This is a genomic window from Dermacoccus sp. MPR-E5 (assembly GCF_058809565.1).
On the sequence record NZ_JBXASS010000008.1, the window covers coordinates 1 to 47,317 of the forward strand.

The window sequence follows — 47,317 nt, forward strand, 5'->3', positions numbered from 1 at the left end:
CTACGATCAGCAGCACACCGTTGCGGCGCCCGCCGAAACGGCATTACTCAGCCTCTAACAAACCCGGGGCGATTCAGGTGTGACCCCATAGCCGATGTGGCCGGTCGTCAGCTCGCCGGTGAATTCTGTGGGACGTAGGGCGATTGCGCCGAGGACCCTCTGCCCGCGGGTATCGATGGGCTCGTCATCGGCGATCCACCACGACGTGGCCGGGCGTCCGTGAAGCTCCTCGATCCAGGCCGCGAACCCCTCAGGGCTGATGACGTCATCGCCGCGCGCGATGCCGAATCCGTCCTCGTGAAGCCCCGCACCCCACTCGCGATGGGCGACGAGGAACGCCTCGTGCAGGGCGATCGTCGGTTCGATCAGTCGTGGCACGTCTCCACGAGACCGAGCGTCGACCAGGTTGATGTTGTGTCATGAACGCGCAAAAGAGCGCGCGTTCATGACACAACATCGCCGCCCATGCGACGGGGGCGACTCTCCTGGACGACGTCACGCGGCGAGCTGCGGATGACGGTTGTCGGTGCGAGGTGTTTGGATGGACGTCAGCTGAGAAGTCCTCGACCTCCACGAAATCTGAGGTGTTCGCATGACCCGCAAGTCCGGCCTCCACGTCGACACGTTCGACGCGTCCGTCCGCCCCCAGGACGACCTGTTCGCCTACGTCAACAACACGTGGGTTCGCGAGCACCCCATCCCCGACGACAAGTCGCGCTACGGCGCGTTCGACCGCCTTCGTGAGAAGAGCGAGGCGGCGATGCGCGTCATCATCGAGGAGGCAGCGCAGAAGGCGGAGGACGCCGAGAACGGCAACCCGGCCGAGGGCTTCGGCCCGGCCACGCAGAAGGTCGGCGACCTGTACCGCTCGTTCATGGACACCGAGCGCATCAACCGTCTCGGCGTCTCGCCGATCGCGGAGGATCTCGCCGCCATCGACGGGCTGACGAGCGAGCACGATCTGCTCATGCTCCTCGGCCACCTCGAGCGCTACGGCATGGGCGGTCTGTTCGGTTTCTACGTCAGCGCCGACGCGAAGAACAGCGACGAGTACATCGTCTACATCGGCCAGAGCGGCCTCGGGCTGCCCGACGAGGCCTACTACCGCGAGGCGCAGTACGCCGAGATCCGCGCCGCCTACCAGGAGCACATGGTGCGGCTGCTCGAACTCGCGGGTGTCTCCACGCCAGAGGCCGTCGCCGACCGCGCGTACGCCCTCGAGGTCGACCTCGCGAAGCACCACTGGGACAACGTCTCGACGCGCGACGCCATCAAGACCTACAACCGTTACACGCTCGACGAGCTGCGCGACGTGCTCGGCGCGTTCGACCTCGACGCGTGGATGGAGGGCCAGGTCGTGCCGGACGGCGCGTTCGCGAACGTCGTCGTCGGGGAGCCGAGCTACCTCGAGGGGCTCGCGGAACTGTTCGCCAACCGTCCGCTCGAGGATTGGAAGGCGTGGATGACGTGGCACCTCGTCACCTCCTTCGCGAACTACCTCGGCGACGCCGTGGTCGAGGAGCGCTTCGACTTCGCCGGCCGCACCCTGTCGGGCACGCCGCAGCTGCGTGAGCGCTGGAAGCGCGGCGTCGGCCTCGTCGAGGGCGTCCTCGGCGAGGAGGCCGGCAAGCTGTACGTCGAGCGTCACTTCCCGCCGGAGGCGAAGGGGCGGATGCAGGAACTCGTCGGCAACCTCGTCGAGGCGTTCCGTCGCAGTTTCCGCGAATCGACGTGGATGAGCCCCGAGACGCAGGTCAAGGCGCTCGAGAAGCTCGACGCGTTCACGCCCAAGATCGGCTACCCCGACGAGTGGCGCGACTACTCCGACCTGCAGATCGTCGCCGACGACCTCGTCGGCAACATCAAGCGTTCCGCCTCGTTCGAGACCGACTACCAGCTGGCCAAGATCGGGCAGCCGATCGACCGCAACGAGTGGCTCATGAGCCCGCAGACGGTCAACGCCTACTACCACCCGATGATGAACGAGATCGTCTTCCCGGCCGCCATCCTGCAGCCGCCGTTCTTCGACGTCCACGCGGACGATGCCGTCAACTACGGCGGCATCGGCGCCGTCATCGGCCACGAACTCGGCCACGGCTTCGACGACCAGGGCTCGCGCTTCAACGGAGACGGTGAACTCGTCGACTGGTGGACCGAAGGCGACCGCGAGCGCTTCGACGCCCTGTCGGCCAAGCTCATCGCGCAGTTCTCCGAGCTCGAGACGCGCGACGCCCCCGGCCTCAAGGTGAACGGTGGCCTGACGGTCGGCGAGAACATCGGCGACCTCGGCGGACTGACGATCGGGTACAAGGCGTACACGATCGCCTGCGAGGACGCCCCGGCGCCTGAGCTCGACGGTTTCACGGGCGCGCAGCGCTTCTTCCTCGGCTGGGCTCAGGTGTGGAGCGGCACCGCCCGCGAGGCCGAGGCGAAGCGTCTGCTCGCCACCGACCCGCACTCGCCAATGGACGTGCGCGCCAACGCCGCCCGCAACCTCACCGAGTTCGTCGAGGCGTTCGACGTCAAGGCCGGCGACGGCATGTGGGTCGACGAGGACGAGCGCGTGCGCATCTTCTGAGGCACCTTCCGAGGCCCTGAACGGCCACCAGACGGATCGTTCTTCCGGCGGCGGGCGCGGTGCGGTGGGATGGGGCTCATGACCCCACGCCACATCGCGCTCGCGCTGCTCGTCGTTCTCATCTGGGGGCTCAACTTCGTCGTCATCCACGAGGGGCTGGCCGGCATACCGCCGCTGCTGTTCGTGGCGATCCGGTTCGCGTGCATCCTGCCGATCATGGCGTTCGTGCCGCGCCCGCAGGTGGCGTGGCGCGACCTCGCACTCGTCGGGCTGCTCATGTCGGCCGGACAGTTCGGGTTTTCTGTACTCGGCGATGGCGGCGGGTCTGGCCTCCGGGCTGGCCTCGCTGATCCTGCAGGCTCAGGCGCTGTTCACCGTCGTCATCGCCGCGGCCGTCCTGGGGGAGCGGCCGCGACCCATCCAACTCATGGGCATGGGCATCGCCGTGGGCGGGCTCTTCGTCGTGGCCCTCGGACGCTCGGGGGCGACACCGCTCGTCGGCGTCCTGCTGTGTCTCGCGGGAGCGCTGAGCTGGGGTGCCGGTAACGTCGCCTCGCGACGCTGCGCGGGAGCTTCAGGCCTCGGGTTGACGGTGTGGGGCAGCCTGTTCGTCCCGCTGCCGATGCTGGTGCTGTCGCTGCTCATCGACGGCCCGGGCGCTGTCGGTGGCGCGCTCACGCACTTCGGCGGCGCGGCGATCGCGTCGACGGCGTACACCGTCATCCTCGCGAGCCTCGTTGGCTACACGATCTGGAACGGGCTCATGGGCATATATCCGGCATCGAACGTCGCCCCGTTCACGCTGCTCGTCCCCGTCGTCGGCTTCCTCGCAGGCTGGGTCTTCCTCGGCGAACGCCCCAACGCTGCCGCGTTCGTCGGCGGCGCGCTCCTGCTCGTCGGCGTGGCCGTCATCGTGCTCGGCCCGCGCGCGCTGACGCGGCTGGGCGCCCGTCGTCAGAGCTCGAAGCGCTCGAGCGTGACGCCGTCCGCGCCGTAGACGAACAGGGCGTGCCGCAGGGTGCCAGCGAGCGCGCGGGGCATCCAGTGGCGCGCATCCGGCCACATCTCGACGTACGGAATCCCGTCCTGACGCACCCACCGGCCGGCGATCTCGTCTGAATCCTGCACCGCGCCGAGGGCATCGGACGCAATGAACACATGCGCCTGCATGTCTTGGGTCAGGTCGTCGTGGGAAAAGCGAAAGTCGAGGACGCCGGCTGGCGCGAGCGTCTGCGCGCGCAGACCCGTCTCCTCCTCGAGCTCGCGGGCGGCCGCCTCCTGCGCGCTCTCACCGGCGTCGATCTTGCCGCCGGGGGCAACGACGCGGCTACGACCGAAGCCGCGCAGCTTTCGCCCGAGCAGCACCTCGTCCGCCCCGTCGCTCGTACGGGTGACAAGGACGAGGCAGGTCTCGAGGGGCGTCGCGGACGTCACGCCGACGCCACGCCCGTGATGCGGTGGATCGAGAACGTCCGCGTCACTGGCGAGGTGTCGCCCAGCTGGCCCGTGACGCGCCCGCCCGTCACGCTCGCGGGGCGGAACAAGCCGCGCTTGATGTCGCCGCCGGCCTCGACGTAGCCGATCCACACGGGAACGCTCTCGGCGGCCGCGTCCTGCAGCAGCGCCAACGTCACCGTCGGATCACAGGACGGGATGCGCGTGTGCGCGTCGTGCTCGCTCGGACGGACGGCGTCCTTCTCAGCGGCCCGTAGACGGCCGGCCAGCTGCTCGGCCTCACCGGCGTCGAGCGTGTGCACCTGGACGGGGGTGGTGCGGCGCGACGGCGTCGGGGCGCGCTCGACGGTGGCGGCGCGCACGACGACCCCGCCGTCGGAGGTCTCGGCGACAGGCGCGTGACGATGCTCGCGCAGGACGTCGAGCAGCGTCGCCGCAGGCATCGGGGAGACGCAGACGGTGGGTGCGATGCGGCGCAGCTGCAGCGACGCGAGGCCCGTGTCGGCGACGAGCGCGTCGAGGGCGGCCTCGTCATCGCTGCGCACGTACGAACTGACGGACCCGACGCGCACGTGGCCGTGGCGGCGCGCGACGTCGCCGAGCAGGTATTCGAGAGCCTGCGGGATCGGCGTCATGCTGTGGCGACGCAGCAACTCGAGCGCCTCCGCCGAGGAGACCCCGTGGTCGAGCAGGCGACGCAGACTCGCGTCGCTGAAGCGGAAAACCGTTGCACCACCGCGGGATTCGACGTCGGCGGCGCGACGCATGAACGTGGCGGCCTCTTCCGCCAGCGGGCCGGGTGCGATGGCGGTGAGGTCGCCCTGGAGCATGACCTGATCGACCGGCTCCGGGAGCGCGGTCGACATGGCGGTCGTCACGGCCTCGACATCCGCGGCGGACGACGGGTCGGCCGCGAGCAGCGCACGCCCGGCGCTGGTGAGCGCGCCCCGGCCGAGGACGCCGAGCCATGCCGCTTCGCGCAGGACGACATCAGCGTGGGTGGGCGCCCCGGCAGGCAGGCGGAGCGGTCGGCGCCAACGCAGCAGCGCTTCGACGTCGTCGATCGTGGGGGCGCTGCCCGCCGGGAGGGCGGCGAGGACGTCGAGCACGTCCCGGCGGCGGGCCCGCATGAGCGGCCACGCGGCGTCCTTGCCGAGGACGTTGACGAGCGTCCCGTCGACGCTCTGACCCGCGAGGCCGGGGGCGCGGACGGTGTCACGCCACGCCAGAGCGAGGGCCGTCCAGCGTCGCGCCGGGCTCCAGGTCGTCCATTCGTCGTACAGATCGGTCGGTCGCCACGTCGCGTCGATCTCTCCGTCGGAGGCGAACAGGCCTGCGGAGTGGCCGATCTCGAGGACGAAGGCGGTCAGTTCGCTCGACGCATCGAGCCTCGCGGCGAGACGACGGTGATCGCGGACGGACAGACCACCGGTGCGCAGGACACGCGGCGCCTCCTCATCCCAGGCGGCGGCGACATCGTCTAGTCGCCACAGCAGATCGAGCACCTCCCCGGCGGCAGCCGTGTCGGCGTCGGCCTGGTCGACGTGACGTGGCTCGGGTTGTGGCGGCGCCCACGGTTCGCGCGACAGCCGGCCGCCGCGCAGGGCGAGGCCCACCTCGCGCGGGATGACGGCGTCGTCACCGTCGAGGGCGACCATGAGCCCGGCGCGGACGAGTTCGTCACGGACGGCGCGCAGGGCGGGCGTCGTGAACGAGGCGCGGGCGCTGCCCCAGCGCAGTTGGTCGATGACGGCGCGCGCGCGATCGGTGAGACGTGCTTCGACGTCGGTGACCTCGTCGGGGGTGGTCGTGGGCGAGAGCGCGAGGGTGCTCGGATGTGTCACCAGCTCGGCGGTCGAACGTCCCAATCCTGCTGGGTGGGTGAGGATCTCACCGACCGCGCGAGCCGTTCGCCAGCCGTCGGAAGCGCGCCAGACGAGCGCCTTCGCCCAGAGCTCCCGGATCCCCTGTTCGACGGCCCTCCTCGACGCGCCGAGCGCGGCCGCGGCGCCGTCAGCACCGACGACGAGGAGGGCTTCGACGAGGCGCAGCGCGCCGCCGTCGAGATGTTCGAGCGCACGCTGGACGCTGGCGCGCGTCGAGGCGCGAGCCGCGAGGGAAGTGATGTCCGCCGGCGCCGGTCGCGTGAGGTCGGGGCGCGCGAGCAGGAGGGCCGCGAGCTCGTCGTCGCTGCGGGCCCTCAGATCATCGGCAAAACTGCGCGCGGCTCTGGGCACCCGCACCACGGTAGTCGGCGGCGCGGCCGGGGGCACCTCGACGTCCGGTGAAGACGTCTGTGGCGAGACGGCAGAGCGCACCATGGACGTCGGCTGGGTGGGCGGGGGCTCGAGTGCGCGGTATGACGGCCAGCTGAAGGTGGATGAAAGTCGCACGTGCGGACAGCAATCGCGGATGTGGACGTGGATCGCGAAGGTGGACAGGAATCGCCGATATGGATCGCGGATGGGGACGGGTGGGGCCAGCGTTGTGAGGGTCGGGGTCGTGAGGATCAGTGGCGTGAAGAGATGCCGAAGGAGGCTGTCCATGTTCGGCCCGGGTGCAGCACCATGAGGCCCTCGCCCGTGTTGAACGCATTGGCAGGGCACGTCATCGGCTCCACGGCCAAGCCCGAGCGTCGGTTCTTCGGCTCCGGCAACCCGTCGCCCGTGAACAGCTGCACGTAGCCGAACTCGCGCGCATCGGCCCACAACGTCGTCACCCGCGACGACGTGCTGACGCTGACCTCCCAGCGTGCGGCGTCGTTGCTCAACGCCGCGGCTCCGTCAGCCCGTGGCGCCGCGTCAGCAGGCCGCGAGGGCATTCCGCTGCCCGGGCGGGCTCCGATACCGGTGAAGCACGTATCGAGGGTGACGCCGCGCAGTGATGCGCTTTCGGTGAAGTCGATCGAGGCTGGTTCACGCCCCACCGGGATGAGCCGCTCGTCGACGGTAAGGGCTTCGTCTAGAGGGGCGGTCAGCGTCACGTCGTCGAGTGAGCTCTCACCTGCCGTCAGATAGGGGTGCATGCCGAACCCGAACGGGCATGGTGTGTCGGAGAGGTTCGTGGCGCGCGGCGTGATCGTCAGGCCATCGGGGCCGAGCACGTACGTCAACTCGAATCGCACCGTCCACGCCCATCCCGGCTGCGGGTGCAGCGTGACGCCGACGGTGACGCGATGCGTTGCGTGCTCCACGAGCTGCCACGGTTGCCAGCGCACCAGCCCGTGGGCGGCGTTGGTGTGCTCCGGTTCGGTCAGCGGCAGCAGGTACGTGTCGCCGTCGAACGCGTAGCGCCCGCCGGCGATGCGGTTCGGCCACGGCGCGAGGACGTGCCCGCGGGCCGCGTCGGCCATGGTGTCCTCGGCGTATCCATGGACGATGTCCTCGCCGTCGTGGCGCAGCGCCCGCAACCCGCCGCCGACCTCGACGATCGTCGCCTCGTACCCGGACGCCCGGATGTGCCATTGCATGCCGCTGGGAAGGGTGGGCTGCTCGTCGTTCGTCACGCCCACAGCGTAGGGAACGGGCGCGTCGTTGGGGTTGTCGGCGCCATGCGCCAAGATGGTGAGCGTGAATCCTTCGACTGCCATGGCAAGCGTGATCATCGACGAACTCGTGCGGCTCGGCGTCAAGGACGTGGTGCTCTCGCCTGGTTCGCGTTCGGCGCCGCTCGCGTACGCGGTGGCCGCGGCCGACAAGGCTGGACGGCTGCGTCTGCACGTGCGCGTCGACGAACGTTCGGCCGGGTTCCTCGCCCTCGGTCTCGCGAAGATCTCGCGCAACCCGGTGCCCGTCATCACGACGAGCGGCACGGCCGTCGCAAACCTTCACCCGGCTGTCCTCGAAGCGCATCACGCGCAGGTGCCGCTCATCATCATGAGCGCCGACCGCCCCGCAGAACTGCGCGACACGGGCGCCAACCAGACGACCGACCAGGTCAAGATCTTCGGTTCCGCGACGCGGTGGTTTCACGAGTTCGCGACGCCGAGCGAGCGCGCTGGGCAGAACACGGTGTGGCGCTCGGTCGTCGGTCGCGCGTTCGCCCACGCGACGGGCGTTCCGACGGGCGACGTCGGGCCGGTCCACCTCAACCTGCCGTTCCGCGAGCCGCTGACGCCCGACGTCGCCGACCTCGCGATGGCCGGAGCCGTTGCGGGCGCGGGGGCGATCGTGGCGAGGGATACGAGCGCGACGTCCGATGAGGAAGGCCGGGCTGATGACGCCCCCTCAGCGACGGCACCCATGTGGCCCGAAAGCCTCGAGGGGCGGGATCGCGGGCGCCCCTGGATGCAGTTGCGTGCTCCGGCATCGACGGTCACCGTCGCGCCCGGCCCGGGCATCGCACCGGTGCCGCGTACTCTCGTCCTGCTCGGTGATCTGCCCGATCCGAAGCTGGCCGCCGAGGTCGCCGAACTCGCCGACGCGGCGGGCTGGCCCGTCATCGCCGAGCCGTTCGGCGATTACCACCGCGGGCGCGCCATGCCGCACGGTTCGCTCATCCTCGCCGCCCACGACTGGCTCGACGAGCACCTGCCCGAGCGTGTTCTCGTCGCCGGACGCATGACGCTCTCGCGCGATGTCGCGAAGCTGCTGCGTCACCCCGAGGTGACCGTCGAGGTCATCACGGCGTCGACGTCGTGGGCCGACCCGTCGCACGTCGTACAGCGCGTGCACGAGTGGGCCGCCATCGCGCGCTCGCACGAACTCGTCGCGGCGTGCGCGGACCGTCGGTGGTCGAGCAGCTGGCGCATCGCAGGGCAGCGTCTCGCGCAGCGCATCGGGCCGCTCGTCGCGCGGTCGTGGCCGTCTGGCCTGGCCGCGACGTCGACGCTCGTGCAGCACGTGCCGGCCGGGTCGGCGCTGCTCATCGGGTCGTCGAACACGGCGCGTGACCTCGATCTCGGTCGCAATCCGCAGCGCATCGCGCGTCGGGTCTGCTCCGTCGCGAACCGCGGGTTGTCGGGCATCGACGGGGTGGTCTCGACGGCCGTCGGCATCGCGCTGTCGCACGACGGCCCGAGTTTCGCACTCATGGGCGACCTGACGTTCCTGCACGACAGCAACGGCCTGCTCATCGGCCCCGGCGAGCCGCGCCCCGACCTGACGATCGTCGTCATCAACGACGACGGCGGCGGCATCTTCGGCACGCTCGAGCAGGGGCGCAGCGAACTCGCCGAGCACTTCGAGCGCGTCTTCGGCACGCCGACGAACGCCGACCTCGCGCTCGTGTGCGAGGCCCGCGGTGTCGGGTATTCGCTCGTCGGGTCGCGTGACGAACTCATCGAGCGCGTCAGCGACCCGGCGCCCGGGCTGAACGTCATCGAGGTGCGCACCGAGCGTCACCTCGAGCGTCAGGCGCGCCACGACCTTTTCGCGGCCGCCATCGACGCCGTCGCCGATGCCGGTGAGATGGACGCGCGCTACGAACGTCGTTGACGCGCCCCACCCTCAGGTATGGTGCGCGCCCGCGTCATCTCGGCAAGAGTGGCAGGAGGCGACGCCCGCCCGGGCGCCGCAGCCCACATGGTGGCGCGCTACACGATGAAGGAGAGACGACATGACGGTTGCGACCGACGCAGTGTTCGAGATGCCCGAGGACGGCGACAACGACGGTGAGCGTCTGAGCGAGCAGGACGCCTCCAACATCGACACCCCCGACGCCGGCGGCGAGGCCGACACGGTGGACGAGGACAACGTCCCGCACTCCGGCCTCGACGGTGACAAACTGCAGGAGAACTGAGCGCGCTGCCCGGCCGCCCGCGAGGTTGCGGGCGCCCGGGCATGATGCGCGAAACGACGACACGAGGAGATGACGAGCATGGCACTGTCCGACTTCATAGAGCAGCTCAAGGCGCGCCTGAGCGGCGCGTCCGACAGGACCGGAGAGACGGCTCAGAACGCAACCGACAAGGCTGGTTCGATCGACGAAGGTGACCCCACGCGCACCATCGTCAGCAACGACCCGGGAACGCCGACGGACCACGCCGTCTGAACCGCGTCGTCTGAATCACGCCATCACGCGGGGCCGATCAGGCCCCGGTGAAGGTCATGTCGGCCTCGTCATGCACCACGTGCGTGGCGGGGCCGTTCGCCACTGTGATGTCTTATCCGGCCGAGTGGGACGGGCGGCCACGCGAGGTCAGGCGGACCTCGATGATTGCCTGATGCCCGGGCAAGATCTCGTGTGGGTGCGCGACGGTAGGAAGCGACGCGACCCCTATGCTGATTGCCGTCTCGAGATCAAGGGGGCCGTCGGCAGGCCCCGCGTCGATGACGGCGAAATCGCGCACATCGACATGCGACTATGCAGCGCTCGGTGTGATCGTGATGATCAGGGCCGTGTGCTGATCCGTGTTGGCGATGACACCGCTCGGGAAGGCCTTCGCTTCGAACGCGCCGCAGCCCCGATCGCGAAGGCGATGTTGCCTCCAGTGGTGCGGCGCACGTTCTTCGGCCCGCCGAAGGCCGCGACGAAGGCCAGGGCCACACCCAGTGCGACGACGATGGCCGTCCAGGTGAGCGCGGGGTTCGGTTCCCCCTGCCGGGGGCGGAACGCTGACATCGATGTGACCGCTCCGCTTCACCACACGATGAGCGCGACCTCACCCTATGTGTTGCACCACCCACCGAGGGTACTTCCGGGGCGATCGAAGCTGCCTGATGGCGGGTGGCCGGTTGTCGCGCGTCACGATCGAGTGGCCCGGCGCCGCACTGGCATGGTCACGCGTGTGAGCTCACCAGCCCATGTGAGTTCACCAGCCCAGCGGAGACGGCGAGATGGATGCTCAGTCCAACAGGTGTGCCGCGACGGTGGCTCCGAACTCGCGGGCAGCGGCGAGGTCGTCATCACCCACGTCGCCGAGACGTTCGAAGGGCTCGGCGACGAGGCGCAGTTCGAGGCCCGTCGTGATGGCGTCGAGAGCGCGGCGCGCGCCCGTCGCGTCGCTGCGTCCGTGCACCCAGTAGCTGAACGGGCGCCTGCGGACGTACCCCTGCAGCGCGTCGTACGTCGAGTCAAAACTGTGCTTGAGTGCGCCGGAGAGGTAGCCGAAGTTGACCGGTGTGCCGAACAGGTACGCATCGGCGTCGAGGTAGGCCCGCGGGTCGGTCGCCTCCAGCGCTTCGATCGCGACGGCCTCGACAAGTCCGTCGAAGAACTCCGGGTCGCTCGCCCCCGCGATCACTGCATCGCGCAGGGACACCGTGGCGAGGGTCGGTGCGTGGCTGATGACGAGAAGACGCTTCATCTGATCGACGCTACCGCCCGGCCGCCGAGCGTGGAACCAGCCGTCCCGCGCGGAGCTGAAGTACCGCATGGCAGGGTTGTGGCGCTCATCTCGCACCGTGAGGGCTGAAAGTCGGCATGGCGGGATCGCAGCTGCGAACGCGCACAAGAACCGGAGCGACGTCGCCAAACCCGCCCTCCTCGCGCGTCAGTCGTCGCGCAACGCCTCGCGCATGGGTGAGAGCTTGGCGACGGATTCGGCGACCTCGCTCACCGGATCGGACCCGGCGACGATGCCGCACCCGGCGAACAGCCTGATGCGGCAGGGGTTCTCGATGTCGATCTGGCCGCTGCGCAGCGCGATGCCCCACTCGCCGTCGCCGGCGGCGTCGATCCAGCCGACGGGCCCGGCGTAGCGTCCGCGGTCCATGTGTTCGAGCTCGTCGATGACGAGCGCCGCCTCGTTCGTCGGCGTCCCGCACACCGCAGCCGACGGGTGCAGCGACGCCGCGAGCGTCAGCGACGACGCACCCCCGGCGAGCGCACCGGAGACGTCCGTGGCGAGGTGCAGCACGTTCGGCAGATTGAGGACGAACGGCGCGTCGGGCACGTTCATCGACGAGCAGTGCGGCCGCAGCGCCGCCTCGACGGAGCGGACGGCGTACTCGTGCTCCTCGAGGTCCTTCGAACTGCGCGCGAGGCTCGCGGCGAGCGCCAGATCCTGCTCCTCGCTGGAGGCGCCGGCCCCGGCGCGACGGATCGTCCCGGCGAGGACGCGTGAGGTGACGAGCCCCTTCTCCGAGCGCACGAGCAGCTCCGGCGTCGCGCCGACGAGACCGTCGACCGCGAACGCCCACGTGTCGCGGTAACGCGCCGCCAGACGCGTCAGCAGCCAGCGCGGGTCGATGTCGGCGTCCGCGACATGGATCTCGTCACGCGCGAGCACGACCTTCTCGATGCGCCCCGTGCGGATCATCTCGATGGCGTCGCTCACGGCGCTGCGCCACTGCGCGGGCGTCAGCGCGCCGTCACGGGCCTCGACGCCCGTCGGTGCCAGCGCCGGCGTGACGTCGGGCAGGCGGTCGCTCGTGCGGTTGATCGTCGTGAGCCACGCTCGCCCGCCGCGGCGCCCGACGACCATCTCGGGCACGACGAGCGCCGAACCCTCGTCGGAGGAGTTGCGAAAACTGAACGAGCCGAACGCGACGAGTCCACTGCCGGGCAGGGCGACCTCGTCCTCGACGTCGGCTGCCGCGACGAGCGCATCCCACCACGACTCGGCGTCGGCGAATCGCTCGTCACCGCTCGTCGCGATCGACGCGGCGCGCCCCCACGCGACGAGACCCTCACCGCGGCGCACCCACGACATGACGTCCTCGGCCGGGCGGCCCGCCGGAACGAGCGAGACGAGATCGCCCGGGTCGGCGAGCTCCTGGGTGCGCACCCGCAGGTGCGGCGTGCGCGCGGCGTCGGCGGGCGATGGGGAAAGGCTCACGAGACACCAGCCTAACCCCGTGCCGCAGACGGCTCGGTGGCGCGAGGCGCCGCCGTCAGCGACGCGTGATGACGCCCCGCGCGCCTGCTCATTCAGGTGGCCGCGAGGGCACGCGCGCGCGAGTGCGAGAATGGCCCCATGAATCGTGCTGGCCTGGACAAGCGACCCAGCGATGTCGCGCGCATGTTCGACGACGTCGCGGCGCGCTACGACATCATGAACGACCTGCTCTCCCTCGGCCAGGACCGTCGCTGGCGCAAGCAGGTGCTGACGGCGCTCGATCCCAAGCCGGGCGAGATCGTGCTCGACATCGCCGCAGGCACGGGCACCTCGTCGGAGCCCTTCGACGCCGCGGGCGCCCACGTCGTGCCCGCCGACTTCAGCCTCGGCATGCTGCGCGAGGGCAAGAAGCGCCGCGCCGACCTCGGATTCACCGCCGCCGACGCGACGAAGCTGCCGTTCGCCGATGCCTCGTTCGACGCCGTCACGATGAGCTTCGGTCTGCGCAACGTCGTCGACGTCACGGGCGCGCTCGCCGAGTTCGCGCGCGTGACGAAGCCCGGCGGGCGCCTGCTGATCTGCGAGTTCAGCCACCCGACGAACGGGCCGTTCCGCCGCGTCTACACCGAGTACCTCATGCAGGCGCTGCCGCCCGTCGCGCGCGCCGTCAGTTCGAACCCGGAGAGCTACGTCTACCTCGCCGAGTCGATCCAGAGCTGGCCCGCGCAGCGTGAGCTCGCCGAGCTGATCAAGACGGCAGGCTGGGCCGACGTCGAGTGGCGCAACCTCACCGGCGGCATCGTCGCGCTGCACCGCGCGGTCAAGCCCGCGGCGAAGAATGCGCCGAAGAACCAGCAGACGAAGAAGAAGGGCGGCGCGGCGTGAGCGACGCCGTCAGCACCAGCCCCCAGGCAGCCACCGAGAGCGCCGACGTCATCGTCGTCGGTGCCGGCCCGGGTGGGTCGACGATGGCCGCGTACCTCGCGCAGGCCGGCCTCGACGTCCTGCTGCTCGAGAAGACCCGTTTCCCGCGCGAGAAGGTGTGTGGTGACGGGTTGACGCCGCGCGCCGTCAAGGAGATCGACGCGCTCGGCATCCCCACGCCCGAGAGCGAGGGGTGGATCCGCAACAAGGGGCTGCGCCTCGTCGGGCGTGGCATGCGTCTGCAGGTCGACTGGCCCGACGAGGGAGCCTTCCCCGCCTACGGTCTCGTGCGCACGCGCCAGGACTTCGACGACATCCTCGCCCAGCACGCCGTCGCCCAGGGCGCCCGGTTGCTGCAGGGCGTCAACGTCACGGCGCCCATCGTCGAGAGCGGCCGCGTTGCCGGCGTCGAGGCGAAGCTGCTCGGCGAGGACGGGCGTGCCACCGGCGAGAAGGCGACGTACCGAGCCCCGCTCGTCGTCGCCTGCGACGGCAACTCGAGCCGACTGGCGCTCGCCGTCGGCCGTGAGAAGCGCGAGGACCGGCCGATGGGCGTCGCTGTCCGTGCCTATTACACGAGCCCGCGCACGCACGACGACTACCTCGAGAGCTGGCTCGAACTGCCGTCGACGAACGAGCGCGGCGAGAAGATCCTGCTGCCCGGCTACGGGTGGATCTTCGGTGTCGGGGACGGCACGAGCAACGTCGGCCTCGGCATCCTCAACACCTCGAAGGCGTTCGGCAAGACCGACTACCGCGAGGTCATGCGCCGCTGGGTCGCGACGATGCCGCCCGAGTGGACGTTCGACGACGCGAGGATGGTCGGCGACATCCGCGGAGCGGCGCTGCCGATGGGCTTCAACCGCACCCCGCACTACGCCGACGGCCTCATGCTCGTCGGCGACTCCGGCGGCATGGTCAATCCGTTCAACGGTGAGGGCATCGCGTACGCGATGGAGGCCGCGCGCCTCGGTTCGAGCGTCGTCGCGGACGCGTTCGGCGCCGCGAAGAACGGCGGCGACGTCGCCCGCGAACGCATCCTCGCCACCTACCCCGACGTCATGAAGCAGGCCCTCGGCGGCTACTTCACGCTCGGTCGCCACTTCGCCACGATGATCGGTAATCCGCAGATCATGAAGCTCGCCGTCACGTACGGTTTGCCGCGCGAGGACCTGATGAAGATCATCGTCAAGGTGATGGCGAACCTCGCCGACCCGGGCGGCAAGAGCGCCACCGATCGCCTGTACACCGTGCTGACCCGCCTCGCGCCCAACGCGTGAACGGCCCAGGAAGAGTTGAACCATGAGTGCTGAATCCGCGCGCACCTCGAGCGCCCAGTCGGTCGCGTCCGCGATCGTGCCGGACGCCTCGGCGGAGCTGAGCGACCGCCTCGTCGACGGGCTGGAGCGCGTCAACGCGCGCCTCGACGTCGTCGTCGACCACGACAGCCTGCTCGTGCGTGAGGCCAGCCACCACCTCGTGGACGCCGGCGGCAAGCGTTTCCGCCCGATGTTGACGTTGCTCACCTCGATGCTCGGCACCGGCATCAGCGACGAGGTCGTCGACGCGGCGGCCGGCGTCGAGCTGACGCACCTCGCCTCGCTGTACCACGACGACGTCATGGACGAGGCCGACATCCGCCGCGGTGTGCCGAGCGCCAACGCGGTCTACGGCAACTCGACGGCCATCCTCATCGGCGACCTGCTCTTCGGCAAGGCCTCTGAACTCATCGCCCACCTCGGCCCGGAGGCCGTCATCCTGCAGGCCCGGACGTTCGTGCGCCTGTGCGCCGGCCAGATCGAGGACGAGCGTCAGGCTCCCGACGGCGCCGACCCGATGGAGTACTACCTCAAGGTGCTCGCCGACAAGACGGGCGTCCTCATCGCCGCCGCCGCGCAGTACGGGGCGATGTTCTCCGGCTGCGACGAGCGCACCGTCGAGGTGCTGGGCCGCTACGGCGAGCTCGTCGGGCTCGTCTTCCAGCTGAGCGACGACATCCTCGACATCGCGAGCGAGGCCGAGACTTCGGGCAAGACCCCGGGCACCGACCTGCGTGAGGGCGTCGCGACGCTGCCGACGTTCTACGTCAACGCCTCGAGCGACCCCGCCGACGCGCGCCTGAAGGCACTGCTCGCGAGGCCACTGACGGACGACGCCGAGCACGCCGAGGCCCTCGAGCTGCTGCGCGCGCACCCCGCCATGGAGCAGGCCCGCGCGCACACGCTGACGACAGCGCGCGAAGCCGCCGCTCTCATCGACAAACTCGGCGAGGGCGAGGTGCAGGACGCGCTCAAGGAGGTTCCGCTGAGCGTCGCGACGCGTTCGGCGTGACGGGCGCCGGTGCGGGAGAGTTGAGACCACGTGCTGACACCGCGTTCTGTCCCGAGGCGTGAACGCCGGGTGTTCAGCAGGTGACCATCTGGGTGTCGAATGTGGTGCAAGACACATGTCCAGTTGAGGGGGCGTTAGAGTCGCAGTTATGCCTCGGCTAGACATCGAAACGCGACGCGCGCAACTCATCCAGGCGGCCGTCGCGATCGCCCTGCGGGACGGTCTGGACAACACGACCGTCCGCCGTATCGCGACGGAGGCGGGCGTCTCGCTCGGCACCGTCCACTACTGCTTCGACAGCAAGAAGGCGCTGCTCGAAGCCATGGTCGAGTCGATCGCGACTCGCGACATCGAGGCGGCGTCACTGCCGTTGCCGGACGACGTCTCGCCCGTCGACGCCATCCGCGCCGCGTTCCGCCACTACTGGTCGATCAGTGGTGCGCAGGCGGACCGGCAGCGACTCGTCTACGAACTCGTCGCCTACCTCGTGCGTCAGGAAGACTCGGGCCCCGAGCTCGCGCGCCGCATCTTCGCCACGAACTACGCGATCGTCCACGACTTCGTCGAGACCTTCCAGACACGCTGGTCGAACGACCTCGGCATCCCGACCGAGGTCGTCCAGCGCATGGTCATCGCCATGACGGACGGCGTCGCCCTCGCCTGGCTCGCCGACGGTGATGACGACAAGGCGCTCGCCGTCCTCGACGCCTTCGCCGGCCTGTTCGCCGACCGAGTGTCCACGTGAGCGTCTTCGACACACCGTTGGGGCCGATCGGGGCGCCGATGGCCGTCCTCGACCGCGCAGCGTTCACGCGCAACCTGACGGCGCTACGCGACGTCGCGGCCCCCGTGCCGCTGCGCATCGCGACGAAGTCGATCCGCGTGCGCGCGCTCATCGAGGAGGCGCTGCGCCACGACGGCGTCAGCGGTCTGCTCGCCTATTCGGTCGCCGAGGCGCGGTGGCTCGTGTCTCACGGGCTACGTGATGTGCTCGTCGCCTACCCGAGCACCGACGTCGTCGCGATGCGCGCCATCGCCGACGACGAGGACGCACGCGCCACCGTCACGCTCATGGTCGACTCGCCCGAGCACGTCGCGATGATCGCGCGCGTCGCCACGCAGGCGGGGGTCGTGCTGCGCGTGGCCATCGACGTCGACATGACGTTCAAGGTCGGTCCGTTCACCGCCGGCGCGCACCGTTCCGACGTGCGTACGCCCGAGGACGCCGTCAGCCTCGCGCAGTGCATCGAGCGGACGCGAGGCGTTGAACTCGTCGGCTGCATGTTCTACGAGGCACAGATCGCGGGCGTGCCCGATTCGACGCCCGGTCACCGCCTCATGAAGTGGGCGTCGATGCGCGAGATCGAGGGCCGCCGACGCTCCGTCGTCGACGCGCTGCGGGCGTACTCCGACCTCGAGATCATCAACGGAGGCGGCACGGGATCGGCGCACATCAGCGGGCGTGACGGCGTGCTCGGCGACATCGCCGTCGGCTCCGGTCTGTTCGCGCCGCGTCTGTTCGACCGCTACCGCGCGCTGCGCACCGAACCGGCCTGCTGGTTCGTCTCACCCGTCGTGCGCAAACCCGACCCACAGACCGCCGTCACGTATTCGGGCGGCTACATCGGCTCCGGGCCGCCGTCACGCTCGCGGGTGCCGGTGCCCGTGCATCCGCGTGGGCTCAAGTACTACGGCCAGCTGGGCGCGGGGGAGGTGCAGTCGCCGCTGCACGGAGCGTCCGCGCGCGGGTTGAGCATCGGCGACCACGTGTGGTTCCGCCACTCCAAGGCAGGGGAGATGTGCGAGCGGTTCGACTCGATCCTCGTCGTCGAGAACGGCGCCCTCGCCGACGAGGTCGCGACCTATCGGGGAGAAGGGCAGAACTTTGGCTGAGTGGAGCAACTGGGCCGGCAACGTGACGGCGACGCCGCGCGAGGTCGTCACGCCGCGATCGCGCGACGAGGTCGTTGCGCTCGTGCAGCGCGCCGCGGCGTCGGGCGGGCGGGTCAAACCGGTCGGGGCAGGGCACTCGTTCACGGCGATCGCGGAGCCCGTCGACGTCCAGGTGCGTCTCGATGCGCTGAGCGGCATCGTCGTCGACGAGGCGACGAACCGGGTGCGCATCAAGGCGGGGACGCACCTGTACGACCTCGTCGAGCGGCTCGCCGAACACGGGCTCGCGCTGCCCAACATGGGCGACATCGACCGTCAGACGATCGCGGGGGCGGTCTCGACGTCGACGCACGGCACAGGGCTCGGCTGGACCGGGTTCGGCGGCGCCGTCGTCGGCGGCGAGATGGTGACGGGCACCGGCGAGGTTCTGCGCTGGAGCGACGACGGGGAGGACGCCGACCTCGTGCCGGCGCTCGCCGTCACGCTCGGGGCGCTCGGGGTGATCACCGAGGTCGAGATGCAGTGCGTGCCGGCGTTCACGCTGGCCGCGACGGAGGGCCCGTCGACGATGACGACGGAGTTCGCCGGCCTCGACGCGACGCTCGCCGAGATCGACCACTACGAGTTCTACTGGTTTCCGCACACCGACAAGGTGATGACGAAGCGCAACGTCCGCAGGGGCGGTGACGCGGCGGTGAATCCGCTGCCGCGCTGGAAGGGACGACTCGAGGATCAGTTCCTGTCGAACACCGTCTTCGGGTGGCTCAACGAGCTCGCGGTGCGACGGCCGTCGCTCGTGCCGCGCCTCAACGACATCTCCGCCTCGACGCTGTCCGCGCGCGAGTTCTCGGATCGCTCGCACGCCGTGTACGCCTCACCGCGAACGGTTCGGTTCCGCGAATCGGAGATGGCCGTGCCGCTCGAGGCCGCAGAGCCGATCCTGCGGGAGATGCAGCGGTGGGTGGAGCGCACCGCCGAACCCGTCGCGTTCCCCGTCGAGGTGCGCTGGGCTGCCGGTGACGATCGCTGGATGTCGACGGCCAACGAGCGTGACAGCTGCTACATCGCCATCCACCAATACGTGAAGGCCGACCACCGCGCCTACTTCGCGCACTTCTGGGACGTCGCCCGCGAACTCGGCGCGCGCCCTCACTGGGGCAAGATGCACGACTACGACGCCGACTACCTGCGCTCGGTCTACCCGCGTTTCGACGACTTCGTCGCCCTGCGCGATCGTCTCGACCCGCAGCGGGTGTTCGCCAACCCGTATCTGGAACAGGTGCTCGGGGCCTGACGGCTGGGCGCACGGGGCCGAGCCGGGCCGAACACGAGCGAAATCGGTGGGATCGAGCGCTGCAGTGCTTGATCCCACCGATTCGCTCGATCGTGGTTGGTTGTCCACAGGGCGACGTCGTTCGCCCAGCACGCCGTGCCCTCGATGGGCGACAGTGTGAGAGTGAATCCGCCACCCGAGCTGCTGCGGCAGCGAATGCAGCACGGACCCCATCATCTGCACGTGAGTGAACTCGCCACCCATGGGCTGACGCATGACCACGTCCGACGCTGGGTCCGTGACGGTTGGCTCGAATCGCTCGGCAACGGCAGCTATCACATCGTGACGCCGCCGACGTCCGAGAATCCGGCGGTGTGGCGCCGCGAATTGGCGCGACGCCGTGTTGCCGCCACGCTCACGGCACTGCCAGACGTGCTTGCCCTCTATGACCGTCGCAAGGGGGGTGAGCATGGCGCGCGTCGTCGTCGATCTCGCGGACGCCCGGGTCGAGTCGCCGGGGGAGAGCCGGCTGCGCTGGTTGTGCCACACCTACGGGATCGCCTTGGAGCCGCAACACCCGATTCGCGACGAGACGGGCGGCGTCTTCGCCCGGGCTGATTTCCGGGTTGCAGTACTCGTGTCCTCATCGAGTTCGACGGGCTCGGCAAGTACGACAGCCCGCGCGCCCTGCAGGCCGAGAAGCTGCGTCACCTGCGTCTTGAGCGTCTTGGCTTCATCGTCGTGCGGTTGACGTGGCATGACCTCGCTGACCCGGCGCGCGTCGGCGCCATGATCCGAGTGGCTGCGTGTTCAGGCGGCGGCTGCGACGCGTCGGGCGCGGCGGCTGCGGGTGGCGTGCTGCAGCGAGTCGAGCGTCAGGGCGACGAGGGCGAGCCACACGAGGCCGAAGCCGACCCAGCGTCCGGCACTGATGTGCTCGCCGAGTACGAGCACGCCGCACAGCAACTGCATGATCGGCGTCATGAACTGCAGCAGCCCGATCGTCGTCAGCGGGATGCGACGGGCAGCGGCGGCGAACAGCAGCAGCGGGATGGCCGTCGCGACGCCGCTGAAGGCGAGCAGAACGCTGTGCGAGACGCCGTGCCCGCTCCACGTCAGATCCTTCGACGGCAGCACGAACAGCAGCAGTGCGGCGGCCAACGGCGCGAGGACGACGGTCTCCGCCGTCAGCCCCTCGAGGGCGCTGAGGTGGCCGCCGATGCGCTTCTTCATGAGGCCGTATGCGGCGAACGACAGCGCGAGGGAGATGGAGATCCACGGCGGGCTGCCGTAGTCGATCGCGAGGTAGACGCACGCGACGACACCGATCGCGACGGCGAGCCACTGCAGACGCCGCAGCTTCTCACCGAGCACGAGGACGCCGAGCATCACCGTCACGAGAGGGTTGAGGAAGTACCCGAGCGCGGCCTCGGTGACGTGGCCGCTCGTCACGGCGACGACGTAGATCGTCCAGTTCGCGGCGATGAGCAGCGCCGCGATGGTGATGGCGCCGAGCCTGCGCGCGTCCCTGAACAACCCGCCCAGGAAGCCCAGATTGCGGGTGATCGCCAGCAGGACGAGACACAGCAGCAGCGTCCACAGGATGCGATGGCTGAGGATCTCCCACGCGCCCGCCGGTTCGAGGGCATGGAAGTACAGCGGAAACAGACCCCACGCCAGGTAGGCGAGGAAGCCGTAGATCGTGCCTTGGCGCTGCTCGTCAGCCACGCTTCTCCATCGGTCGTCGGGCCGGGTGATCCCGGCGGGGCAGGTGACACCGGTCAGTGCATCAGAAATCTATCCATTCTCGGTTTTCGTCTCGCGCTGGATGTTCGTCTCACGCAGGCGCCGCGCCAGCCCTGACGCTCGGCGCACCGGGGTGCGCACCGCGTGCTCGATGGCGTCGTCCGTGCCGACGACGGTGAGGTGCGCACTCGCGCGGGTCAGCGCGGTGTAGAGCATCTCGCGCGTCAGCAGCCGCGAACTGACCGGCGGCACGATGACCGTGACGTGCTCGGCCTGGCTGCCCTGCGCCTTGTGCACCGTCATCGCGTGCATCGTCTCGACGTCGGCCAGGCGCCACGGTGAGAACTCGGTGCGTTTCTTCGTCTCCTCGCCCGCCTTCTGCCCGCGGTCGACGAGGACGACGAGGTGCCCGCCCGCGTCGATGACGACGCCCGTGTCACCGTTGAAAAGCCCGAGGCTCGGGTCGTTCTTCGTCACGATGACGGGCCGGCCGACGTACATGCGGCCCGCCACGATGTCGACGCCCCGATCGGCGAGCGAGGCCTCGACGAGGCGGTTCCAGCGGGCGACACCGTACGGTCCGGTGCGGTGCGCGCACAGGAGACGGTGGTGACGCAGGGCGCCCAGCGCCGCGTCACGATCCCCGGCAGCGGCCGCCTGACGCAGCTGCCACGCCGATTCCGCGACGTGCGGCAGCGCGGCCAGGTCGACGTCGCCCTCGCTGAGGTGTTCGACGTCGCCGCGCCCACCGCGCAGCACCGCGGTGACGCCCGCGACCTGTTCGTCCGGCGTCGGCGCCGCGAAGGCCAGCGCGAGATCGCGGCGGGATTCGCTGAGCCGGTGATGCGTCGTGAGGCGCACGATCTGCGCGTCGTCGAGCCCGGAGACGAGGTCGCTCAGCACCGAACCGGCCTCGACGGATGCGAGCTGATCGGGGTCGCCGACGAGGAGCAGGCGCGCCGTCGGCTTGAGCGCTTCGAGCAGGCGCGCCGTCATCGCGAGTGACAGCATCGACGCCTCGTCGACGACGACGAGATCGTGCGGCAGCGGGTTGCTCGCGTCGTGCACGAAGCGCTGCGAGTTCGTGCGATCCCACCCGAGCAAGCGATGCAGGGTGATGGCGTCGGGGGCCGCGTCGGGGCCGACGCCGTTCTCACGCAACGACTCCGTCATGCGCGCCGCCGCCTTGCCGGTGGGAGCCGCGAGCGCAAGGCGTAGGTCGGCTCCGAGCCCCGCGTGGGCGGCGCGGATGATCGCAGCGAGCGTGTAGGTCTTGCCCATGCCCGGGCCACCGGTGAGGACGGTCAGCGATCGCGTCAAGACCGAGTGCACCGCTCCGCGCTGCGCGTCGTCGAGCGCGATGCCGGCGATGGCCGCGTCGGCCTCGGCCTGCGACTGCGTGGTGAGGGGAGCCAGCAGTGATTGCCGCTGTGCGATGAGGTCGGCGATGAGGTTCTCGTCGCGGTCGTGACGATCCATGATGAGCAGCGGCGGATCTGCGGCGTCCGCGCCGTCGCCGCGCAGGTGCACGACGCCTTGGTGCGCGAGCGCACTCGCACGCACGAGATCGGCGAGGGCCGCAGGGTCGGGCACGGCGATCACCTCGGCGAGCGTCGCCACCGCGAGGTCGACCTCGTCCTCCTGGTCACGCGCGACCTCGGCGCCCGTCGTGGCGACGCCTGTGAGGTCGAGCGCGCTCGATCCTTCTCGGGCCGCGCGTACGGCGAGAGCGAGCAGCGCGAGCGGCCACCCGTCGCGTTCACCCACGGCGCGGGCGATGCGACGGGCCACGAGTTCGTCGCCGCGGCTGACGAACTCGTGCTCGGCGAGGACGTCGAGTGGGTGGCGTCCGTCTGTGCGACCCGCGTCAGGTGCGACAACCGCCGATTCGGGCGCAGTCTCGACATGGTGGTCGGTCATCGCTGACTCCCTCGCTCGCGACCGTCGATGATGGCGGACAGCGCGACGACGAGCGCTGCCGGTGGGCGCCACGTGAAGACGCCGAAGGGGGTGTCGTCGTCACCGCGGGGCGTGTCAGCCCCCGCCATGCCACGCACATAGAGATACATGACGCCGCCGAGGTGGGTCTCGGGGTCGTAGCCGGGCAGGCGCCAGCGCAGGTAGCGGTGCAGGACGACGGCGTACAGAATCGCCTGCAGCGGGTAGGACGAGTGATTCATCGCCGCGGCGAGGGCCTCGGGGCCGTAAGCAGACAACGTGAGCGGGGCATCCGGATCACCCAGGCGGTTCGTCTTGTAGTCGACGACGAAATAGCGCCCGCCGTGACGGAACGTCAGGTCGATCGAGCCGGTCAGGTACCCGCGCAGCGTCTCCTCGCCGAGCAGGGAGGCCTCGAGGTGGTCGGCGTAGGGACGCAGCGGGTCGTCTTCCGGCAGGTGACGGCGCAGGACGTCGGCGAACGCACGCAGGGTCGCCCGGGCGTGGGGGGTGTCACCGCCACCGAGGGGGATCTCGAAGTCCATCTCGGCGATGCGGTCGCTCGTTGCGATCCGACGCAGGCACACGTCGTCGGCCAGGGGCCCGAACGGGGTGGCGAGCACCCCGCGCAGCGCTTCGACGAGGGCGTCGACGTCGACGTCCGTCGGCCAGCGCAGCTGTTGTTCGACGATGTGCCGGTGCAGCTCGGCGTCGAGGTCGTCGGCCTGGAAGTCGGCCTCCTCGAGCACACCGTGCACGAGCGAGCCGAACGTCGCGCCGAGCGGCTGGTCGTGCATGGGGGAGAGAGCGTCAGCCCCCGGGACATCGGGCGCCGACGGTGCCTGCGGCAGCGCGAGGTCGACGTCCGGGTCGAGCTGGGCGCCGACGGCGTCGGGCTCGCTGACGACGCCCGCCAGCTCGTCGGCGCGCTCGCCGGCGGCCGACAGCGCGGAGTACGACGTGCGTCGCCAGGACGTGTCGACGAGGCGTGGGTCGAACCGTGAGAGGTTCATCTCGTCGCTCGAGACGGCGACGTGAACGGGCGTCGGCTTGGCGCCGGGCACGACCTCGGTGAGGGTGAAGGCCCGGTGTTCAGCCCAGGTCTGGAGGGTCTCGAACAGCTTGTCACCGCGCGGCAGGCCGTTCTGCTCGGTCGTGGTGATGACCTCGCTGCCCTTGTCGCTCGTGCGGCGCGTCAGCAGTTCTCCCAGCGACGCGGCGTCGGCGGCCTGACCGAACAGCAGCCGGTGCAGAGCGCTCTTCGAGGTACTGCGTGCCGTCGGTGCCCACCACAACACCACCTTGCTCTGCGCGCGCGTCATCGCCACGTACGCGAGGCGCATCTCCTCGCCGGAGGCCTCCTCGTGCGATCGCGACGCGTTGATGACGCCCGGATCGAACGAGACGACACGGCCCGCCTCGGTGTAGACGATGTCGGGAACCGAGCGGTCCTTGTCCCATCGGTTCCACAGCGTCGGCGCGAAGACGATGGGGTACTGCAGCCCCTTGCTCGCGTGGATGGTCGACAGTGTCACGGCCTGCGCGTCGGAGTCGAGACGCATGAGGCGCGCGTCGGCGGTGACCTTGGCATCCGCGGCGCTCTGCTCCTGCACCCACGCGACGAGCGCCGCGATGCCGCCGCCGGTCGCGAGCTGACGCTCCGTCAGCAACTGCGCGCAGTGCTCGATGTCGGTGACGTCGCGTTCGCCGCCGACGCGGGCGAGGAGGCGTTCGAGCATGCCGTGCGCTCGCAGCGCATCCACGACGGCGGGGATGCCGCCCTCGTCGAACTGCGCCGCGAGCGCGTGGACGAGTTCGGCGGATTCGTCGGCGTCGGCCGTCTCGAGTGCGTCGATGCGGGCGACGTCCCAGCCGATGAGGGGCGTCAGGCACGCCGCTCGCACGCGCTGCGCGCGATGGGGTTGTTCGAGGGCGAGCAGGAGCTCGAGCCACCAGGCCCCGGCGCTGCTGCGCAGTACGGAGTCGCCACTCATCATCACGGCGGGGATGCCGGCGGCACGCAGCTGCTCGCGGACCTGGAGCAGCTGTGCGTGGGTGCGCGCGAGGACCGCCATGTGGTGCGGCGCGAGCGGCGCGTCGCCGAACGTCGTCCCGCTCGCCAGCAGCTCGCTGGCGCGCACCGCGAGGTCGTGCGCGACGGCGCTGCGCGCGCCAGCTGCGGGCAGCGGGTCACCGTTGACCCAGCGCATCTCGATCGGCGCGGCGTCGCCGACGAGGCGGGACGTCTCGCGGTCGGCGGTGACGGGGTGCGCGACGATGCCGGGCGAGAGCGTCACGTTGCCCATGAGGCGGCCGAGGGCGTCGACGAGCGGGCCGTCGCTGCGGTAGTTCGTCGGCAGCGTCGAACGGTGCTCGGCGGTCTGCGACGCCCGCAGGTAGGTGTGGACGTCGCCGCCGCGGAAACCGTAGATCGCCTGCTTGGGGTCGCCGACGAGGATGAGGGAGCGGCCCGCCTCCGAGAACGCCGTCTGGAAGACCTCCCATTGCACGGGGTCGGTGTCCTGGAACTCGTCGACGAGCACGACACTCCACCGCGCCCGCATCCGTTCGCGGGCGATCGACGGGGTTGCACGCAGTGCGGTGCGCAGGTCGACGAGCAGGTCGTCGTACTCGAGGATGCCGGCGCGGCGCTTGCGGCGCGCGTACTCGTTGCGCAGCGCCTCAGCGAAGTCGATGACGGCGCGTTGGCTGTCGTCGGCGGGCGCGTCGAGGGCGGCGCCGGTGTTCGTCAATACGCAGTGGCCGATGAATCGTGCCCGCTCGTGCGAGAGGTCGAACGACGGATCCTGCGCGCGGCGGGCGACGTAAAGGTCGTCGATGACCTCGTCGCGCAGGCCGGTCGTGTCCTCGACGAGCGTCGCGAACGAGTCGGAGTCGCCGGCGACGCCGAGGCCCTTGAGCACGTCGTGGCAGAACTGGTGGATCGTCGCGATGAGCGCCGAGTCGAACGACGCGAGCGCCCGGGCGAGGCGGTCGCAGCGCTCGGCGAGCACGCCTGGGTCGTCGCTGCGCAGGGCTGCGACGAGGACGCCGTCGTCGTCGCGGGGCGCCTGACGCAGCCGCGTGAGCACGCGTTCGAGTTGTTCGCGCACGCGTTCGCGCAGTTCTTGGCTGGCGGCGCGGGAGAACGTCACGACGAGCAGTTCCTCGAGCGGTAGCCCCTCCTCGGCCACGAGACGGGTCACGAGGGCGCTCAGCGTCCAGGTCTTGCCCGTTCCGGCGCTCGCCTCGATGAGGGTCGTGCCGTGCGGGATGGGCGCCGTGACGTCGAACTGCACGGACGGCGGCGGCGCGGGTGCCCCGAGCGGGTTCGTCGCGACGGGTGCGGGGGTCTCGGTCATCGCCCGATCGGTCCCTTCTGGTCGAGCAGCGGCATCCACAGCCGTTTGCTCCGGTCGATGAACACGTTGCCCGCATTGAGCCGGTCGAGTGAGGGCACCTGTGGCGCGTAAACGCGCTGCCACCAGGGGTCGTCGCGTTCACCTTCGCGATCGAAGGTGCCTTCCCAGACCGGGCGGGCCTTGCTCGCCCCGACGTTGAGGGCGAGTTCTTCGGTGGCGTTGCGCGAGCGTCGCCCGGTGCGGTAGCCCTCGATGAACGCGAGCGACGTCTTCGCCGGCACCGGCAGGGGCGCGCGCAGACCGTCGAGGCGCAGGGCCGCGAGGTCGGTGAGCGCGCCGAGCGGGTCATCGGGTGCGGTGAGGCGGCACTCGCCGTACTTGCCGCGCACGGCGGCGCTCCACTCCTGCCCGGGACGCGAGGCGGCGACCGCGAGGACGCTCACCCAGGCCCGCGCGAGGTGCCGAGCACTGACGGAGCTGTAGTTGACGATCTGGATCTCGTCGCCGATGACGTGCGGGACGACACCCGTCAGCCGGACGGAGGTCGGCCCGCTCGGTCCGTTGAGCGTGAGGGGGATCGACACGTCGATACTGCGTCGCTCACCCGGCGGCAGGCCCTGAAGGATGGCGCCGACCTTGCGCGTGATGTCGCCGATCTTCGACGGCAGCGGGCTCGGTGGCAACGCGCCACTGTGGCTCTCCTCGGCGCTCGCCTGCTCCAGCGGCACCCCACTGAGGGTGCGACGCAGGAGGCGATCGCCGACGGCCCACTGCTCGAGCGGGTCGAGGTCGATCGGTAGCGCATCCTCGGTCTCGTCGGCCTCGTACGTGACGCCCGTCTGCAGCCGGTCGGACAGGAACGTGCGGGCCGGGTTCTCGATGAACCTCACGAGCTCGTCGAGGGTGACGTCACGGGGTTCGCGGGCCGGCAGCAGGCCGGTGAGCAGCGGCGGCAGCGAGGTCTCGTCGGCGACGTCGCGTCCGCTCTCACGCGCCTGCCGCAACGAACGCGCGCCGGCGAGCGCGACCGCGTCGTACGAGCCACCCGGCAGGGGTGAGCTGAACGTGAAGTTGCGTTCGTCGAACGGTTGCAGCGGGTGGACGAACTCGAAGGGGTGACGCTCGGCGTCCTCGGGGGTCGGCGCGCCGGTCGCGGCGGCCGCGGCGATGAGCTCCTGCAGCGGGACGGCGGGCGGGCGGCGAGTGCCGTCACGCTCGTCGAAGCCCGAGTAGAACGCGATGAGGTGCTTGCGCGACGCCATGACGGCATCGAGGAGCAGTTGCCTGTCCTCACTGCGCGGGTCGCGCTCGCCGAGATGAGGGTCGCGAGCGAGCGCGTCGTCACCGTCGACGACGAAGGAGCGGGGGAAGCTCTCGTCGTCGAGGCCGAGCAGGATGACGGCCTGGTGCGGCACCGAACGCATCGGCGTCAGCGTGCACACGCTGACGGCGCCGTTGCGGAAGTTGCTGCGCGACGGGCGCGGGCCCCAGCGCTGCTCGAGCATGACGCGCATGTCGGTGAGGCGCAGACCGGTGCGGGTGCTGCCCTCGGCGAGGAACGCCAACTCGCGCTCGAACGCTCCGAGCTGCCACGCCTCGTCGCGTGACGGAGCAGCGACGGCGCCCACGTGACGCCGCAACCAGTCGAACCATTCCTGCGGCGTGAAACTGCCCCGGGTAAGGTCGACGCCCGCTGAGCTCGTGCCGCGCACGGCCTTGGCGGCCGCCGTCACCTCCGTCATGAGGGTGACGAAGGCGCTCGCCGTCTCGATGTCGGAGGTGCCCAGATCGTCGATCGGCAGCAGGGCGCCCGCCGGAGCTTCTGTGTCGGCGCTCATCGCGACGCCGAGTGCGAGCCGGTCGAGAGCCAGCGTCCACGTGTTGGCCGGCATTTCGAGGAGGCCGTACTCGCGGCGGTGCTCGGCGTCGTAACCCCAACGTGCACCGCTCGTGCGCACCCACCGGCTGATGCGGTCGAGGGCATCCGTGTCGAAACCGAACTTCTGGCGCACGGCGGGCAGGTGCGCGAAGTCGAGCACCTCGGATGCGGTGGCGCGCCCGCCGGCGAGGCCGAGCAGTCTCAGGGCCACCTCGGCGAGGGGGTTGGTGGCGGCGAGGCCGCGGTCGGCGAGCTGCACGCGCAGACGCCGACCGGGATGGTGCGCGCCGTCGTCGTCGACGGAGGCGAACGCCGCCTTGATGAGCGGCGCGTACGTCTCGACGTCGGGGCACATGACGACGATGTCGCGCGGCTGCAGACTGCCCTTGGACTCGTCGAGCAGCCACAGCAGCGTCTCGCGCAGTGCGTCGACCTGACGGGCCGGGCCGTGACAGGCGTGAACCTGGAAGGTGGTCGTGTCGTCGATGGTCGAGACGGCGCTCGGGGCGCGGTTGGCGCGGATGTCGGCCTGCAGCTGCTCGAGGCGCGTGCCGGCAGCAGCCCCGCGCGAGGATCCCTCACCGGCAGGCCCCTGCCCAAACGGGGCGGCCGCCGGTGCGCTCGCGTCCTCGACGTCGCGTCGCAGCAGCGTCAGTTCGAGTTCGCGGATGTCACGCCCGAGCGTGGCGAGCAACGGGTGCTCCGCGGCGCGCGCGCTGTCGTCGTCGCGGCGCCGGAGGCCGCCGGAATCGAGCTGGCGCAACCGCTGCCAGAGGGCGTCGCTCGGGTGCGGCAGCCACAGGTGCGTCTCGTGACGTGCGGCGATCGCTTCGAACAGGTCGAGTGTCGCCGTCGACACCCGCGTGTAGCCGAAGAAGTTGACGCGCCGCGGCAGGGACAGCGTCAGCGTGCCGTCGCGCAGGCTGGTGCACACGCGGTCGAGCCGCGCGACGGGCGACTCGTCGATGCCGTGCGCGCGCGCCACGTCGAGCACGTCACGCCACAACCGGGGCTGCCACGCGAGGTCGGGCGCGACGTCGCCGCCGGCACCGCTCTCCCAGGCACGAACGAGCGCGGGACGCTCGTCGCTGTAGCGCGCGAACAGCCCCGCGAGGCGCCGCGCGACCGCGTACCGACGAGACTGGCGGGCACGGTGGAACCACGCGTCGTTCTTCGACGCGCCGCCGGGCAGCGCATCGGCCCCGAGGTGGTGGGCGAGCGTCTCGAACCCGGGGCGCTGCACGGCCGCGTCGACGGCTTCGAGGACGAGCCAGGCGAGCCGGTCGGGGTGCCACGGGTCGTCGAACTCGCGCTCGAGGGCGAACGACATGAACGAGTACGGCGTGTGGACGCTCAGCCCGGCGCACACCCCGTCGTCGCCGATGTTCGCGCCGAGCTCGTGCGCGAGACGTTGGCTCAGCCAGCGCTCGACGCCGGGGGAGGGCGCGATGACGAGTTCACGGTCGAACACGTCGAGCGGATCGCTCGCGAGGAGCGAGCCGAGCTGCTCGGCGAGAGCGGTCGGGGAAGCTTCCCGATGCAGGATGAGTGCCACGTCACAGACAGTAGACGCTGCCTCCGACAACCGCGGGATTCCGGGGTTCTTGCGTCCCATCGGCGACATCGCACCTGCCGGCAGGAGCCTATGAACGCCACGGCTGCGGGTGTGGGCCTTCAGCCTCGACGAACTCCCGTCGGTGACAGGGGCAGACAGGCTCCCCACTCCATCTGTGAGAGGGCAGCCGCATGATGCCCGGCGTCACCGCAGAACGCCCGCAGGCGAGACACACGCGCCAGCCTCGCGGGCGCAGGTGGTGCGCCCCGATAGGCTGGGCCGGTGAATTCCGGTCTGCTGGGCTACCTCGTCGTGCTCGGCGTCACCCTCGGGGGCGTCGCGCTCTTCGTCGCTGCCATGGTGGTCCGTCGTGTCCTCGCACCGCGCGTGCCCAGCCCGACGAAGCTGACGACGTACGAGTCGGGCGTCGACCCCATCGCCGGCAACTGGCAGCAGTCCGGTTTCCGGTACGTCGCGTTCGCGTTTCTCTACGTGGTGTTCGCCGTCGACGCCGTCTACCTGTTCCCGTGGGCGCTCGTCCTGCGCACGAGCGGTCTCGGCGTCGCTTCACTGTTCGAGATGGGCATCTTCATCCTCGTCCTGCTCGTCGGCCTCGCGCATGCCGCGCGCCGGGGCCTGCTGGCCTGGCTGTGAGGTGATCCGACGATGACCGACGATTCCCGCACGCCCGCCGCCGACGCGACCTCCCCCACGGCAGGGCCGATCGAAGCCACCGCAGAGCGCGCCGTCGACCTGCCGATGCCGACGGTGCGTCCCCACGTCGGCATGGCGCAGGAGCATGCACCGAAGCCGATGCGGCTCGTCCTCAACTGGGGGCGCCGCTACTCACTGTGGGTGTTCAACTTCGGCCTCGCCTGCTGCGCGATCGAATTCATCGCCGGCTCGATGTCGCGCCACGACTTCATCCGCCTCGGCGTCATCCCCTTCGCGCCGGGCCCACGTCAGGCCGACCTCATGGTCGTCTCCGGCACCGTCACCGACAAGATGGCGCCCGCCGTCCGTCGCCTCTACGACCAGATGCCCGAGCCGAAGTACGTCATCAGCTTCGGCGCGTGTTCGAACTCCGGTGGGCCGTACTGGGATTCTTACTCCGTGACGAAAGGCGTCGACCAGCTCGTGCCCGTCGACGTCTACGTGCCCGGTTGCCCGCCGCGCCCCGAAGCGCTGCTGCAGGGCATCGTCACGCTGCAGAACCAGATCGCGCAGGAGAAGCTGACCGGCGAGAGCATCATGTCGCGCCTCAACCCGTTCTCCACCAAGCGCCGCAGCGCCGCGTCCGTCCAGCGTCCGCTCGTGACGAAGCCGGGGCACGACGTCCCCTCGACGAAGGCGACGGGCGCCACCAAGGCCGACGCCCCGACACCCGACACCCCCACGACCGGTGATGACGCATGAGCCGCGAACCGCGCCGCGTCGACGTCGCGCTCGACGAGTGGATCGCCACGCATGAAGCGCACCGCGCCGACGGCTACACGTTCTTCGACTTCGTCACCGCCGTCGACGAGACCGATCGCGATCTGCCCGACAAGCCGGCCGGTTTCGACCTCGTCAGCCACCTCTATGAGATCGGTGACGGCGACGTCCCCGGCGTGCGCGCGAGTGTCATGACGCGCGCACGGGTGCCGCTCGCCTCGGGTGACGACCCGGCGCACGCCCCGAGCCTCACCGGCCTGTGGCGCGGCGCGGCATGGCACGAACGTGAGACGTTCGAGATGTTCGGCATCGTGTTCGACGGGTTCGACGACGGCACGGGCGCCGGTCTGCGCAAGCTGCTGCTGCCCGAGACGTTCATTGGCACGCCGCTGCGCAAGTCGTTCGTCCTCACGGCGCGCGCGAGCAAGGAGTGGCCGGGCATCAAGGACCCCGGCGAGTCCAAGGGTGAGAGCCCTCGCGCGGGAGCGGCCAAGCGCCGCAAGGTCATGGCGCCGGGCGTCCCCGACGACACGTGGGGGCCGCGATGAGCGTTCTCGACGTCACGTTGCGCAGCGTGGCCGTGCTCGCCTGTTTCATGGTGCTGCCGCTCGTGCTCGGCCAGGTCGAGCACAAGGTGATGGCGCACATGCAGGGGCGCCTCGGCCCGATGGAGGCCGGCGGTTTTCACGGGTGGGCGCAGCTGGTCGCCGATGGCGTCAAGTTCGCGCAGAAGGAGGACGTGACGCCGCGCGCCGCTGACCGGGGCGTGTTCAAGCTCGCGCCGGCGGTATCGATGTTCAGCTATCTGCTGGCGCTCGCGGCCGTCCCGTTCACGCCGAGCCTCGTCGCCGGTGACCTGCCCGCGTCGCTCGTCTACGTGCTCGCCGTCTCCGGCATCGGCACGGTCGCGACGCTCATGGCAGGGTTCGGTTCGGGCAACAAGTACGCGACGCTCGGCGCGTTCCGGTCGGCCGCGCAGCTCGTCAGCTACGAGGTGCCGCTCATCCTCGCGTGCGCGTCGTTCGCGATGGCTGCGGGTTCGCTCAGCATCTCCGGCATCGTCCACGAGTGGCACCCGATCTGGTTGCTGTGGCAGCTGCCGGGCGCGTTCGTCCTGCTCGTCGCGATGACGGCCGAGCTGCAACGCCCGCCGTTCGACATGCCCGTCGCCGACTCAGAGGTCGTCATGGGCGTGATGACGGAGTACACCGGCCTGCGTTTCGCGCTGTTCCTGCTGAGCGAGTACGCAGGCATCGTCGTGATGTCGGCACTGTTCGCCGCGCTCTACCTCGGCGGGTGGAACGGCCCGTTCGAGGGCGCGCTCGGGTTCGTGTGGATGCTGCTCAAGACGGCCGTCGTCGCCTTCGTCATCTTGTGGATGCGTATGAGCTGGCCGCGGCTGCGTGAGGACCAGCTGCAGCGTTTCGCCTGGTTCGTGCTCGTCCCGCTCGCACTCGTCCAACTCGCTCTCACCGCGGCAGGAGTGATCTACACCGCATGACTCAGCCTCACGAGAACGACGCGTCCGCCTCGGGCGATGCGACTCCCGACGCCCCGCGCGATCTCGGTCGCCACGTCCACCCGCTGCCCTCCTCCGGGCGTGAGGCGGGTCCGATCCGCGGCCTGCTCGCCGGGATGCGCACGACTGCGCGCACGATGACGAAGAAGACGTCCGTGCAGCAGTACCCGGACGTCAAGCCCGACCTGCCGCCGCGCAGCCGCGGCGTCATCGCGCTGCTCGAGGAGAACTGCACCGCCTGCATGCTGTGCGCACGCGAGTGCCCCGACTGGTGCCTCTACATCGACTCGCACAAGGAGACGGTGCCGAGCGAGGCGCCCGGTGGGCGCGATCGTCAGCGCAACGTCGTCGACCGGTTCGCGATCGACTTCTCCTTGTGCATGTACTGCGGCATCTGCATCGAGGTCTGCCCGTTCGACGCGCTGTTCTGGAGCCCCGAGTTCGAGTACGCGACGAACGACATCCGCGACCTGCTGCAGGAGAAGGACGAGCTCGGCGCGTGGATGCGCACCGTCCCCGCGCCGCCCGATCTCGACGACGGCGCACCCGGGGCCGCCGAGGTGGCTGCGGCGAGCAAACCCGCACGCGTGCAACGACGTCGGCCGACGCAGTGAACGCGAGCACCACGACGACGCGGGCCACCGCCCGCCACACCGAAGTCGACACGCCCATCAGCAGCCGGACAGCCAGGACCAGGGGGGAGCGACCATGACCGTCCATGACGCCCTGTTCGCCTGCCTCGGCCTCATCAGCGCCGCGTCCGCGATCTGTGCGGTGACGACGCGGCAGATCGTCCACGCGGCACTGTGGCTGACGGTGTGCCTCGCGACGCTGTCGGGCTGCTACCTCGTCCTCGGCGCCGAACTCGTCGCGCTCGTGCAGTTGCTCGTCTACGTCGGCGCGGTCGTCGTCCTCGTCCTGTTCGCCGTCATGCTGACGCGCGCGCCGATCGGGCGCAGCGGCGACCACGACGCGCCCATCATGACGCGGATGGCCGCCCTCGTCATCGCCGCGGCGACGGGCGGTCTGTTGTTCTCTGCGTTCGTCTCGGCGTTCGGCACACGCCGCGCGCGCATCGACTCGGGCACGACGACCGACCTCGCGCAGAACCTGTTCGGCCGGTTCGCGTGGCCGTTCGAGGTCGTCTCGCTCGTCCTGCTCGCCGCCCTCGTCGGGGCCCTCGCGATGATCGGTTCGCGACGCTCGGGAGGCGGTCGATGATCCACCTCGTGCTGCCGTTCGGCCTCGCCTCGATCCTCGCCGGCGCCGGTGTCTACGCCATCCTCGCGCGCCGCAACGCCGTCCTCATGCTCATCGGTGTCGAACTCGTGCTCGCGGCCGCAAACCTCGTGCTCGTCACGACGAGCGCGATCCTGCCCGATCCGGGCGGCTCCGCCCAGATCATGTCCCTGTTCGTCATCACCCTCGCCGCCGCCGAGGTGACCCTCGCGCTCGGCATCATCCTGTATGCATTTCGCGCGCGCGGTCACATCGACCTCGGCGAAGGACTCGACGCCGACGAGGTACGCGCCGACACGCGTGAGGTCACGGGCGAGAACAGCGGCGCTCGCGAGGCGGGCGTGACGGCCACCACAGCTTCGCCGGCCGCGACGTCGACCACGTCGCCGGCATCCTCAGCATCCTCGCCGGAGGTGACCTCGTGACGAGCGTGACGTCTCACCTCGCGCAGGCGGCTCTCGCGCTGCCGCTCATCGGCACGCTATTGGCGTTCGTCCTCGGACGCCGCAACGTCGTCGCCTTCGTCCTCGCCTCCGTGACGACGGCCGCGGCGCTCGGCGCGTCCGTCTGGCTGGTCCTGCGTCATCTCGGGTCGGGGGTGGCGCAGGACGTCACGACGCTCGACGCGCTGCCGCTCGGGCCCACGCTGCGGGTGCCGCTGCAGTTGCGCGACGACGCGACGAGCGCGCTCATCGTCGCCGTCGTGCTTCTCGTGTCACTGACGGTGCAGCTCTTCGCGCGCTGGTACCTGTACTCCGATCCGCGCTATCGCGTGTTCGCCTCGAGCGTCGCGCTGTTCACTGGAGCGATGGTGCTCGTCGTGCTGTCGAACGACGTGCTGCTCACGCTGATGGGCTGGGAGGTCATGGGCTGGTGCTCGTACCTGCTCATCGGTCACGAGAGCGAGCGTGCTGCGGCCCGCCGCGCAGCGTTCAAGGCCTTCGTCGTCACCCGCCTCGCAGACGCGCCGTTCATCGTCGGCCTCGCGGCGCTCGCGATGGTCGCGCACACGACGCGTATCAGCGACATCCTCAGCACGTGGACGCACATCGACGGCCCTCTGCGACTCGCCGTCCTGCTCGGCCTCGTCTGCGGCGTGCTCGGCAAGTCGGCGCAGCTGCCGTTCAGTGACTGGCTGCCTGATGCGATGGAGGGCCCGACGCCCGCCTCCGCGCTCATCCACGCCGCGACGATGGTCGCCGCCGGCACCGTCGTGCTCGCCCAGTTCGAGCCGCTGCTCGCGCTCGAACCGACAGCCCGCCTGACGCTCGTCCTCGTCACCGGTGTCACGTCGCTGCTCGCGGCGCTGGCCGCGTTCTGCCAGTTCGACCTCAAGCGGTTGCTCGCGTGGTCGACCGTCAGCCAGGTCGGGCTCATGCTGCTGGCCGTCGGCGCCGTCCCGCCGGGTGACTCGGCCGACGCCGCGCTGCTCCACCTCGTCGGCCACGCCTTCTTCAAGTCGATGCTGTTCTTGCTGCTCGGCTGGCTGTCCGTCGTCATCGGCAGCACGCTCGCGAGTCGCATGTCGGGGTCGCTGCGTCGCCTGCCGCGCACGTTCGTTCCGGCGACCCTCGGCCTGTTCACCATGGCGGGGCTGCCGCCGACGATCGCGTTCGTCTCGAAGGATGCGATGATCAACGACGCAGCGCGCTCGCAGGCGGACGGACACGTCGAAGGGCTCATCGGGTTCATCATGCTGTTCCTCATCGTCGCCGCGACTGCCGCGTATACGATGCGTGCCTGGCTCATCCTGCAGCACCGCACGACGCTGGAGCGCCGCGGTGAACGTCAGGTCCTCAACGACTCGCACGTCGTTCGCGACGTCGACATCGTCGAACTACTGCGCACCTCGCCCGAGGTCGACGAGCACGGCGAGGAGATCGCCGCCGTCGAGGAGTACGACGAGGACGAGGTGCTGCCGCGCCCCGGCGTCATGGTGCGGTTCATGATGTGGGTGCTCGCCCTCGGCGGCATCTTCGGTGGAGCCCTCGCGCTGACGCCGCTCATCGACATCGACACCCGGCATCTCAACCTGCCGATGATGGGGGCCACCGTGCTGCTCGTGCTCGCGTCGGTGCTCGTCGTGCGCATCATGTCGCTGCGTCAGCTCTACGGTGACGCCTCCCGGCGCCTGCCGCGTCGCATGACGCTGCTCGCCACGCGCGGGTTCGGCCTCGACCGTGCCTACCTCGCGCTGGCGCGGCCGATCGTGTGGTTCGCCCATGTCGTCCACGGCACCGATCTTCGTCTCGCCGCAGCGCACGACACGCTGCCTGCCGGCATGGCGCGCCTCGGCGACCTCGCCGACGCACCGCACACGCGCCGCCCCTCGACGGGCCTGTCGTGGGTCATCGTCGGCGTCGTCGTCGCCTCGGTCGTGGGGGTGACGTTGTGGTGATCGCCCTGCTCCTCGCCAGCGCCCTGCCGCTCGGTCTCGGCGCCGCTCTCATGGCGGCCGACCGTCTCGGACGTCCGCTGTCGCACACCGCCGCCTGGTGCATCGCCCTCCTGACCGCGGCTGCGTCGCTCGGCGCCGGCCTCGCCGCGGCGATGGGGGACGCCGTCGTCGACCGGCCGTGGGTGCCGCAGATCGGGCTGCGCCTGCACCTGACGATCGACGGCATCAGCGCGCCCCTCGTCGTGCTCGCCGCAGCGGTGACGCTGCTCGCCGTCGCCGTGTCGTCCCGTCAGCGTCCGAAGGGCACGCCGGGGCTGTTCTACGGCAGCCTGCTCGTCGTGCTCGGCGCGGCCGTCGCCGCGTTCACGGTGCGCGACGTCATCGGCTTCTTCATCGCCTTCGAGGTCGCCCTCGTGCCGATGTGGGTGCTCATCGACCGCTTCGGTGACGCTGCGCCCGCCGAGCGTCGTCGCGCCGGGTGGATGTTCGCGCTCTACACCGTCGGTGGCTCCATGCTCATGCTCGCGGGGCTGCTCGTGCTCGTCGCCGCGACCGGCACGAGCGACCTCGACCACCTCACGACGGCCGCACACCGTCTGCCATTCACGACGACGCTCATCGCCGCGACGCTCATCAGCGTCGGCCTCGCCGTCAAGGTGCCGCTGCTCGGCGTGCACGCGTGGCTGCCGCGCGCTCACACGGCGGCACCGACTGCCGGTTCGATGATGCTCGCCGCCGTGCTGCTCAAGCTGGGCACGTACGGTTTCGTCCGTCTCGTCGCGCTGCCGATGCCGGACGCATGGCGCCGCATCGCGCCGATCGTCGCGATCCTGGCGGTCGCCGGCATCATCGTCGGTGGCCTCGTCTGTCTCGTCGAACACGACCTCAAACGCCTCGTCGCGTGGTCGTCGATCGCCCACATGGGTTTCGTCATGCTGGCGCTCGCGGCCGGGCAGGTCATCGGTTTCGGCGCCGCGCTCTACGGCAACATCGCGCACGGTGTCATCTCGGCGCTGCTGTTCGCGATCGTCGGTGCGCTGAAGGCGCGCCGTGGGCCGGTCGACGTCGACGCGCCCGCGCTCGGATTGCGTGACACCGATCCGCGACTCGGGTTCGCCCTGGTCGTCGGGGTCGCCGCTGCGTTCGGGCTGCCGGGGCTCGCCGGTTTCTGGGGCGAAATCCTCGCACTCTTCGCGGCGTGGGATGCGCCGTCACGACCCAACACCCTGTTCCACGTGCTGACGGCACTCGCCGCCCTCGGCGCCGTGCTCGCCGCAGTCTACGGCGCACGCGTATTGCGCGCCGTCTGGGCCGGCGACCTCGAGGACGACGCTCGTCGCGCGGCTGTCGATGACGCCCGTCGAGCGACTGCGAACGCTGCGTCTGACGCGGCGGCACAGCCTGGCGCGAGGACGACCGAGCTCGGCGCGGAACCGGCCGGTGCGAGTTCGTTCGACGCGACGGTCGTCGCCGACGCGTCGGATGGCGTGGCAGCCGTCGCGTCGCCGGCCGACGGCGCCGCGGCCACGCAGCGCGTCACGGGCGCGGAGTGGCTCGCGATCGGCGTGCTGACGCTCGCGACGATCGCCCTCGGTCTCGCCCCGAGCCCCCTCATGCATCTCATGAACGACGAGCTCGTCACGCTGCTGGGAGGCGTCAAGTGAAGATCTCCGTCGACGCTCTCGCCCTCGCACCGGCTGCCGCGCCGATGGTCGCGGCGCTTCTCGTGCTGCTCGTCGACGTGGTCTTCCACGCCAAGGCGCGGTTGCCGTGGATCATCGCGGCTCTCGGTCTGGTCGGTGCGTTGGGTGCCCTCGTCGTCGCGGGGCGCCGAGGGCACGTGGCGACGTTGTGCTCCGGCGGGCAATGCTGGTGGCGTCTCGACGCGCCGGGTACGGGCCTCGTGGGGTTGGCGCTCGTCTCGGCGCTCGTCGTCGTCGTGCTCGCGGCGCTCGAGCCGGTGCGTCCGACGTCCCCTCAACGCGCCGCGGTGCGCGCCATGCTCGTGCTGTCCGCGACGGCCGGATGCGTCGGCGTCGTCGCCGCGCGAGACCTCGCATCGTGGCTCGTGCTCCTCGAACTCGCGACGCTGCCGAGCATCGCCCTCGTCGCGTTGCGTGGTGGCCGGGCGGCCGCGCACGGTGCGTTGACGTTGCTCGTCACGGCGCTCGCGTCGTTCGCCGTGCTCGCGCTGGGGTGTGCGTTGTGGTTTGCTGCGACGGGCACCATCGCGATGAGCGGTGACGCCGTCATCACGGCGTTCGCCGACCCGGCCCGCAAGCCGCTCGCCGTCGTCGCGATGATGCTCGTGCTCGCCGGTGTGGGTTTCAAGCTGTCGCTCGCGCCGTTCCACGCTTGGACGCCGGAGGCGTTCGCGGGGTCCGGCACGTGGGTCGCGGCGTTCCTCGCGACGACGTCCAAGGTGGGCGCGCTCGGCGCGATGCTCGTCGTCGTGTCGGCGGCGTCCGCGCTCGGTTCGCCGGCGCAGACGGCCCTCGGCATCATCGCGGCGTTGTCGATGACGCTCGGCAACGTCATGGCGCTGCGTCAGGTCGATCTGCTGCGTCTCATGGCGTGGTCGACGGTTGCGCAGGCCGGTTGGGTGCTGCTGCCGCTCACGAGCGTCTCGGCCGGTTCGACGCATGCAGCCGCACAGTATCTTGCGCTCTACACGCTGGGCACGGCCGCGGTGTTCGTCGTCCTCGCCGCGTTCGAGCGGCCCGGCCGGGCAGTGCAGATCGACTCGCTGCGCGGCATGTTCCGCTCGCATCCGCTGAGTGCGGCGACGATGGCGCTCGGCCTGCTCGCGCTCGCCGGGTTGCCGCCGAGCATCGTCGGTGTCGTCGCGAAGGTCGTCGCGATGAAACCCGTCGCCGTCGACCACTCGTGGTGGCTGCTCGGGTTCGCGGTGCTCAACACGCTGCTCGGCGTCGCGGTGTACCTGCGCTGGATCGTCGCGATGTTCGTGCCGATCGGTGACGCGACGGGCGACGCATCCGATGCGCCGGCCGCTGACTCCGTCGAGGGGGCGGGCGCGACCGTCGTGGGTACGTCCGCAGGCGCGGCGGCCTCGCCGTTGGTCGTCACGACGCGCGGCCACCGCGTCGTCATCGCGCTGATGGCGCTCGTGCTCGTCGCGACGAGCATCCTGCCGTCGTTGCTGCTGCGCTTCTTCTGAGGCCCGCGCCGTCGGTAACCGCGTTCCACCTGCGGCACACCCTGGGCTGGCAGGATGGCAGCATGACTCTGACGCGTGACGAAGCGCAAGCACGAGCCGCGATCGTGCATCCGACGGCCTACCGCATCGACCTCGATCTCGACGCGGGGCCCCGCACGTTCGGTTCGACGACGACGCTGACGTTCGACGCGCAGGCCGGAGCGTCGACGTTCGTCGACCTCGACCCCGACGAGCTGCTGTCAGCGTCGCTCAACGGGCGTGACCTCGACGTCACCACGGCCCTCGACGGTCGTCGCCTGCGCCTCGACGATGTCGCCGAGCGCAACGAACTCGTCGTCACCGCGCGCATGACGTACGGGCGCGACGGGCAGGGCCTGCACCGGGCCACCGACCCCGCCGACAGCAACGACTACGTCTACGGCCACCTGTTCATGGACGCGGCATCGCGCGTCTACGCCTGCTTCGACCAGCCCGACCTCAAGGCGCCGTACGACGTCACCGTGCGCGCCCCGCAGGGGTGGACGGTCGTCGCCAACGGCGCCATGCGCGAGGTCGAGCCGCAGCTCTGGCGCGCTGCGACGACGAAACCGCTCGCGACGTATTTCGTCACCGTCTGCGCCGGCCCCTTCGCCACCGTCACGGCTGAGCACGACGGCATTCCCCTCGCGCTGCACGCGCGCGCCTCGTTGCGCGACCGGCTCGAGGCGCAGGCCGACGAGATGCTCACCGTGACGCGCGAGTCGTTCGACTACTACCACCAGCTGTTCGGCATCCGATACCCGTTCGGCGAGTACCACCAGGTGTTCGTTCCTGAGTTCAACGCGGGCGCGATGGAGAACCCGGGGTGCGTGACGTTCCGCGACCAGCTCGTCTTCACCGGCGCCGCGAGCCGCACCGAGCACCTGTCGCGCGCCAACACGATCAGCCACGAGATGGCGCACATGTGGTTCGGCGACCTCGTGACGATGCAGTGGTGGGACGACCTGTGGCTCAACGAGTCGTTCGCCGAGTACATGGCCAACCGCACGCTCGTCGCGGCCACCGAGTTCGACGACGCGTGGGTCGACGTCGCCGCCGGCCGCAAGGCATGGGGTTACGCGGCGGAGCGGTCGCCGTCGACGCACCCCGTCGCGGGCGCGCCCGCGCCCGACACCGACACGGCGCTGCAGAACTTCGACGGCATCTCCTACGCCAAGGGTTCGGCGGTGCTGCGTCAGCTCATCCACCACATCGGTGACGACGCGTTCATCGCGGGCGTGCGCCTTCACCTGCAGCGGCACGCGTTCGCCAACGCGACGCTCGCCGACTTCCTCGCCTCCCTCGAAGAGGCCTCCGGCACCGACCTGACGCGATGGGCCGCCGCGTGGCTCGAGACGGCCGGCATGGACACCCTCCGCGTCGACGGGTTCGTCGGCGCGGCCCGCGGTGTCGTGACCGAGGGTGCCGATGACGCAGCACGTACCACCCGCTCGCTCGACGACGCCCGCGACCCGGCTGCGTCCGCTCCCTCGGATCACGATGCCTCCGCCGCGGCTGACACGACGAGCGCGCCCCACCTCGTCATCGAGGCCAACACGCAGTGGCCTGCCGAGCGCACGCACACCCTCCGCGTGAGCGCCCATTCAGCCGACGGCGCCCTCGTCGCCGTCGACGACCTGACGGGCGCTGCGGGCCGCGTCGACCTTCCCGAGGTGAGCGGAGCGATGGCGCGCGGTGAGCAGGTCGCCGCCATCATCCCGAACGCCGGTGACCTGACGTGGGCAGGCGTCGAGTTCGACGCCGCGACCCTCGCTGCGCTGCCGACAGCACTGCCCGGCATCGCCGACGCAACCACGCGCGGCATGATCTGGACGGCACTCGCCCACGGCCTCGCGACGGCTGTCGTCTCCCCGCAGCAGGTGCTCGCCATCGCCGAGGGCGCGCTGCCGGCCGAGACGCAGATGCCGGTGCTCGACGTCGCCGTCGGCGTGGCCCTGGGGCAGGTCGTCGGACGCTTCATGCCGTGGTCCGAGCGTTCGGACGCTGCGGCACGTCTCGCCGCGGTGGGGGAGCAGCTCATGGCTGCGGCATCGGATTCTTCGACGAGCACCATGTCAGCGGCGTCCTCGACGAGCACTGCCAGCCCGTCGTCGAGCGCTGCCGGCGCATCTTCGCTGAGCCCTGCCGGCGCACCGTCATCGACTTCGGCCGGTGCGTCCTCGGCAGCACGGGTCGATGTCGTCGACGATCCCCGCCTCCTCGCGGGGGCGCGTCTCGTCGCCTCGACGGGTGACGCCGAGCGTCTGCGTCCGTGGTTCGCGGGGGAGGGCCTGCCGGCGGGGCTCGACGGTGACGCACCGTTCCGGTGGCGCGTGGCGCGTCGCCTCGCACAGCTCGACGCGGTGACGATCGCCGAGCTCGGCGACGCCCTCGCGGCTGACGAGACGATGTCGGGTCAGCTCGGCTATCTCACGGCACGGGCGTCGTTCCCGACCGCGGAGGCGAAGGAATGGGCGTGGGAGGAGCTGACGGCCGCTCCCACCGATGACACGCCGGCGCACAGCAACTATGAGATGAACGCGCTCGCCACGGGTTTTTGGTCGGCCGACGACGAGGCCACCCTTGCGCCGTACATCGAGCGCTACGTCAGCGACGTTCCCGCGATGCGCGCGTGGGTGGGCGAGGACGCGCTCGCCCGCGTCGCGTCGCTTGCGTTCCCGACGGCCCTCGCGAGCGAGGAACTCGACGTCGAAGCCCGCCGCATGCTCGAGCGCGACCTGCCCGCATCGGTGCGCCGTGCCGTCGTCGACCAGCAGGCCCTCGTGCGTGAGGTCCTCGCCTCGCGCGCCGCGTTCGTCGAGGGCTGATGGGGCTGTCACCAAAGCCCGATCTCGAGACGGGGTTCGTGCCCGATCCGCGTCTCGACCCGTTTCGCGATCGCGCGGCGCGTGCCACGTTGCCCGATGGTCGCTCAGGAGGTCTGTACGTCGAATCGGTTCGCCTCGCCACGCTCGAGAGTGGTCATCTGTGGTGGCGATGCTGGTCGGCACCCTACGAGAACGCGATTCTGTGGCTCGACCTGCCGGACGGAGTGTGCACGGACATCTGGCTGAGTGACGGCGCGGCAATCGAGGCCGAGACCGCGCAGTGGGCCCGAGGCGAGTGGACGGGAATCACACAGGGCGGTCGCCCCGCCCCAATCTATGCGCTCGAGTGGCTGGGGGACGAGGAGTCCCGCAGAATCCGGGCCGCGTTCATCGACCCCGGGACCGACGAATCGCAGGCCTGACGCACGATGGCGGGTAACTCACTGGTTGGTTCGAAACTGCCCTCCACCTCGTGAGTCACCCGCCATCGTGCGCGCTCGAACACGAGCGCAGCGGCGCCGATCGTCAGGGCACGATGACGCTCAGCGTCTGCGCGACGCACGCGGGTCGCTCTTGACCCTCGATCTCGACGGTCAGCGTCATGGCGACCTGGGCGCCCTTGGGGCTCTCGTCGACGCTGTCGAGCACGATGCTGCCGCGCACCCGCGACCCCACGGGCACGGGCTGCGTGAAGCGCACCTTGTTCGAGCCGTAGTTGACGGCCATCGTGATGCCTTCGATCGTCCAGATCTCCGACGACAGCATCGGCGCGAGCGACAACGTCAGGTAGCCGTGCGCGATGGTCGTGCCGAACGGGCCGCTCTTGGCGCGTTCGGGGTCGACGTGGATCCACTGGTGGTCGCCGGTGGCGTCCGCGAACTGGTCGACCATCTTCTGCGTGATCTCGTGCCACTCGCTCGTGCCGAGATGCTCGCCGACAGCCGTCTTGAGTTCGTCGAGTCCGTTGAACGTTCGCATGGTGTTCTCCTCGTCCCGGTTCAGCAGAGCGGTCCGCCGGCGACGTACAGCACCTGCCCGGAGACGTACCCGGAGCGCTCGTCGCAGAAGAACGACGCCGCGTTGGCGATGTCGTCGGGCTGGCCGGCCTTCTTGACGGCCGTCATCTCGGCGGCGCCCTTGATGAAGTCCTCGAACGGCACGCCGACGCGCTCGGCCGTCGCCGCCGTCATGTCCGTCTCGATGAAGCCCGGGGCGATGGCATTCGCCGTCACGCCGAACTTGCCGAGCTCGATGGCGAGCGTCTTCGTGAAGCCCTGCAGCCCCGCCTTCGCGGCCGAGTAGTTCGCCTGGCCGCGGTTGCCGAGCGCGGAGCTCGACGACAGGTTGACGATGCGGCCGAAACCCTCCTTCGTCATGTGCGCCTGGCACTCGCGCGACATGAGGAACGAGCCGCGCAGGTGCACGTTCATCACCATGTCCCAGTCGTCGGCCGACATCTTGAACAGCAGGTTGTCGCGCAGGATGCCGGCGTTGTTGACGAGGACGGTCGGCGCGCCGAGCTCGTCGGCAACGCGGGCGACGGCGCCCTTGACGCTCTCCTCGTCGGCGACATCGCAGCCGACGGCCAGGGCGTCGCCGCCGGCGGTCTTGATGGCCTCGACCGTTGCCGCGCAAGCGGATTCGTCGAGGTCGAGGACGGCGACCTTCATGCCGTCCGCAGCGAGGCGCTTGGCGACGGCGGCGCCGATGCCGCGCGCGGCTCCGGTGACGATGGCGGTTCGCTGGGTCATGGGGAAGTCCTTTCGTGGAGCGGGGGGTCGTTCAGGTTTCGTGGCTCATCTACTCGCGTGCACGTGCACGCAAACAGCGACGGCCAGCAGTAGCCGGCAGCAGGTCTCAGACGAGCCCGCCGGTGACGGTGATGCCGCCGTCGACGACGAGCGTCTGGCCCGTCATCCACGCGGCGTCGTCGGAGGCGAGGAACGCGACGGGCCCCGCGATGTCCTCCGGCGCGCCGAGGCGCTTGAGCGGGTAGGGCTTGACGACGGATTCCTCGCGTCCCTCGTACAGGGCCTTCGCGAAGTCGGTCTTGACGACGGCGGGGGCGACGGCGTTGACGCGCACCTTCGGGCCGAGTTCGGCGGCGAGCTCCTCCGTCATGTGGATGACGCCGGCCTTCGTCACGCCGTAGAACGCGATGCCGGGTGCGGCGCGCAGCCCGGCGATGCTCGCGAGGTTGACGACCGAGCCGCCGTTGTCCTTCATCCACGCGTTCCAGACGGCGCGCGTCCACGACAGCGTCGCGAGCAGGTTGACGTCGGCGATCTTGCGCGCCGCGTCGTCGTCGAGGTCCATGAGGCCGCCGTAGACGGGGTTGATGCCCGTGTTGTTGACGAGCACGTCGATGCGGCCCCAGCGCTCCATCGCGGTGCGCACGACCTCGTCCTGGTGCGCCTTGTCCTGCGCTTTGCCGGCGACGGCGATGGCCGCGTCGCCGAGCTGCGCGACGGCGGCGTCGAGCGTTTCCTGGCCGCGCGCGGTGATGATGACGTTCGCGCCCTCGTCGACGAAGCGCTGGGCGATGGCGAGGCCGATCCCGCGGCTCGCGCCGGTGACGATCGCGACCTTGCCAGTGAAGCGGCTGGCCTGTGCAGTCATGAAGCATTCCTCTCGAAAGACGCACGCAACGCTATTGAGCGTTGCTCAACAACACTATGCCCCTTCGGCGTACCTCGTGCGAAGTTCGCGCTTGAGCACCTTCATGCTCGGCCCGAGCGGCAGCACCTCGACGATGTCGACGCGGCGCGGGTACTTGTGCGATCCGAGCTGCTCCCGGCTCCAGGCGACGAGCGTCTCCGCGTCGAGCGCAGTGTCGTCGGACGGCACGACGACGGCCATGATCTCCTCGCCGTACTGCTCGTCGGGCACGCCGATCACGGCGACCTGCGCGACGCCGTCATAGCGCATCAGCGTCTCCTCGACCTCGCGCGGGTAGACGTTGTACCCGCCGCGGATGACGAGATCCTTCGTCCGGTCGACGATGCGCACCCGCCCCGTCTCGTCCTGGATGCCGATGTCGCCGGTGCGGAACCACCCGTCCTGCAGGGCTTCGGCGCTCGCGGCCGGGTTGTTCCAGTAGCCGGCGAAGATGGCGTGGCCGCGGCAGACGACCTCGCCGCGCTCGCCCGGCGGCAGCAGCTCGACGCGTTCGGGCACCGTCAGGTCAGCGATGCCCATGTCGATGCCCCACAGTGCGTGTCCGACGGTGCCCGGTTCGACGCCGAGCGCCTCCTGGTTCGACGTGATCGACGGCGAGGTCTCGCTGAGGCCGTAGCCCTCGTGGATCTTCGTCGAGAACACCCTCTCGAACTTCTCGAGCACGGCTACGGGCAGCGACGCGCCGCCGCTGATGGCGTCAGCGAGCTGCGGGACGGGGATCTCGGGGTGCTCGCCGACCGCCTTGAGTAGCTGGATGTACATCGTCGGCACGGCGCAGATCATCGTCACGCCCTCGGCGTTCATGAGGCGCAGCGCCTCCGTCGCGTCGAAACGCGGCTGCAGGACGACGGTGACGCCACGCCGGAACGCCGCGTTGAGCGAGACGGACTGACCGAAGATGTGGAACAACGGCAGGCACCCCAGGACGACGGCGCCCGCCGCGACGCCGTTGCCGTCGAACGCGCTGACCGTGCAATTCATCACCAAGTTGAGATGGGTGAGGATCGCGCCCTTGGGCTTGCCCGTCGTGCCGCTCGTGAAGAAGATGACGGCGGGGTCGAGCGGCTCGCGTGCCACGAAGTTGCTGATGGGTTCGGCGCCGGCCGCGTACGTGGTGATGTCGACCGCGGGGACACCGGTGATCTCCGACGCCTTCATCGCCGTCGCCGCGACAGCCGGGTGGTGGAGCAGGCGGCTCACCTCGGCCGTCTCCAGGAGGTAGGCGGCCTCGCGCCCTTGCAGCAGCGTCGGCACGGGGACGACGACGCCACCCGCCGCGAGGATGCCGTAGTAGCTCGTGACGAACTCGACGACGTTGGGCGCCAGCAGCGCGACGCGGTCGCCGGGCGTGACGCCGTCCGCGATGAGTTGCGCGGCGACCGTGCGCGCCTCGCGCCAGACCTCCGCGTACGTGAGTCGACGCTCGCCCTCGATCAGGGCAAGAGCGTCAGGGGTGCGGCGTGCCGGTTCGGCGAGCACGCTGGCGAGGGAGAGCGTGGTGGAGACGAGGGGCAGCTCGGACATGTGCACTCCAGACGTTGATTGTGCTGTGCATCACATCACACCACACCGACAACGCTCCTGGGGCATCTTGTTGAGCATTGCTCAACAACTGGATGGCGTTGTCCTGCGCACTGCCCGTCAGGCCTGATGACTTCCCCACATGGCGCCACCTGACATGAAGTGGGACGTCCGCGGGCCGCCGCGTCCCCACCTGGCGTCGTTCTGCATCGAGTGGGACGTCCGGGCAGCGTTGTCACCGGGGCCACCTACGCTGACTGCATGAGCGAAACAGCACTTCTCGTCGTCGATGTGCAGAACGATGTCATGGCCGAATCCGTCAACAGCGACGACGTCGTCGCGAAGATCTCATCGCTCGTCGATCGGGCGCGTGAGCAGGGTGTGCCCGTCATCTGGGTGCAGCACTCCGAGCCGGGGATGCCGCGTGACAGTGACGAGTGGCAGATCGTCCCGCAGCTTGTTCCGGCACCTGGCGAACCGGTCGTCGACAAGACGTGGGGTGATGCGTTCGTCGAGACCGACCTCGCCGAACGTCTGCAGGAGCGCAACGTCAAGCGCATCGTCCTCTGTGGCGGCCAGACCGACGCCTGCATCCGCTCGACGTTCTACGGCGGCATCCACCGCGGCTACGACATGACGCTCGTCGAAGACGCGCACACGACCGCCGACATGCGCGAACATGGCCTGCCCTACGGCCCGGACGAAGCCATCCGCGTCCTCAACGCCCAAGCGTCCTGGACGAAGCAGCCTGACGCGGTGGGCTCGACGACGACAGCCGCCGACGCGTTCGCCTGACGGGTGGCAGCCGCTCCCACGAGGGTTGTGGAGGTTCGTGCTCCATGAAGCACGA

38 protein-coding genes and 1 pseudogene are annotated in these 47,317 nt (G+C 70.2%); 25 read left to right on the top strand and 14 right to left on the bottom strand.

The genetic code is table 11. The features are described from left to right. Window positions 1-54 precede the first annotated feature (54 nt). Window positions 55-378: a GNAT family N-acetyltransferase gene (locus tag AC1RS9_RS07555; RefSeq protein WP_492921020.1), complete on the bottom strand. Its 324-nt coding sequence runs from the start codon at window positions 376-378 to the stop codon at window positions 55-57. Between the two features lie 214 nt (window positions 379-592). On the opposite strand from AC1RS9_RS07555, the gene AC1RS9_RS07560 reads away from it, so the two are divergent. From AC1RS9_RS07560 to AC1RS9_RS07570, 3 genes and pseudogenes are all read left to right on the top strand, one after another. Next, complete coding sequence (locus AC1RS9_RS07560) at window positions 593-2,578, top strand: M13 family metallopeptidase (RefSeq protein WP_449759155.1); 1,986 nt, start codon at window positions 593-595, stop codon at window positions 2,576-2,578. A 78-nt stretch (window positions 2,579-2,656) separates the two neighbouring features. Then, window positions 2,657-2,809: pseudogene (locus AC1RS9_RS07565) on the top strand (EamA family transporter); the annotation flags it as partial. An 82-nt stretch (window positions 2,810-2,891) separates the two neighbouring features. Further along, on the top strand, window positions 2,892-3,575 hold the full coding sequence (locus AC1RS9_RS07570; protein ID WP_492921022.1) for an EamA family transporter: 684 nt from the start codon (window positions 2,892-2,894) through the stop codon (window positions 3,573-3,575). Here the strand turns inward: AC1RS9_RS07570 and AC1RS9_RS07575 are convergent. The 3 genes from AC1RS9_RS07575 to AC1RS9_RS07585 all read right to left on the bottom strand — a co-directional run bounded on the left by AC1RS9_RS07575 (window position 3,533) and on the right by AC1RS9_RS07585 (window position 7,622). Beyond that, entirely contained in the window at window positions 3,533-4,012 is a 480-nt protein-coding gene (locus tag AC1RS9_RS07575; protein WP_492921024.1) for an 8-oxo-dGTP diphosphatase, read from the bottom strand. The two genes, AC1RS9_RS07570 and AC1RS9_RS07575, sit on opposite strands and share 43 nt — an antisense overlap. After that, window positions 4,009-6,270 (bottom strand): helicase-associated domain-containing protein, encoded by a 2,262-nt coding sequence (locus AC1RS9_RS07580; RefSeq protein WP_492921026.1) that lies wholly within the window; start codon window positions 6,268-6,270, stop codon window positions 4,009-4,011. The genes AC1RS9_RS07575 and AC1RS9_RS07580 overlap by 4 nt, the downstream gene beginning before the upstream one ends. Before the next feature lie 272 nt (window positions 6,271-6,542). Continuing rightward, window positions 6,543-7,622, bottom strand: coding sequence for an aldose 1-epimerase family protein (locus tag AC1RS9_RS07585; protein ID WP_492921028.1), 1,080 nt, complete (start codon window positions 7,620-7,622; stop codon window positions 6,543-6,545). Between AC1RS9_RS07585 and menD the strand changes: the two genes are divergently transcribed. The 3 genes from menD to AC1RS9_RS07600 all read left to right on the top strand — a co-directional run bounded on the left by menD (window position 7,621) and on the right by AC1RS9_RS07600 (window position 10,024). Next, window positions 7,621-9,468 carry a 2-succinyl-5-enolpyruvyl-6-hydroxy-3-cyclohexene-1-carboxylic-acid synthase gene (menD, locus tag AC1RS9_RS07590; protein ID WP_492921030.1) on the top strand — a complete coding sequence of 616 codons (1,848 nt, stop codon included), beginning with the start codon at window positions 7,621-7,623 and terminating at the stop codon, window positions 9,466-9,468. The genes AC1RS9_RS07585 and menD overlap by 2 nt on opposite strands. Window positions 9,469-9,589: 121 nt before the next feature. Then, complete coding sequence (locus AC1RS9_RS07595; RefSeq protein WP_038566985.1) at window positions 9,590-9,772, top strand: hypothetical protein; 183 nt, start codon at window positions 9,590-9,592, stop codon at window positions 9,770-9,772. Window positions 9,773-9,850: 78 nt separating this feature from the next. Next, window positions 9,851-10,024: a hypothetical protein gene (locus AC1RS9_RS07600; RefSeq protein WP_165584157.1), complete on the top strand. Its 174-nt coding sequence runs from the start codon at window positions 9,851-9,853 to the stop codon at window positions 10,022-10,024. 793 nt (window positions 10,025-10,817) lie between these two features. Here AC1RS9_RS07600 and AC1RS9_RS07605 read toward each other — a convergent pair. Together AC1RS9_RS07605 and AC1RS9_RS07610 are read right to left on the bottom strand one after the other, a co-directional pair. Continuing rightward, entirely contained in the window at window positions 10,818-11,279 is a 462-nt protein-coding gene (locus tag AC1RS9_RS07605; RefSeq protein WP_492921033.1) for a flavodoxin family protein, read from the bottom strand. 186 nt (window positions 11,280-11,465) lie between these two features. Continuing rightward, window positions 11,466-12,752 (bottom strand): isochorismate synthase, encoded by a 1,287-nt coding sequence (locus AC1RS9_RS07610; protein WP_136788547.1) that lies wholly within the window; start codon window positions 12,750-12,752, stop codon window positions 11,466-11,468. A gap of 138 nt (window positions 12,753-12,890) precedes the next feature. Between AC1RS9_RS07610 and AC1RS9_RS07615 the strand changes: the two genes are divergently transcribed. The 6 genes from AC1RS9_RS07615 (at window position 12,891) to AC1RS9_RS07640 (ending at window position 19,194) form a co-directional block, all read left to right on the top strand. Continuing rightward, window positions 12,891-13,637, top strand: a complete 747-nt coding sequence (locus AC1RS9_RS07615) for a demethylmenaquinone methyltransferase (RefSeq protein WP_492921035.1) — start codon at window positions 12,891-12,893, stop codon at window positions 13,635-13,637. After that, window positions 13,634-14,956: a geranylgeranyl reductase family protein gene (locus tag AC1RS9_RS07620; protein ID WP_492921037.1), complete on the top strand. Its 1,323-nt coding sequence runs from the start codon at window positions 13,634-13,636 to the stop codon at window positions 14,954-14,956. Before AC1RS9_RS07615 ends, AC1RS9_RS07620 begins: the two co-directional genes overlap by 4 nt. A 22-nt stretch (window positions 14,957-14,978) precedes the next feature. Then, window positions 14,979-16,007 (top strand): polyprenyl synthetase family protein, encoded by a 1,029-nt coding sequence (locus AC1RS9_RS07625; protein ID WP_492921039.1) that lies wholly within the window; start codon window positions 14,979-14,981, stop codon window positions 16,005-16,007. Between the two features lie 148 nt (window positions 16,008-16,155). Beyond that, window positions 16,156-16,752 (top strand): TetR/AcrR family transcriptional regulator, encoded by a 597-nt coding sequence (locus tag AC1RS9_RS07630; RefSeq protein ID WP_492921041.1) that lies wholly within the window; start codon window positions 16,156-16,158, stop codon window positions 16,750-16,752. After that, the gene (locus AC1RS9_RS07635) at window positions 16,749-17,900 is read left to right on the top strand and encodes an alanine racemase (RefSeq protein WP_492921043.1); all 1,152 of its coding nucleotides are present in this window, start codon (window positions 16,749-16,751) and stop codon (window positions 17,898-17,900) included. The genes AC1RS9_RS07630 and AC1RS9_RS07635 overlap by 4 nt, the downstream gene beginning before the upstream one ends. Beyond that, entirely contained in the window at window positions 17,893-19,194 is a 1,302-nt protein-coding gene (locus tag AC1RS9_RS07640) for a D-arabinono-1,4-lactone oxidase (RefSeq protein ID WP_492921045.1), read from the top strand. Before AC1RS9_RS07635 ends, AC1RS9_RS07640 begins: the two co-directional genes overlap by 8 nt. A gap of 789 nt (window positions 19,195-19,983) precedes the next feature. On the opposite strand, the gene rarD is transcribed toward AC1RS9_RS07640, so the two are convergent. The 4 genes from rarD to recC all read right to left on the bottom strand — a co-directional run bounded on the left by rarD (window position 19,984) and on the right by recC (window position 29,653). Continuing rightward, window positions 19,984-20,901, bottom strand: coding sequence for an EamA family transporter RarD (rarD, locus tag AC1RS9_RS07645; RefSeq protein WP_006946240.1), 918 nt, complete (start codon window positions 20,899-20,901; stop codon window positions 19,984-19,986). A gap of 69 nt (window positions 20,902-20,970) precedes the next feature. Then, window positions 20,971-22,839 (bottom strand): exodeoxyribonuclease V subunit alpha, encoded by a 1,869-nt coding sequence (gene recD, locus AC1RS9_RS07650; protein WP_083603991.1) that lies wholly within the window; start codon window positions 22,837-22,839, stop codon window positions 20,971-20,973. Then, on the bottom strand, window positions 22,836-26,219 hold the full coding sequence (locus AC1RS9_RS07655; RefSeq protein ID WP_083603992.1) for a UvrD-helicase domain-containing protein: 3,384 nt from the start codon (window positions 26,217-26,219) through the stop codon (window positions 22,836-22,838). Before AC1RS9_RS07655 ends, recD begins: the two co-directional genes overlap by 4 nt. After that, window positions 26,216-29,653, bottom strand: a complete 3,438-nt coding sequence (recC, locus tag AC1RS9_RS07660) for an exodeoxyribonuclease V subunit gamma (protein ID WP_074040974.1) — start codon at window positions 29,651-29,653, stop codon at window positions 26,216-26,218. Before recC ends, AC1RS9_RS07655 begins: the two co-directional genes overlap by 4 nt. A gap of 282 nt (window positions 29,654-29,935) precedes the next feature. On the opposite strand from recC, the gene AC1RS9_RS07665 reads away from it, so the two are divergent. The 12 genes from AC1RS9_RS07665 to AC1RS9_RS07720 all read left to right on the top strand — a co-directional run bounded on the left by AC1RS9_RS07665 (window position 29,936) and on the right by AC1RS9_RS07720 (window position 42,689). After that, window positions 29,936-30,307 carry an NADH-quinone oxidoreductase subunit A gene (locus AC1RS9_RS07665; RefSeq protein ID WP_006946140.1) on the top strand — a complete coding sequence of 124 codons (372 nt, stop codon included), beginning with the start codon at window positions 29,936-29,938 and terminating at the stop codon, window positions 30,305-30,307. Between the two features lie 12 nt (window positions 30,308-30,319). Further along, window positions 30,320-31,069 (top strand): NADH-quinone oxidoreductase subunit B, encoded by a 750-nt coding sequence (locus AC1RS9_RS07670; RefSeq protein ID WP_074040975.1) that lies wholly within the window; start codon window positions 30,320-30,322, stop codon window positions 31,067-31,069. Next, window positions 31,066-31,635, top strand: a complete 570-nt coding sequence (locus AC1RS9_RS07675) for an NADH-quinone oxidoreductase subunit C (RefSeq protein WP_038567011.1) — start codon at window positions 31,066-31,068, stop codon at window positions 31,633-31,635. Before AC1RS9_RS07670 ends, AC1RS9_RS07675 begins: the two co-directional genes overlap by 4 nt. Next, window positions 31,632-32,588 carry a complex I subunit 1/NuoH family protein gene (locus AC1RS9_RS07680; protein ID WP_006946099.1) on the top strand — a complete coding sequence of 319 codons (957 nt, stop codon included), beginning with the start codon at window positions 31,632-31,634 and terminating at the stop codon, window positions 32,586-32,588. Before AC1RS9_RS07675 ends, AC1RS9_RS07680 begins: the two co-directional genes overlap by 4 nt. Continuing rightward, complete coding sequence (locus AC1RS9_RS07685; RefSeq protein WP_144693496.1) at window positions 32,585-33,220, top strand: NuoI/complex I 23 kDa subunit family protein; 636 nt, start codon at window positions 32,585-32,587, stop codon at window positions 33,218-33,220. The genes AC1RS9_RS07680 and AC1RS9_RS07685 overlap by 4 nt, the downstream gene beginning before the upstream one ends. Before the next feature lie 94 nt (window positions 33,221-33,314). Further along, a complete protein-coding gene (locus AC1RS9_RS07690; RefSeq protein ID WP_038567014.1) occupies window positions 33,315-33,827 on the top strand; it encodes an NADH-quinone oxidoreductase subunit J family protein in 513 nt (170 codons plus the stop codon). After that, window positions 33,824-34,270 carry an NADH-quinone oxidoreductase subunit NuoK gene (gene nuoK, locus AC1RS9_RS07695; RefSeq protein WP_082740947.1) on the top strand — a complete coding sequence of 149 codons (447 nt, stop codon included), beginning with the start codon at window positions 33,824-33,826 and terminating at the stop codon, window positions 34,268-34,270. Before AC1RS9_RS07690 ends, nuoK begins: the two co-directional genes overlap by 4 nt. Then, complete coding sequence (locus AC1RS9_RS07700; RefSeq protein ID WP_492921051.1) at window positions 34,267-36,243, top strand: NADH-quinone oxidoreductase subunit 5 family protein; 1,977 nt, start codon at window positions 34,267-34,269, stop codon at window positions 36,241-36,243. The genes nuoK and AC1RS9_RS07700 overlap by 4 nt, the downstream gene beginning before the upstream one ends. After that, entirely contained in the window at window positions 36,240-37,907 is a 1,668-nt protein-coding gene (locus AC1RS9_RS07705) for a complex I subunit 4 family protein (RefSeq protein WP_136788543.1), read from the top strand. The genes AC1RS9_RS07700 and AC1RS9_RS07705 overlap by 4 nt, the downstream gene beginning before the upstream one ends. Continuing rightward, window positions 37,904-39,421: an NADH-quinone oxidoreductase subunit N gene (locus AC1RS9_RS07710; RefSeq protein WP_083607224.1), complete on the top strand. Its 1,518-nt coding sequence runs from the start codon at window positions 37,904-37,906 to the stop codon at window positions 39,419-39,421. The genes AC1RS9_RS07705 and AC1RS9_RS07710 overlap by 4 nt, the downstream gene beginning before the upstream one ends. Window positions 39,422-39,483: 62 nt before the next feature. Next, window positions 39,484-42,267 (top strand): aminopeptidase N, encoded by a 2,784-nt coding sequence (pepN, locus tag AC1RS9_RS07715; protein ID WP_492921054.1) that lies wholly within the window; start codon window positions 39,484-39,486, stop codon window positions 42,265-42,267. Next, complete coding sequence (locus tag AC1RS9_RS07720; protein ID WP_259879583.1) at window positions 42,267-42,689, top strand: hypothetical protein; 423 nt, start codon at window positions 42,267-42,269, stop codon at window positions 42,687-42,689. Before pepN ends, AC1RS9_RS07720 begins: the two co-directional genes overlap by 1 nt. A gap of 103 nt (window positions 42,690-42,792) precedes the next feature. Here AC1RS9_RS07720 and AC1RS9_RS07725 read toward each other — a convergent pair whose 3' ends face one another. From AC1RS9_RS07725 to AC1RS9_RS07740, 4 genes are all read right to left on the bottom strand, one after another. Further along, the gene (locus tag AC1RS9_RS07725) at window positions 42,793-43,245 is read right to left on the bottom strand and encodes a MaoC family dehydratase (protein ID WP_038567023.1); all 453 of its coding nucleotides are present in this window, start codon (window positions 43,243-43,245) and stop codon (window positions 42,793-42,795) included. A 20-nt stretch (window positions 43,246-43,265) separates the two neighbouring features. Continuing rightward, window positions 43,266-44,018 carry a 3-oxoacyl-ACP reductase FabG gene (gene fabG, locus AC1RS9_RS07730; protein ID WP_006946283.1) on the bottom strand — a complete coding sequence of 251 codons (753 nt, stop codon included), beginning with the start codon at window positions 44,016-44,018 and terminating at the stop codon, window positions 43,266-43,268. Between the two features lie 106 nt (window positions 44,019-44,124). Further along, entirely contained in the window at window positions 44,125-44,886 is a 762-nt protein-coding gene (locus AC1RS9_RS07735; protein WP_074045783.1) for an SDR family oxidoreductase, read from the bottom strand. 54 nt (window positions 44,887-44,940) lie between these two features. Continuing rightward, the gene (locus tag AC1RS9_RS07740) at window positions 44,941-46,470 is read right to left on the bottom strand and encodes an AMP-binding protein (RefSeq protein WP_492921058.1); all 1,530 of its coding nucleotides are present in this window, start codon (window positions 46,468-46,470) and stop codon (window positions 44,941-44,943) included. Between the two features lie 258 nt (window positions 46,471-46,728). Here AC1RS9_RS07740 and AC1RS9_RS07745 point away from each other — a divergent pair, with 258 nt between their 5' ends. Then, window positions 46,729-47,262, top strand: a complete 534-nt coding sequence (locus AC1RS9_RS07745) for a cysteine hydrolase family protein (RefSeq protein ID WP_492921060.1) — start codon at window positions 46,729-46,731, stop codon at window positions 47,260-47,262. Window positions 47,263-47,317: the final 55 nt, after the last annotated feature.

Coding starts and splice junctions, on each gene's coding strand:
- AC1RS9_RS07560 (WP_449759155.1), top strand. CDS start 593: ATGACCCGCAAGTCCGGCCTCCACGTCGACACGTTCGACGCGTCCGTC.
- AC1RS9_RS07570 (WP_492921022.1), top strand. CDS start 2,892: ATGGCGGCGGGTCTGGCCTCCGGGCTGGCCTCGCTGATCCTGCAGGCT.
- menD (WP_492921030.1), top strand. CDS start 7,621: ATGGCAAGCGTGATCATCGACGAACTCGTGCGGCTCGGCGTCAAGGAC.
- AC1RS9_RS07585 (WP_492921028.1), bottom strand. CDS start 7,622: ATGGCAGTCGAAGGATTCACGCTCACCATCTTGGCGCATGGCGCCGAC.
- AC1RS9_RS07595 (WP_038566985.1), top strand. CDS start 9,590: ATGACGGTTGCGACCGACGCAGTGTTCGAGATGCCCGAGGACGGCGAC.
- AC1RS9_RS07600 (WP_165584157.1), top strand. CDS start 9,851: ATGGCACTGTCCGACTTCATAGAGCAGCTCAAGGCGCGCCTGAGCGGC.
- AC1RS9_RS07605 (WP_492921033.1), bottom strand. CDS start 11,279: ATGAAGCGTCTTCTCGTCATCAGCCACGCACCGACCCTCGCCACGGTG.
- AC1RS9_RS07615 (WP_492921035.1), top strand. CDS start 12,891: ATGAATCGTGCTGGCCTGGACAAGCGACCCAGCGATGTCGCGCGCATG.
- AC1RS9_RS07625 (WP_492921039.1), top strand. CDS start 14,979: ATGAGTGCTGAATCCGCGCGCACCTCGAGCGCCCAGTCGGTCGCGTCC.
- AC1RS9_RS07630 (WP_492921041.1), top strand. CDS start 16,156: ATGCCTCGGCTAGACATCGAAACGCGACGCGCGCAACTCATCCAGGCG.
- recD (WP_083603991.1), bottom strand. CDS start 22,839: ATGACCGACCACCATGTCGAGACTGCGCCCGAATCGGCGGTTGTCGCA.
- AC1RS9_RS07655 (WP_083603992.1), bottom strand. CDS start 26,219: ATGACCGAGACCCCCGCACCCGTCGCGACGAACCCGCTCGGGGCACCC.
- AC1RS9_RS07670 (WP_074040975.1), top strand. CDS start 30,320: ATGACCGACGATTCCCGCACGCCCGCCGCCGACGCGACCTCCCCCACG.
- AC1RS9_RS07675 (WP_038567011.1), top strand. CDS start 31,066: ATGAGCCGCGAACCGCGCCGCGTCGACGTCGCGCTCGACGAGTGGATC.
- AC1RS9_RS07680 (WP_006946099.1), top strand. CDS start 31,632: ATGAGCGTTCTCGACGTCACGTTGCGCAGCGTGGCCGTGCTCGCCTGT.
- AC1RS9_RS07685 (WP_144693496.1), top strand. CDS start 32,585: ATGACTCAGCCTCACGAGAACGACGCGTCCGCCTCGGGCGATGCGACT.
- AC1RS9_RS07690 (WP_038567014.1), top strand. CDS start 33,315: ATGACCGTCCATGACGCCCTGTTCGCCTGCCTCGGCCTCATCAGCGCC.
- nuoK (WP_082740947.1), top strand. CDS start 33,824: ATGATCCACCTCGTGCTGCCGTTCGGCCTCGCCTCGATCCTCGCCGGC.
- pepN (WP_492921054.1), top strand. CDS start 39,484: ATGACTCTGACGCGTGACGAAGCGCAAGCACGAGCCGCGATCGTGCAT.
- AC1RS9_RS07720 (WP_259879583.1), top strand. CDS start 42,267: ATGGGGCTGTCACCAAAGCCCGATCTCGAGACGGGGTTCGTGCCCGAT.
- AC1RS9_RS07725 (WP_038567023.1), bottom strand. CDS start 43,245: ATGCGAACGTTCAACGGACTCGACGAACTCAAGACGGCTGTCGGCGAG.
- fabG (WP_006946283.1), bottom strand. CDS start 44,018: ATGACCCAGCGAACCGCCATCGTCACCGGAGCCGCGCGCGGCATCGGC.
- AC1RS9_RS07735 (WP_074045783.1), bottom strand. CDS start 44,886: ATGACTGCACAGGCCAGCCGCTTCACTGGCAAGGTCGCGATCGTCACC.
- AC1RS9_RS07740 (WP_492921058.1), bottom strand. CDS start 46,470: ATGTCCGAGCTGCCCCTCGTCTCCACCACGCTCTCCCTCGCCAGCGTG.
- AC1RS9_RS07745 (WP_492921060.1), top strand. CDS start 46,729: ATGAGCGAAACAGCACTTCTCGTCGTCGATGTGCAGAACGATGTCATG.